Annotated in this window: 62 protein-coding genes (2 of these 62 running past the window's edge); 24 read left to right on the plus strand and 38 right to left on the minus strand. The window is 37.0% G+C overall.

Annotation, left to right across the window (positions count from 1 at the left end; genetic code table 11):
• The 4 genes from NHE85_RS06360 to NHE85_RS06375 form a co-directional block, all read left to right on the plus strand.
• On the plus strand, nucleotides 1-1442 hold the 3' portion of the coding sequence (locus NHE85_RS06360; RefSeq protein ID WP_252810804.1) for a penicillin-binding protein 1A. It extends 871 nt beyond the left edge of the window; the window shows 1442 of its 2313 coding nt (coding positions 872-2313); its start codon lies beyond the left edge, outside the window; its stop codon occupies nucleotides 1440-1442.
• 65 nt (nucleotides 1443-1507) lie between these two features.
• Nucleotides 1508-2209, plus strand: coding sequence for a CoA transferase subunit A (locus NHE85_RS06365; RefSeq protein ID WP_252810807.1), 702 nt, complete (start codon nucleotides 1508-1510; stop codon nucleotides 2207-2209).
• Nucleotides 2210-2250: 41 nt separating this feature from the next.
• Nucleotides 2251-2598: a four helix bundle protein gene (locus NHE85_RS06370; RefSeq protein WP_252810808.1), complete on the plus strand. Its 348-nt coding sequence runs from the start codon at nucleotides 2251-2253 to the stop codon at nucleotides 2596-2598.
• Between the two features lie 45 nt (nucleotides 2599-2643).
• A complete protein-coding gene (locus tag NHE85_RS06375) occupies nucleotides 2644-3300 on the plus strand; it encodes a 3-oxoacid CoA-transferase subunit B (protein ID WP_252810810.1) in 657 nt (218 codons plus the stop codon).
• A gap of 163 nt (nucleotides 3301-3463) precedes the next feature.
• On the opposite strand, the gene NHE85_RS06380 is transcribed toward NHE85_RS06375, so the two are convergent.
• The 8 genes from NHE85_RS06380 to NHE85_RS06415 all read right to left on the minus strand — a co-directional run bounded on the left by NHE85_RS06380 (nucleotide 3464) and on the right by NHE85_RS06415 (nucleotide 9412).
• Nucleotides 3464-5149 carry an ABC transporter ATP-binding protein gene (locus NHE85_RS06380; RefSeq protein ID WP_252810812.1) on the minus strand — a complete coding sequence of 562 codons (1686 nt, stop codon included), beginning with the start codon at nucleotides 5147-5149 and terminating at the stop codon, nucleotides 3464-3466.
• Nucleotides 5150-5221: 72 nt separating this feature from the next.
• A complete protein-coding gene (locus tag NHE85_RS06385; RefSeq protein WP_252810814.1) occupies nucleotides 5222-5431 on the minus strand; it encodes a hypothetical protein in 210 nt (69 codons plus the stop codon).
• Between the two features lie 106 nt (nucleotides 5432-5537).
• A complete protein-coding gene (locus NHE85_RS06390; RefSeq protein WP_252810816.1) occupies nucleotides 5538-6251 on the minus strand; it encodes a 3'-5' exonuclease in 714 nt (237 codons plus the stop codon).
• A gap of 10 nt (nucleotides 6252-6261) precedes the next feature.
• Entirely contained in the window at nucleotides 6262-7470 is a 1209-nt protein-coding gene (locus tag NHE85_RS06395; RefSeq protein ID WP_252810819.1) for a serine hydrolase, read from the minus strand.
• 113 nt (nucleotides 7471-7583) lie between these two features.
• Entirely contained in the window at nucleotides 7584-8057 is a 474-nt protein-coding gene (locus NHE85_RS06400) for a methylated-DNA--[protein]-cysteine S-methyltransferase (RefSeq protein WP_252813281.1), read from the minus strand.
• A 91-nt stretch (nucleotides 8058-8148) separates the two neighbouring features.
• Entirely contained in the window at nucleotides 8149-8349 is a 201-nt protein-coding gene (locus tag NHE85_RS06405; protein WP_252810821.1) for a helix-turn-helix transcriptional regulator, read from the minus strand.
• Entirely contained in the window at nucleotides 8339-8815 is a 477-nt protein-coding gene (locus tag NHE85_RS06410; RefSeq protein ID WP_252810823.1) for a hypothetical protein, read from the minus strand. The genes NHE85_RS06405 and NHE85_RS06410 overlap by 11 nt, the downstream gene beginning before the upstream one ends.
• Before the next feature lie 123 nt (nucleotides 8816-8938).
• The gene (locus NHE85_RS06415; RefSeq protein WP_252810825.1) at nucleotides 8939-9412 is read right to left on the minus strand and encodes a DUF1573 domain-containing protein; all 474 of its coding nucleotides are present in this window, start codon (nucleotides 9410-9412) and stop codon (nucleotides 8939-8941) included.
• A gap of 238 nt (nucleotides 9413-9650) precedes the next feature.
• Here NHE85_RS06415 and NHE85_RS06420 point away from each other — a divergent pair, with 238 nt between their 5' ends.
• Together NHE85_RS06420 and NHE85_RS06425 are read left to right on the plus strand one after the other, a co-directional pair.
• Complete coding sequence (locus tag NHE85_RS06420) at nucleotides 9651-10943, plus strand: sensor histidine kinase (RefSeq protein WP_374676554.1); 1293 nt, start codon at nucleotides 9651-9653, stop codon at nucleotides 10941-10943.
• Nucleotides 10940-11623, plus strand: a complete 684-nt coding sequence (locus tag NHE85_RS06425; RefSeq protein WP_252810829.1) for a response regulator transcription factor — start codon at nucleotides 10940-10942, stop codon at nucleotides 11621-11623. The genes NHE85_RS06420 and NHE85_RS06425 overlap by 4 nt, the downstream gene beginning before the upstream one ends.
• A gap of 43 nt (nucleotides 11624-11666) precedes the next feature.
• On the opposite strand, the gene NHE85_RS06430 is transcribed toward NHE85_RS06425, so the two are convergent.
• The 14 genes from NHE85_RS06430 to hemA form a co-directional block, all read right to left on the minus strand.
• Nucleotides 11667-12074 (minus strand): c-type cytochrome, encoded by a 408-nt coding sequence (locus tag NHE85_RS06430; RefSeq protein ID WP_252810831.1) that lies wholly within the window; start codon nucleotides 12072-12074, stop codon nucleotides 11667-11669.
• A gap of 55 nt (nucleotides 12075-12129) precedes the next feature.
• A complete protein-coding gene (gene hemB, locus NHE85_RS06435) occupies nucleotides 12130-13125 on the minus strand; it encodes a porphobilinogen synthase (RefSeq protein WP_252810833.1) in 996 nt (331 codons plus the stop codon).
• A 215-nt stretch (nucleotides 13126-13340) separates the two neighbouring features.
• Entirely contained in the window at nucleotides 13341-13799 is a 459-nt protein-coding gene (tnpA, locus tag NHE85_RS06440; RefSeq protein WP_252810835.1) for an IS200/IS605 family transposase, read from the minus strand.
• An 87-nt stretch (nucleotides 13800-13886) separates the two neighbouring features.
• Nucleotides 13887-14831 (minus strand): DUF4421 domain-containing protein, encoded by a 945-nt coding sequence (locus NHE85_RS06445; RefSeq protein WP_252810837.1) that lies wholly within the window; start codon nucleotides 14829-14831, stop codon nucleotides 13887-13889.
• Nucleotide 14832: 1 nt separating this feature from the next.
• Nucleotides 14833-16716, minus strand: coding sequence for a hypothetical protein (locus NHE85_RS06450; RefSeq protein WP_252810839.1), 1884 nt, complete (start codon nucleotides 16714-16716; stop codon nucleotides 14833-14835).
• A 2-nt stretch (nucleotides 16717-16718) separates the two neighbouring features.
• Nucleotides 16719-17264, minus strand: coding sequence for a hypothetical protein (locus tag NHE85_RS06455; protein WP_252810841.1), 546 nt, complete (start codon nucleotides 17262-17264; stop codon nucleotides 16719-16721).
• Nucleotides 17265-17297: 33 nt separating this feature from the next.
• Nucleotides 17298-18200, minus strand: a complete 903-nt coding sequence (gene hemF, locus NHE85_RS06460; RefSeq protein WP_252810843.1) for an oxygen-dependent coproporphyrinogen oxidase — start codon at nucleotides 18198-18200, stop codon at nucleotides 17298-17300.
• Between the two features lie 46 nt (nucleotides 18201-18246).
• Nucleotides 18247-18804, minus strand: a complete 558-nt coding sequence (locus NHE85_RS06465) for a GNAT family N-acetyltransferase (RefSeq protein WP_252810845.1) — start codon at nucleotides 18802-18804, stop codon at nucleotides 18247-18249.
• A 5-nt stretch (nucleotides 18805-18809) separates the two neighbouring features.
• Nucleotides 18810-19235, minus strand: coding sequence for a hypothetical protein (locus tag NHE85_RS06470; protein ID WP_252810847.1), 426 nt, complete (start codon nucleotides 19233-19235; stop codon nucleotides 18810-18812).
• Nucleotides 19235-19588, minus strand: a complete 354-nt coding sequence (locus tag NHE85_RS06475) for a hypothetical protein (protein ID WP_252810849.1) — start codon at nucleotides 19586-19588, stop codon at nucleotides 19235-19237. Before NHE85_RS06475 ends, NHE85_RS06470 begins: the two co-directional genes overlap by 1 nt.
• Nucleotides 19589-19683: 95 nt before the next feature.
• Nucleotides 19684-20709, minus strand: a complete 1026-nt coding sequence (gene hemE, locus NHE85_RS06480; RefSeq protein ID WP_252810851.1) for a uroporphyrinogen decarboxylase — start codon at nucleotides 20707-20709, stop codon at nucleotides 19684-19686.
• A 96-nt stretch (nucleotides 20710-20805) separates the two neighbouring features.
• On the minus strand, nucleotides 20806-21477 hold the full coding sequence (locus NHE85_RS06485) for a uroporphyrinogen-III synthase (protein WP_252810854.1): 672 nt from the start codon (nucleotides 21475-21477) through the stop codon (nucleotides 20806-20808).
• On the minus strand, nucleotides 21477-22397 hold the full coding sequence (gene hemC, locus NHE85_RS06490) for a hydroxymethylbilane synthase (protein ID WP_252810856.1): 921 nt from the start codon (nucleotides 22395-22397) through the stop codon (nucleotides 21477-21479). The genes NHE85_RS06485 and hemC overlap by 1 nt, the downstream gene beginning before the upstream one ends.
• Complete coding sequence (hemA, locus tag NHE85_RS06495) at nucleotides 22394-23650, minus strand: glutamyl-tRNA reductase (protein ID WP_252810858.1); 1257 nt, start codon at nucleotides 23648-23650, stop codon at nucleotides 22394-22396. The genes hemC and hemA overlap by 4 nt, the downstream gene beginning before the upstream one ends.
• 229 nt (nucleotides 23651-23879) lie before the next feature.
• Between hemA and NHE85_RS06500 the strand changes: the two genes are divergently transcribed.
• From NHE85_RS06500 to NHE85_RS06525, 6 genes are all read left to right on the plus strand, one after another.
• Nucleotides 23880-24752, plus strand: a complete 873-nt coding sequence (locus NHE85_RS06500) for a helix-turn-helix transcriptional regulator (RefSeq protein ID WP_252810860.1) — start codon at nucleotides 23880-23882, stop codon at nucleotides 24750-24752.
• 99 nt (nucleotides 24753-24851) lie between these two features.
• Nucleotides 24852-25883 carry a ferrochelatase gene (gene hemH, locus NHE85_RS06505; protein ID WP_252810862.1) on the plus strand — a complete coding sequence of 344 codons (1032 nt, stop codon included), beginning with the start codon at nucleotides 24852-24854 and terminating at the stop codon, nucleotides 25881-25883.
• Complete coding sequence (locus tag NHE85_RS06510; RefSeq protein WP_252810864.1) at nucleotides 25883-27223, plus strand: MATE family efflux transporter; 1341 nt, start codon at nucleotides 25883-25885, stop codon at nucleotides 27221-27223. Before hemH ends, NHE85_RS06510 begins: the two co-directional genes overlap by 1 nt.
• Nucleotides 27223-27768, plus strand: coding sequence for a CopD family protein (locus NHE85_RS06515; RefSeq protein ID WP_252810866.1), 546 nt, complete (start codon nucleotides 27223-27225; stop codon nucleotides 27766-27768). The genes NHE85_RS06510 and NHE85_RS06515 overlap by 1 nt, the downstream gene beginning before the upstream one ends.
• Before the next feature lies 1 nt (nucleotide 27769).
• Nucleotides 27770-29293: an ATP-binding protein gene (locus NHE85_RS06520; protein WP_252810868.1), complete on the plus strand. Its 1524-nt coding sequence runs from the start codon at nucleotides 27770-27772 to the stop codon at nucleotides 29291-29293.
• A complete protein-coding gene (locus tag NHE85_RS06525; RefSeq protein ID WP_252810870.1) occupies nucleotides 29290-30072 on the plus strand; it encodes an enoyl-CoA hydratase/isomerase family protein in 783 nt (260 codons plus the stop codon). Before NHE85_RS06520 ends, NHE85_RS06525 begins: the two co-directional genes overlap by 4 nt.
• Nucleotides 30073-30122: 50 nt before the next feature.
• Here the strand turns inward: NHE85_RS06525 and NHE85_RS06530 are convergent, their stop codons facing one another.
• From NHE85_RS06530 to NHE85_RS06550, 5 genes are all read right to left on the minus strand, one after another.
• Nucleotides 30123-30770 carry an HD domain-containing protein gene (locus tag NHE85_RS06530; RefSeq protein ID WP_252810872.1) on the minus strand — a complete coding sequence of 216 codons (648 nt, stop codon included), beginning with the start codon at nucleotides 30768-30770 and terminating at the stop codon, nucleotides 30123-30125.
• A 152-nt stretch (nucleotides 30771-30922) separates the two neighbouring features.
• The gene (locus NHE85_RS06535; protein ID WP_252810874.1) at nucleotides 30923-31918 is read right to left on the minus strand and encodes an acyl-ACP desaturase; all 996 of its coding nucleotides are present in this window, start codon (nucleotides 31916-31918) and stop codon (nucleotides 30923-30925) included.
• Nucleotides 31919-31923: 5 nt separating this feature from the next.
• Nucleotides 31924-32658 carry a 1-acyl-sn-glycerol-3-phosphate acyltransferase gene (locus NHE85_RS06540; RefSeq protein ID WP_252810876.1) on the minus strand — a complete coding sequence of 245 codons (735 nt, stop codon included), beginning with the start codon at nucleotides 32656-32658 and terminating at the stop codon, nucleotides 31924-31926.
• Between the two features lie 134 nt (nucleotides 32659-32792).
• Nucleotides 32793-33203 carry a BrxA/BrxB family bacilliredoxin gene (locus NHE85_RS06545; RefSeq protein WP_252810878.1) on the minus strand — a complete coding sequence of 137 codons (411 nt, stop codon included), beginning with the start codon at nucleotides 33201-33203 and terminating at the stop codon, nucleotides 32793-32795.
• 83 nt (nucleotides 33204-33286) lie between these two features.
• A complete protein-coding gene (locus NHE85_RS06550; RefSeq protein ID WP_252810880.1) occupies nucleotides 33287-34429 on the minus strand; it encodes a lycopene cyclase family protein in 1143 nt (380 codons plus the stop codon).
• A gap of 116 nt (nucleotides 34430-34545) precedes the next feature.
• On the opposite strand from NHE85_RS06550, the gene NHE85_RS06555 reads away from it, so the two are divergent.
• From NHE85_RS06555 to NHE85_RS06570, 4 genes are all read left to right on the plus strand, one after another.
• On the plus strand, nucleotides 34546-35199 hold the full coding sequence (locus NHE85_RS06555; RefSeq protein WP_252813282.1) for a metal-dependent transcriptional regulator: 654 nt from the start codon (nucleotides 34546-34548) through the stop codon (nucleotides 35197-35199).
• Between the two features lie 4 nt (nucleotides 35200-35203).
• Nucleotides 35204-37090: an Nramp family divalent metal transporter gene (locus tag NHE85_RS06560; protein WP_252810883.1), complete on the plus strand. Its 1887-nt coding sequence runs from the start codon at nucleotides 35204-35206 to the stop codon at nucleotides 37088-37090.
• A gap of 100 nt (nucleotides 37091-37190) precedes the next feature.
• Nucleotides 37191-38606: an aldehyde dehydrogenase family protein gene (locus NHE85_RS06565; RefSeq protein WP_252810884.1), complete on the plus strand. Its 1416-nt coding sequence runs from the start codon at nucleotides 37191-37193 to the stop codon at nucleotides 38604-38606.
• Between the two features lie 111 nt (nucleotides 38607-38717).
• The gene (locus tag NHE85_RS06570; RefSeq protein ID WP_252810886.1) at nucleotides 38718-39515 is read left to right on the plus strand and encodes an AraC family transcriptional regulator; all 798 of its coding nucleotides are present in this window, start codon (nucleotides 38718-38720) and stop codon (nucleotides 39513-39515) included.
• Here the strand turns inward: NHE85_RS06570 and NHE85_RS06575 are convergent.
• The 4 genes from NHE85_RS06575 to NHE85_RS06590 are packed head-to-tail and all read right to left on the minus strand — an operon-like array spanning nucleotide 39512 to nucleotide 42734.
• Complete coding sequence (locus NHE85_RS06575) at nucleotides 39512-39634, minus strand: FeoB-associated Cys-rich membrane protein (protein ID WP_252810887.1); 123 nt, start codon at nucleotides 39632-39634, stop codon at nucleotides 39512-39514. The genes NHE85_RS06570 and NHE85_RS06575 overlap by 4 nt on opposite strands.
• Nucleotides 39635-39638: 4 nt before the next feature.
• Nucleotides 39639-41747: a ferrous iron transport protein B gene (feoB, locus tag NHE85_RS06580; RefSeq protein WP_252810889.1), complete on the minus strand. Its 2109-nt coding sequence runs from the start codon at nucleotides 41745-41747 to the stop codon at nucleotides 39639-39641.
• Nucleotides 41747-41986, minus strand: a complete 240-nt coding sequence (locus NHE85_RS06585; RefSeq protein ID WP_252810891.1) for a FeoA family protein — start codon at nucleotides 41984-41986, stop codon at nucleotides 41747-41749. The genes feoB and NHE85_RS06585 overlap by 1 nt, the downstream gene beginning before the upstream one ends.
• Nucleotides 41987-42041: 55 nt before the next feature.
• The gene (locus NHE85_RS06590; protein ID WP_252810893.1) at nucleotides 42042-42734 is read right to left on the minus strand and encodes an SCO family protein; all 693 of its coding nucleotides are present in this window, start codon (nucleotides 42732-42734) and stop codon (nucleotides 42042-42044) included.
• 166 nt (nucleotides 42735-42900) lie between these two features.
• Here NHE85_RS06590 and NHE85_RS06595 point away from each other — a divergent pair, with 166 nt between their 5' ends.
• Together NHE85_RS06595 and NHE85_RS06600 are read left to right on the plus strand one after the other, a co-directional pair.
• The gene (locus tag NHE85_RS06595; protein ID WP_252810895.1) at nucleotides 42901-44967 is read left to right on the plus strand and encodes a M13 family metallopeptidase; all 2067 of its coding nucleotides are present in this window, start codon (nucleotides 42901-42903) and stop codon (nucleotides 44965-44967) included.
• Between the two features lie 146 nt (nucleotides 44968-45113).
• Nucleotides 45114-45779, plus strand: a complete 666-nt coding sequence (locus NHE85_RS06600) for a response regulator (RefSeq protein WP_252810897.1) — start codon at nucleotides 45114-45116, stop codon at nucleotides 45777-45779.
• Nucleotides 45780-46127: 348 nt separating this feature from the next.
• On the opposite strand, the gene NHE85_RS06605 is transcribed toward NHE85_RS06600, so the two are convergent.
• Genes NHE85_RS06605 through NHE85_RS06615 form a run of 3 tightly spaced genes read right to left on the minus strand, consistent with a single transcriptional unit; the run spans nucleotide 46128 to nucleotide 48864 of the window.
• The gene (locus NHE85_RS06605; protein WP_252810899.1) at nucleotides 46128-46922 is read right to left on the minus strand and encodes an NAD(P)H-binding protein; all 795 of its coding nucleotides are present in this window, start codon (nucleotides 46920-46922) and stop codon (nucleotides 46128-46130) included.
• Nucleotides 46922-47275: a hypothetical protein gene (locus tag NHE85_RS06610; protein ID WP_252810901.1), complete on the minus strand. Its 354-nt coding sequence runs from the start codon at nucleotides 47273-47275 to the stop codon at nucleotides 46922-46924. The genes NHE85_RS06605 and NHE85_RS06610 overlap by 1 nt, the downstream gene beginning before the upstream one ends.
• A complete protein-coding gene (locus NHE85_RS06615; RefSeq protein WP_252810903.1) occupies nucleotides 47272-48864 on the minus strand; it encodes a carbon-nitrogen hydrolase family protein in 1593 nt (530 codons plus the stop codon). The genes NHE85_RS06610 and NHE85_RS06615 overlap by 4 nt, the downstream gene beginning before the upstream one ends.
• Before the next feature lie 323 nt (nucleotides 48865-49187).
• On the opposite strand from NHE85_RS06615, the gene NHE85_RS06620 reads away from it, so the two are divergent.
• The gene (locus tag NHE85_RS06620; protein WP_252810905.1) at nucleotides 49188-49520 is read left to right on the plus strand and encodes a single-stranded DNA-binding protein; all 333 of its coding nucleotides are present in this window, start codon (nucleotides 49188-49190) and stop codon (nucleotides 49518-49520) included.
• Nucleotides 49521-49603: 83 nt separating this feature from the next.
• On the opposite strand, the gene NHE85_RS06625 is transcribed toward NHE85_RS06620, so the two are convergent.
• The 3 genes from NHE85_RS06625 to metG form a co-directional block, all read right to left on the minus strand.
• On the minus strand, nucleotides 49604-50503 hold the full coding sequence (locus tag NHE85_RS06625; protein ID WP_252810908.1) for a histone deacetylase: 900 nt from the start codon (nucleotides 50501-50503) through the stop codon (nucleotides 49604-49606).
• 4 nt (nucleotides 50504-50507) lie between these two features.
• Nucleotides 50508-50825 carry a hypothetical protein gene (locus NHE85_RS06630; RefSeq protein WP_252810910.1) on the minus strand — a complete coding sequence of 106 codons (318 nt, stop codon included), beginning with the start codon at nucleotides 50823-50825 and terminating at the stop codon, nucleotides 50508-50510.
• A gap of 114 nt (nucleotides 50826-50939) precedes the next feature.
• On the minus strand, nucleotides 50940-53003 hold the full coding sequence (gene metG, locus NHE85_RS06635; protein WP_252810912.1) for a methionine--tRNA ligase: 2064 nt from the start codon (nucleotides 53001-53003) through the stop codon (nucleotides 50940-50942).
• 193 nt (nucleotides 53004-53196) lie between these two features.
• Between metG and NHE85_RS06640 the strand changes: the two genes are divergently transcribed.
• From NHE85_RS06640 to NHE85_RS06660, 5 genes are all read left to right on the plus strand, one after another.
• A complete protein-coding gene (locus NHE85_RS06640; protein WP_252810913.1) occupies nucleotides 53197-54156 on the plus strand; it encodes an LD-carboxypeptidase in 960 nt (319 codons plus the stop codon).
• On the plus strand, nucleotides 54156-54515 hold the full coding sequence (locus NHE85_RS06645; RefSeq protein ID WP_252810914.1) for a YraN family protein: 360 nt from the start codon (nucleotides 54156-54158) through the stop codon (nucleotides 54513-54515). The genes NHE85_RS06640 and NHE85_RS06645 overlap by 1 nt, the downstream gene beginning before the upstream one ends.
• A gap of 205 nt (nucleotides 54516-54720) precedes the next feature.
• Entirely contained in the window at nucleotides 54721-55380 is a 660-nt protein-coding gene (locus NHE85_RS06650; protein WP_252810915.1) for an aspartate kinase, read from the plus strand.
• 100 nt (nucleotides 55381-55480) lie between these two features.
• On the plus strand, nucleotides 55481-56059 hold the full coding sequence (locus tag NHE85_RS06655) for a TetR/AcrR family transcriptional regulator (protein ID WP_252810916.1): 579 nt from the start codon (nucleotides 55481-55483) through the stop codon (nucleotides 56057-56059).
• A gap of 59 nt (nucleotides 56060-56118) precedes the next feature.
• Nucleotides 56119-57237: an MBL fold metallo-hydrolase gene (locus NHE85_RS06660; protein ID WP_252810917.1), complete on the plus strand. Its 1119-nt coding sequence runs from the start codon at nucleotides 56119-56121 to the stop codon at nucleotides 57235-57237.
• Nucleotides 57238-57293: 56 nt separating this feature from the next.
• Here NHE85_RS06660 and NHE85_RS06665 read toward each other — a convergent pair whose 3' ends face one another.
• Nucleotides 57294-57320 carry the 3' portion of a hypothetical protein gene (locus tag NHE85_RS06665; protein ID WP_252810918.1) on the minus strand. Its footprint extends 363 nt past the window's final position, so only the last 27 of its 390 coding nucleotides appear in the window; the start codon falls outside the window, past its right edge; its stop codon occupies nucleotides 57294-57296.

Consider the following 57320-nt stretch of genomic DNA (forward strand, 5'->3'; position numbering starts at 1 on the left):
AATGGGTTAAGGATAATCCTAAGGAAGATGGTACTGAATATGATATTTACCGTGACGGTTTAAAAATATATACTACTATAGATTCTAAAATGCAGAAATATGCTGAGGAAGCTGTACATGAACACCTGGCTAACCTTCAGGAAGAATTTTTTATTCAGCAAAAGAAAAATAAAAATGCACCTTTCGTAAATATTTCTGATGATGAAACCCAAAGGATTTTAAGCAGGGCTATGCGTGCTTCTGAGCGCTGGAGGGTAATGAGCGAGCAGGGTATAAGTGAAGATAAGATCATAGCTTCATTTAAAGTTAAAACAGATATGACGGTATTTACCTGGAAAGGTGAACGTGATACTATTATGACCCCGATGGACTCTATCCGCTATTATAAGCATTTCCTGCAAACAGGTTTAATGTCTATGAATCCTCAGGACGGTCATGTTAAAGCGTGGGTAGGCGGTATAGATTATAAGCATTTTCAGTATGACCATGTGGCACAGGGTGCAAGGCAGGTAGGTTCTACTTTTAAACCTTTTGTATATGCAACGGCTATTGAGCAGGTACATATATCACCTTGTGATTCTGTAGTAGATGCTCCTTTTAGCATTCCCAAAGGTAAATATGGCATAGATGCCGACTGGAATCCTCACAACTCAAACGGAAAGTTTCAGGGTGTAGTTACCTATAAATATGCGCTGGCGCACTCTATAAACACTGTATCAGCTAAACTTATAGATAAGGTTGGACCTAAAGCAGTAGTAGATCTTACTAAAAAACTGGGTGTGAGCTCAAGTATTCCTGAACAGCCTGCTATTGCACTGGGAGCAGTAGAAATTACTGTTAGTGACATGGTTGCGGCTTATAGTACATTTGCCAACCAGGGTGTTTACATTAAACCCGTAGTGATTACCAAAATAGAAGATAAGAACGGAATTTTGCTATATCAAAGCCAGACACAGACAAAAGATGTTTTAAGTAAAGATATTGCCTATGCAGTGATAAAACTGCTTGAAGGTGTTACCGAAAGCGGATCTGGAGCTAGGCTTAAATGGGGCGGTGCCGGAGGTACAGGCTATAACCGTATGACGGGTTATCCATATAAAATTGTTAATCCTGTTGCAGGTAAAACAGGTACAACACAAAACCAGTCTGATGGTTGGTTTATGGGTATGGTACCTAATCTTGCCACGGGTGTATGGGTTGGTAATGAAGATCGTTCTGCACACTTCAAGAGCCTTATTTATGGGCAGGGTGCTACTATGGCATTACCAATATGGGGCTTGTTTATGAAAAAGTGCTATGCAGATGATACTATGGTATATAAAATCTCTCAAAAACCATTTGAACGTCCGGCTAATCTTTCTATTCGGGTAGATTGCGCCAAAGCTGTTGTTAAAGACAGTACGAGCACTGACAGCCTCGGATTAGACGAGTTTGATTTTTAATACAAAACGCCTTCTTATGAGGGCGTTTTTTTATATATTTATCCGCGAAAACTAAATTCTGTTGTATGATTAATAAAAAAGTACAAAATGTTGGCGAAGCGCTGCACGATATAAAAGATGGTATGACCATTATGCTTGGCGGCTTTGGGCTTTGCGGTATTCCTGAAAACAGTATTGCCGAACTGGTAAAAAAGGGCACTACAAATCTTACCTGTATTTCTAACAATGCCGGGGTAGATGATTTTGGACTTGGATTACTGCTTCAAAAAAAACAAATAAAAAAAATGATATCGTCTTATGTAGGCGAAAATGCAGAATTTGAAAGACAGATGCTTAGCGGAGAGCTTGAGGTAGAACTTACGCCACAAGGTACCCTTGCCGAAAAATGCCGCGCTGCACAAGCCGGTATTCCTGCTTTTTATACACCTGCGGGTTACGGAACTGAAGTTGCCGAAGGTAAAGAAGCAAGAGAGTTTAATGGCAAAATGCATATAATGGAAGAGGCCTATAAAGCTGATTTTGCTATTGTAAAAGCGTGGAAAGGTGATGAAGCGGGTAACCTGATATTTAAAGGCACTGCCAGAAATTTTAATTCATGTATGGCTGGTGCGGCAAAAATTACCATTGCCGAAGTTGAAGAACTTGTTCCTGCAGGAACACTGGATCCTAATCAGATACATATACCGGGGATATTCGTAAAAAGAATTTTCCAGGGGGAAAAGTATGAGAAAAGAATTGAACAACGAACTGTAAGAAAGCGATCTTAATTAAACAATGTAACAATTGTTTAATGTAGCAATTACTCTGCATGAATAAAGAGAATATTGTAGTAACAAAATCAGTAGAATTTGCTTTAGGGATAATTTCATATTGCGAATTGTTGGAAAGCCATAAAAAATTTATTGTGGCAAACCAGCTTCTTAAATCAGGAACAAGTGTTGGTGCTAATATTCATGAAGCTCAAAATGCTGAAAGCAGAGCAGATTTTATTCATAAGGTAAAAATTGCAGCCAAAGAAATTGAAGAAACTAAATACTGGCTTTTATTATGCGAAAGAGCATCATCCTATCCTTTTGATGAAAGCCTTAAGACCAAAATTAATGAATTGGGATTGATTGTTTATAAAATCCTAAGTACCAGTAAAACTAATATGTAGCAGTGGCAAAATTGGTACATTGTTACATTGATAAATTGATACATTATGTTAGGTAAAGAAGATATAGCGAAACGAATCGCAAAAGAAGTAAAAGACGGTTATTTTGTTAACCTTGGTATTGGTATACCAACCCTTGTAGCCAATTATGTGAGGCATGATATATCGGTAGAATTTCAGAGTGAGAACGGTGTGCTGGGTATGGGTCCGTTTCCGTTTGAGGGTGAAGAAGATGCCGATGTTATAAATGCTGGTAAGCAAACCATTACAACCATGCCGGGAGCATCATTTTTTGACTCTGCAACAAGTTTTGGAATGATTCGAGGGCAACATGTAGATCTTACTATTCTTGGTGCTATGGAGGTTGCTGAAAACGGAGATATTGCCAACTGGAAAATTCCGGGTAAAATGGTAAAAGGTATGGGTGGTGCTATGGATCTTGTAGCTTCTGCTGAAAATATTATTGTGGCTATGATGCACGTAAATAAAGCCGGTGAAAGCAAACTTTTAAAAAGATGCTCATTACCACTTACAGGTGTTGGCTGTGTTAAAAAAGTAGTTACCGAACTTGCTGTTTTAGAAATTGTGCCGGAAGGTTTTAAATTGCTGGAACGTGCACCGGGAGTAACAGTTGAAGACATTAAAAAGGCGACTGAAGGTAATCTTATCATTGAAGGTGATATTCCTGAAATGATTATCGATTAGTCAATTTAGATAGTATAAAATCAAAGCTCTTTCGTAAGGAAGGGCTTTTTTATTGAGTATTTAAAACTTTTGGTAGGTCATTGCGGGGAGGAACGACGAAGCAATCTTTATAGATTGCCACACTACATTACATTTCCCTCTCAATAATGAACTGCGACTTAAACTACGCCTTCGGTATCGCTGCAATCAGTTTCTTAGTATACTCTTTCTGCGGATGCTCATACAATGCATCAGCTTCGTTGATTTCTTCTATCTTACCTTTGTTCATTACCAATACCTGATCGCTCATGTATTTTACAACAGCAAGGTCGTGTGAAATAAAAATGTAAGTGAACCCAAAATTTTCTTTTAGTTCATTCAGCAAATTAAGTACCTGTGCCTGTACGGAAATATCTAATGCTGATACCGACTCGTCGCAAACAATAAGTTTAGGCTGTAAAGCTATGGTACGGGCAATGCCAATACGCTGCCTTTGCCCTCCTGAAAATTCATGAGGATAGCGGTTAAAATGTTCCTCGCCCAAACCAACACGATTAAGTATCTCAATAGTTTTTTCGCGACGTTCTGCATCATTTTTATAAAGCTTATGCACCTGCATCGGTTCCATAATAGCTTTGCCAACGGTAATACGCGGGTTAAGTGATGAGTAAGGATCCTGAAATATAATTTGTATCTCTTTTCGCAATTCCCGAATATCTTTTCCTGAAAGCTTAGTAAGATCTGTACCACGATATAATATGCTGCCTGCGGTAGCCTTATCCAGTTGTAATATAGCATTACCAAGGGTAGATTTACCACAACCCGATTCACCAACTAAGCCCAGTGTTTCACCCTCGTAAATTTTAAAGCTTACATTATTAACAGCTTTAAAATGCACATTTTTACCAAATAATCCGGCTGATGATACATACTCTTTTTCTACATTTTTAACTTCCAGCAACGGCACCTGGCTATAGAGTTCTTCCAGTCGTTTTTCGCGCTGAGCGGGAGTTACTACTTCGGGGTTTACAGTATCTTCAAGATAATCCTGAATAGTGGGCAGTCTTTTAAGGCGTACATCTAATGAAGGCCGTGAACTAATAAGCGCTTTTGTATAAGTATGTTTCGGGTTATGAAAAATTTCGCCGGAGTTACCCTGCTCAACAATTTCGCCACGATACATTACTACTACCCTGTTGGCAATTTCTGATACCAGTGAAAGGTCATGTGAAATGAAAATGATACTCATTTTTGTTTCCTGCTGCAATTCCTTTAATAAGAGTATAATTTCCTTTTGTACTGTTACATCAAGCGCAGTTGTAGGTTCGTCGGCAATAAGTATTTTGGGTTTGCAGGCAATAGCCATAGCAATCATTACACGCTGTTTCTGTCCGCCGGATATTTCGTGAGGGTAACGGTTGTATATCTTTTCAGGTTCAGGCAATTTTACCTTTTCAAAGAGTGAAAGTACCATTGCCTTTATTTCTTTTTTAGATAAAGAAGTATGTTCTGCCAATATTTCTTCAACCTGAAAGCCGCATTTAAGCGATGGGTTTAGCGAACTCATAGGTTCCTGAAATATCATCGCAATATCATTCCCTCTTAATTCCCGAAGTTTCTTTTGGCTCATGGCCGAAATATCCCTGCCGTCAAATTCAATTTTACCCTCTGTTATTGCGAGAATATTTTTGGGAAGCAGTCCCATAACCGCTAAAGAACTAACCGATTTACCCGAGCCCGATTCTCCTACAATTCCCAATATCTCGTTTAGGTTAAGTGTAAACGAGCTGTTTTTAACTATAGGTATCCATTTGCCTTCTTTACGGGCAGCAATAGTAACATGATCTATATGCAGAAGGGAATTGTTCATAAGAATAAAAATACAGATTTTTAGTTTTCAGCAACAGTTTTATAACCGCAAAGCTGAATAATAAAAGTGGACTTAAAGGACTTTCTGTAAATAGAATTTACGTCCGTCTTCAGCTACATGTCCCATATAATCTATTTTTTTAAAAAGCCTGTAATAGAACATATAGGGTTTTAAGTTTTTTGCTACACTGTTTAACGAGATAACAAAATCCTTTAGGTTTGAGCCAAAAACAATTACTTTATTGTCTGTTTGAGCCACGTATAAATTTGGGAAGTCTTTCATCCGGTAAAAATACGGATTTTAATTATGTGATAGTGGAGGTTTGAATTCCGATAATAAGATTATGACTTGCTTATAAGAACTTTAGAATTTGAGCTTCCTACAATTATTATACATGAATAATCTCTTCATCAATAAGCAGGTCTTCACGCCTCATGCGTAGTAGTACCTGCGCTACGGCAATAACATCTTTTTCGCAATAGGTAACAATGCGGTCAATATCTTTTTCAATATGGTAAACATGCCCTACCTGGCTGCCATCTATATCTCCTTTTGGCGAAGGTATGCCCAGTATTTTTGTGAGCAGTTTTAAAGAAGTAAAGCTTTTATAATCGCCAAACTTCCATAGCTCCATAGTATCAAGATGAGGTACTTCCCAGGGTTTTTTGCCAAAAAGGTTGAGTTTTGGCGGCAGGGCAATATTATTAATAATCATACGGCGTGCAATAAAAGGGAAATCAAATTCCTTTGCATTGTGTCCACACATTATGTGCTGCGGCTGGCTGAAATGATTATTAAGCAGGTTATTAAAATCTTTAAGCAGTTTGGCCTCTTCCCCGTGAAAAGATGTAACCCTAAAATGGCGTATGTCGCCCTTAAAAGTAAAATAACCTACAGAAAGACAAATAATTTTACCAAATTCTGCCCAAATACCGGCACGTTCGTAAAACTCTTCGGGTGATTGCCCGTCTTTACGCTGATATTGGGTTTTAAGGTCATAAAGTAACTGTGTTTCTTCATCACAAAGCCCAAAATGAGGTTGTTCCGGTACGGTTTCAATATCAAGGAAAAGCACGTTTTCCAGGTTTATTCTTTCTAGCATTTTTGCTTATTTACTTTTCTTTTCCTTCCGCTTCTTGCTTAGTCATTGGCAATTTGTTGCCTTTGCCTTCATCTGGCTGCATAAGCCCCATCATTTTATAGGCTTCATCTACATATACATAAAAGTCATTGCTATGCGGATCGGTAGTTGTTTGCAGTCCTTTTTTATGGCCTAACCGCACAATAATAATATCATCTTCAGGAATTACTATTACAAACTGGCCAAGATGTCCGCGCAGGTAATACATGTCTTTGTCAAGATAATTATTAAGCCATACACCATACGCATATTGAGGCGATGCCGCAAAACGCAGATGCGTCATTTTTGCAACAGCAGTACTGTCAAGAATCTGCTCGTTATTCCATTTACCGTTATGTTCCAGTAATTTTCCAAAACGGGCAAAGTCGCGCGCATTGCTGGCAATACAGCAATATGATTTTTCTATACCATCAGGATGATCAAGCTGCCATAACGCGTCATTCTCTGCACCCATTGGCTGCCAGAATTTTTGAGAAACGTAGTCAGAAAGTGTTTCTCCTGTAGCTTTAGTAATTACCATTGCCAAAAGCTCTGTAGCCCCGCTTACATATTCAAACTCTTTACCCGGCTGCTTTGTAACTTTTACATTGAGCATGGTTTCTTCAAGATGATCGCCAAAATAAGCACGGGTAGTTATAGAAAATGGGCTGCTGTACTGCTCGCCCCAGTCTAACCCGGTACTCATAGACGATAAATCGCCAACGGTAAGCTGGGCGGCAAGCCCCTTGCTGAATTCAGGAAAATAGTCGCCTACTTTTTGGTCCAGGCTTTTAATTTTGCCTTCCATAATGGCTTTAAACATAGCGGCAGTAACCACTGTTTTTGCCATAGAGAAAGAATTTGATTTAGAGTCTTTTCCGTACCCGTCATAATAGCTTTCATGCCAGATACTGTCATTTTTAATAATCAGGTAGGCTACAGTACCTAATTCTTTATGTACATCTTCAAGCCTTTGGGTGGCTTTTACTTTATTATAATTTTTATGTATTGCCCAGGGCTGTCCGGTACCTTTTTTAATAACCCTGTTATCAAAATGGGTGTAATCGTCAAGATAAGCAGTAGTTTTGCCATGAAAGTAAACAACACGAACGGCTTTTATAAGATAATCTACATCAAAAATGTACATTAATACTACAATGGCTGTGATAATACCCACCAGCCAGATGAGAAATTTTTTCATAATGATAGGTTAGGACTCGTTATGACGAATTTACATAAAAATGTTTTATGAATAGAAGTATTTTCTGTAAGCTGTACCAATAGCAGTTATGCTGATTGGAAGTAGAGGGTAAACTAAAAGAGGCTTTGCTGAACAGGAGGAGTTTCATGTTCCAGCAGCCATTTTTTACGCCACAGGCCTCCGGCATATCCGGTAAGCGAGCCATCCGAACCTATAATCCTGTGGCAGGGTACAACTATCCACAAAGGATTTTTTCCATTGGCAGAAGCTACAGCTCGTATTGCTTTTATATCGCCAAGTTTTACAGTCAGCTCCTGATACGAAGCAGTTTTACCATAAGGAATATCTAATAACGCCTTCCATACTTTTTTCTGAAAATCGGTTCCCTGCGGGTTCATTCTGAAATCAAAATTTTTGCGGGTGCCAATAAAATAGTCTTCTAATTGTTTTGCTGCAGCCTGCAATATAACCGGGATTTCAGCAGATACAGGCACTTCATCATTCAGCACATGTATTTTTGCAATACCGTTTTCATCACCTTCAATGAAAGCGATTCCCAATGGTGTTTGTATATAAGCCTGTTGCATAAGTGTAAAGATACCTGCTTTTTCCATAATAAAAAAAATAACCATCTTCCAGGATAAAAGATGGTTTATATATTATAAAACGTATTGTAAATTAATCTGTCTCTTCAAGTTCAAATATCTCATTTACCGGTTTGTTAAATAGCTTTGAGAGTTTTAATGCAAGAACGGTTGAAGGTACATATTTACCTGATTCCATAGCGTTAATGGTCTGTCGGCTTACACCGATACGTTCGGCCAGGTCCTGCTGGGTGAGGTTAAATATGGCACGCTGTACTTTTATGTTATTCTTCATCTGGGCGGGTATTATAAAAACGGTACATTCTATAACGGAAAAGTACAATAAAAATAAGCAGCTGCAATAACAATGCTACCATCATGACATCTAGAAAAGCCATTCCGTAGATGAACATATAACAGAACAATATGATACCATAATTTATAATGGTTGACCATACAAGGCTGTGCAGCCTTATTGACGCTACCATTTCGTCTTCATGTTTTTCTTTGGAAAAAGCATAAGTAATGCCTGAAGGTATTGCGATAAGCATAAGCAATTCATCGGTTATGCTTTCTTCTATAACCTTAAAAAACATATAATCCAGACTTTTTTCCTGGCCTATAATGGCAAATACAAAAGACCTTATTTCAAAATACCCTTGGTCGAAAGAAAAAACTACTACTAAACCGATAAAACTTAAAAGAAAAAGGATCCCGCTAACAGTCTTCCATTTATGCGGGAACAAATAATTTGTTTTCATGATGATTGATTTAAAGCTGAAGCAAATGTAAAGTAAAATTTCCAATATGACAAATAAACTTTACATTTTGTAAAACAAAAAAACCATCAGCAATGTGATGGCTTTATTATAGTAATTTATTAATTACTGGTTTGTAGCAGGCGTAGCCGGTGCAGCAGGTGCAATTACTTTACCTTTAATGCTAAGAATTTTATTAACATCGCTGTCGTTTGTAGTAACAGTAATGTTTTTAGAGAAGCTTCCCGGGTTAGCAGCGTTGTATGTAGCAGTTACGTTTGCACTTTCTCCCGGTTTAATTGGAGTTTTAGTGTAGTTAGTAGCTGTACACCCGCAAGATGCTTTAACGTTTGTAATAAGGATAGTTTGCTTTGTAGTGTTTTTAAAAGTAAACTCGTGAGAAACCGGTTTTCCTTTTTCTATATCACCAAAGTTATATGAATCTTCTTTCCATGTTACTCCTGATGGAGTCATGTTTTTTGGAGCATCCTGAGTAGCAACAACAGGTTTTTTAGCAGTTGTCTGCTGAGCAGAAGCGCCCTGAGAAACAAAGAATAAAGCTCCTACAAGAGCAAGGGCAGAAAGTTTTAAAGTTTTCATAATATAAAACAGTTAATATTAGTTAATAAATTTTTTTCGTTTTCAATAACACAAATATATTCAGTAAAGTTTACAAATTTGTTAATCGGTTTCAAAGTATTGTTAATGACTTGTTAATAGTCTGTAAATTAGCTATTTTATTTGCACACCAAACTAATTTTATATCGTGGCGGTTATTACCGCTAAATTTGAATGACAATACCGGTTAAGCTTTCGGGTTAAGGGTATTACAAATACTATGCTACAATTGAAAATTAAATTTAATACACTTAATATAATTGTTTTTATTGGCCTGCTGGCAATTGTAGGAGTGCTTACTATGCAGCTGCTCATGCTTAACCAGGCTTATACTTTTGAGAAGAAAGAGCTAGGCGAAAAAATTCATTTTGCACTGCAGGATGTGGTAAACAAAATTTACCGCGACAATAATAATGAGCTGCCTAATGCCAGTCCTATTAAAAAGGTGTCTGAAGATTATTATGTGGTTAATGTAGATGATGTGTTTGAGGCTGAAGTACTGGAATATTATCTTGAAGGTGAGTTTGAAAAGGTGAAGCTGGATATGGATTATGAATATGCGATATACGATTGCGCATCTGACGAAATGATGTACGGGAAGTATATAAGCGCTTCAGGAAAATCTAAAAACGATAAGCTTAAATGTGAAAACTGCTTTACAAAACGTGAAGGCCTTGTTTATTATTTTGCAGTGCGTTTTCCTCAGTTGCGTTATAGCTATATAAATTCACTACAGCAATACTGGATATATACCGGAGTTTTGTTTTTGGTACTGGTTATTTATGTGTACTCTGTTTTTCTGCTTTTAAAGCAAAAAAAATACACTGAACTGCAAAAAGACTTTATTAATAATATGACACATGAATTTAAAACTCCCCTTTCGTCTATACTAATTGCGTCTAATTATGCCGTTAAGCAGGAGGCTATAGAAGCAAACCCCAAGCTTAATAAATACCTTAAAATTATTATAGAGCAAAGCAACAAGCTTAACCAGCATATCGAACGAATACTTTCTGTAGCTAAAACTGAATCGAGCCTGGTGGTGCTTGAAAAAAAAGATTTTGATGTTGTTGAAACGTTGGATCTGGTAAAAGAAAACATAATGCTTAAGTTTGAAAATGCCAGAGTAATACTTCATAGTGCTAAGCTGGAATATATAATTAAAGCCGATGAATTTCATTTTTATAATATAGCATATAATATAGCAGAGAATGCAGTAAAATATGGTAAGGATAATCCTGAAATAGTTATTGATATTGCAGAACAGGGTAAAGGGCTGGCATTGCGTTTTACCGATAACGGGCCGGGCATACACCCTGATCATATCGATTATGTTTTTGACCGTTTTTACCGCATACCAAGACCCGATACCCAAGAGATAGAAGGTTTTGGTATAGGACTTTTTTATGTGAAAAAGATATGCGAACTTCACGGATGGAAAATCAGCATTCATAATAATGAAGGTAATGGAGTAACCATAACCATTTATATTCCTAAACGAAACATAGTATGAGCCGAAAGAGGATATTATATGTAGAAGACGATAAAACCCTCGCATTTCTTACAGCCGATAATCTTGAGCAGTATTATGAGGTAGTGCATTTTGCCAATGGAACCGAAGCATTTGAAGCATTTAAAATACAGGAATTTGATTTGTGTATTCTGGATGTTATGCTGCCGGGCATGGATGGCTTTGAAATAGCGTCGGCTATTCGCGAGCGTGACATAGCAATACCTATTATTTTTCTGTCGGCAAAAACGCTTAAAGAAGATCGTATAAAAGGGCTTAAACTTGGAGCTGATGATTATCTTATAAAACCCTACAGTATAGAAGAGCTTATACTAAAAATTGAAGTATTTCTGCAACGCAGCCATAAAATAGCTCCCACAAAAAATACTACATGCACTATAGGTTCTTTTATTTTTGATCCTGAAAATTATGTAGTAATAAAAGGCGACGAAAGAACCAGCCTTACCGAAAGAGAATCGGCATTATTAAAGCTGTTTATAGATAATAAGAATACCATACTTAAACGCGAAAATATACTTACTGCACTTTGGGGTACAGATGATTATTTTATGGGGCGTAGTATGGATGTGTTTATTTCCCGCCTTCGAAAAATATTCAAAGAAGACGAAAGTATTCGTATAGAGAATATTCCCAGGATAGGGTTTAAGCTTGTGGCACCCTGATTAGTTTAGTTTACAGTCACAAACTGAACGGACAACTGCAGAACTATTTTTTAAGATGGCTATAAAAATAATCTTCGAGTCCTTTTAATTCTTCGTCGGTAAAATTTTTAGTGATAGCAAAATTGGTTTTCATAACTTCATATTGCGATGGGTCAACCAAAGGCTCTCCTTCACCTTTAAGAAATTGTACCATATCGGCATTTTTCTCTTTGTATATTTTCGCAATTTCCGTTACGCTTGGGCCAATAATTTTCTGATCGGGTTTATGGCATGAAAAACAATTGCCTTTACCATCAAATATTTCCTCTCCTGTTTTTTCAGAAGGAGTAAGGGTAGAGGCAGTACCTTCAGTAACTGTTTCAGATGACGGATAAAGTGTTTCCTTTTTTTCTTCTTTTTTACATGAAAAAAGCGACAGTGCAACAATAGCGATAAGCAGTTTTAGTTTCATTTTAATTTTTTTACAAAGGTAAAATTGCCCCTTAATTATAAAGGGGCATTGTAAATTATTTGTTTAATATAATAGCAGCTTCTTTGGCAAAGTAAGTAGATATAATATCTGCGCCGGCACGTTTAATACAGTGCAGCTGTTCTATCATAATTTTATCGTGGTCAAGCCAGCCCTTTTCAGCTGCTGCTTTTATCATGGCATATTCTCCTGATACATGATAAACAGATACAGGTACATTAACTGCATTTTTTACCTCCCTGACAATGTCAAGATAAGCAATCCCCGGTTTTACCATTACAATATCCGCACCTTCTTCTACATCATGCAAAGCTTCTTTAATGGCTTCTATACGATTGGCATAATCCATCTGATAGGTTTTTTTGTCTTTCGGAACTTCTATTCCCGAATCTTTTGGTGCACTGTCAAGCGCATCACGAAAAGGCCCGTAAAAAGACGAAGCATATTTAGCACTATAGCTCATTATGCCTACATTATGATATCCGTTTTCTTCCAGTGCCTTACGTATGGCAAGTACGCGCCCGTCCATCATGTCGCTCGGGGCAACAAAATCGGCACCTGCAGCAGCATGGCTAAGGCTCATACGGGTAAGTGCATCTACTGTAGCATCATTTATTACTTCGCCATTTTCTATAATACCGTCATGTCCGTAAATAGAATAAGGATCCAGAGCAACATCGGGCATAATAATCATTCCCGGAACAGCATCTTTAATGGCTTTAATTGCCTGCTGCATTAGGCCGTCTTTATTCCATGCTTCTTTACCGGTGTTGTCTTTAAGTTTATCATCTACTTTTACATAAATATTTACCGCTTTTATGCCAAGGCTCCAAAGTTCTTTTACTTCTTTTACCGTAAGATCTATCGAACGGCGAAAGATTCCGGGCATAGATGGAATAGGTATTTCTACATTTGTGCCTTCGGCAATAAACATAGGAAACATAAAATCGTTTGGTGTAAGTATAGTTTCGCGAACTAATGAACGAATGGAGTCGTTTGTACGAAGCCTGCGGTTTCTTTGATGTGGAAACATAATTTTTATATTGTTCCTCTTATGAGGAGATTGTTATTTTATATGTCGCTCCTCCGGAGCTTTTCTGTTTTGTATTATATTGTTGCTATAGATATGACGTCCCTCCGGGACTTTCTTTCATTTAAAATGGTTATGATTTTATTGAGCTTCGGAGAAGCGTAATATTTATAGTAAATAAATAAGGCAATGATATTAAGCTCCGGAGGAGCGGCATATCATACATTTTCAAAAATGAATTCATTTTTAAAATCTACATTATATAATTTCAGGAATTCAATATATTCCTCCCTGAATGTTTTTGTTTTATGATGCTCTTCCTGATTTTGAATGTAACTTATAACGTTTGGTAACTGGGAATAGCTGTAAGAAAAAGCGCCAAATCCCTGCTGCCATTCAAATTTACCGGCAATCCATTTTTTGTCATTTATAAATTTAGAAGAATTTGCTTTTATATCCCGCACAATATTAGACAAAGTAGCTGTTGGTTTTAATCCAATAAAGATATGTATATGGTCAGCCATTCCATTTATAGCAAGTAATTTTTGACCTTCATTAGTGATTATACCCGTTATGTATTTATATAATTCATCTTTCCAGTTTTTAGAAATCAAATTATTTCTGCCTTTAACAGCAAAAACAATATGAATGTATATTTGAGAATAGGTATCTGCCATTTTATATGTTGCTCCTACTGAGCTTTTTCTGATTCTGTTTTAAAGATTCTAAATATGATTTCCCTCCGGGATTTATAAACTGCAAACTTATAACTTACCCTTAATCTTCTCTTTCTCTTTCGTTAAAAATTCAGGCGCATCAAACCGGTAACCAAAAAATGCAGTAACATAGCTTATGTTATCGCCCATAGTTACATTGCTGTCGGCGGTATGGCTTGAGGCAATACCTTTAGAAAAAACGCCGCCATAAAAAGTGTCTGAGTTATAACCTAATGAAAGTGTTGCCGAAGCCTGCGTTAAAAGCGAAGTAGTATTTACATCATCATCAACCGTTTTTGTAAATCCTGCGCCAATAGAAAGTCCTGCTGCCACAAGAAATTTTTTGGCAATTACCCAGTTATAGCTGTAACCGGGAGCAAGAGCAACATCTATAAAGTAAACTTTCCCATTTATATCTTCTGATTTATCTCCTTTTAGTTCAGTGTAATAATAAGACAGCGCAGGTATAAAACTTCCGGCACTTTTAAGTTGTCTTTCGCTTTGAAAACTTTGGGCATTAATTGAAAACTTGTCGTTGAATATATAAGATGTGCTTCCACCTAGTTTCATGGTTTTCATTTTTGACAGGTACACATTGGCACCGGCTGTTTCCAGTGTCATGCCTTTTTGGTAGATGTAATCAAAATGCTGTGCCCATTTTCCGGGAAACAGACTAAGACTAAAAGAGGTCATCTTAGAATTCTCATTGTTCTTATTGTCGCTAAAGAACTTTGGTGCAAAGCCTACACTAAAAAACAGTATATCATACTGAACCGCTACGCCCAGAGTTGTTTTACTATTAGGTTCAAGATTTACCGAAACCCCCTGGTCTTTATAATCAAGGGTAAAATCGTTAGAGGTGTTTAATACAAACAGCTGCGTTGCTATTTTGTCAGGGAATTTTTCAATATAAGTATTCCTGAGGCTGTCGGTTTGTGCAAAACAACCGCTGCCTGTAAACAATGCTGCTGCTATGTATTTTTTTATGCCCAATTTAATTTCTAAATATAACCGTAGTGATTATAATGATTGACATAATTACAAGTAAATAAATTGAAAACCATTTTAATACTTTTAATGTGTTTTCTTTTTTATAAAGAAAATGTCTTAATAAGACTAAAAAAGAACATAAAATGACAAACATTGTTATAAAAGTTAGAAACTTAAATTCAAATTTCTCAGTGCTTTGTGCAGTTGTCACTCCAGAAAAGAGTAATGCAATAATAGCAGAAAAAATACCAAGTAATTCAATGTTTTTTACTTTATTATTCTCAGATTCTTTTTCTTGGATTGTTAATTTTCTATCTAATCTTTCAAATAAAGAAGAAAATGTATAAAGGTTATTAATTTGATTTTTAGTTGCAATCACTATATTGTCTAATAAATCAATTTCCTTCAACAATTCTGAATAATTTAGTGGTAAAGAAAATGTAGAGGGAGAAAAAACCTGTATCTCTTGTGATAATGCAAGGTGTTTTATTTGACATTCTTCAAATGGTAGTTGGTATGAATAATAAAAATGATTTTTACACCAATGTAAAGCACTTCTATATTTATTAGTTACCTGTTCAAGATGTTTATTAGCTGTTTCGATTTTATAAATTATATCTTGATCAATTTCAACATTATCTTTTACAAAATTTACAAGATAGTCGATGTAGTCTACAATAAAAAATGCTACTTTTTTATAAGGAAAAAAATTACTAATTACAGATTGAGATTGAATAAGGTCAATTTTTTCCTGTTCTCGTTGTATAAATTCTTCAAAATCAAATGAGAGTGAAATTTTCTCTTTTTCATTTTCCACTGAAAGAGAGAGAATATTATTTTTATGATAGTTTTCAGAAATTTTCTTAGCAAAAGAATTAAATGAACTTTGATTTGTAACTATTTTATCAAAATTTATATTCTGGAGACTAGAAATATTTTTAGAAACGTCTTTCGCATGTTTTATTGCTTTATGATTATTCCAATAAGTATCGAGATTAATACCAGAAAAAGATAATAATTCACGAATGTAAATTTCATTTTGTTCAGATAAAAAATGCTTCTGAGAATATTTATCCCATAATTGATAAATAGTTGTTATGAATGGATGTTTGTCAAGAGAAAATGAATTTTCTTCTCCCAATAAAACATAATAATGATTTTGAGATGTAGGGTCTTGATATTTTCGGATAATTAGCTTTCTGATTAAAAAAGTATTTTTGTCAAGGAGTAAATATAAAATGGTTTTTATATCATCATCTTCATATGGGTAATCACTCTCGCCATGTTTGAGGGTATATTTTGTTTTTAATAATTTCTGTAAATCATTATCACTATTTCTTAATGTAAATTCTTTTCGGGATAAGAATAAATTTTCGGTAAATATCTTAACAAGAATTTTTTCAAGGGATTTGTTAGTTAGCTCGGTTAATATATCTTGAGCTGTATTTGAAAGGTCAATTACAAAATTTTTATTCCTTTGGGGTTCTGAGAAAATACGATGAATATATTTTGCTGTATTTATATATTCAATAACGCATGCTTTAAAAGCATATAATATTTTTAAGTTAATTAAAAAATCGCTGTATCTTCCCTCTTCATTTAAATCACTAATAAATGAAGTGTTTGGTACATCATAGAATGATTCGATTAATGTCTTTACTTTTTCACAAACTTCATGAAAATTGTCATTAATATATTCTCCTTCAAGAACCGAATAATTTAGTTTTTTGAATAAGTCTATTTGAATTTCTTCAACTTTGGCAATTATATCACTACTGAAATTCTCATAACGAATATCAGGATCGGTTTCAGTGATTGAAGTGTAAATGTTTTGAGTAAGATTTTTACAATCATCAATTTTACTAAGTATTAACTGTAAAAATCTCATTTTTAAATAAAATTTAAATTTACAATTTTTAAATCACTAATAATTGCTTCAGGAGGAATTGGCTCAGAGAATTTACCTTTGTGAATAGCTAGATTATAATATTTTTTCCAACTATTCCAAGTATGTGTTAATGAAACTAAAGACCCTGCATTAGCTACTATTAATCGAGGTTCAAATTTTTTTAGAAGGTCAATAGAATATATAATTGAAGTTTTTAATGGTTCTTCAATGAAAGGAACCGAAGTATTATCATTAAAGATTAATTTATCACCTTGAAAATAAAATTGATCAAAGTCTGTAGTCCTTTTGTATTCATCATATATGGTTGTTTCGACTGGTCCAAAAGGCATAGCTACAAATTTATTTTTATATAATAAATCTGCATTATTCTCACTATTAATTGCAACAACAAAAAAATGTAACTTAATTAATTTTAGAATAGTGAAATCATTAATGTCGTTGAAGTCACTTATAGAAACATTTTTTTCTTGTGCATACCAATTTCTAAGCTCAAAAACAATATTTTTAAAGATGTCTATTGTTTCCATAAATTCATTTGGTTATTTGTAAAAGTAATAAATTTATACCCAATCTACCGGATTTGCTAATATTTTTATTAGTCGTTCTTCTTCACTTCCTTCTGCCGGATGATGGTCGTACACCCATTGAACATGAGGTGGAAGACTCATTAATATACTTTCCATACGGCCGTTGGTTTTCAACCCGAAAAGCGTGCCTTTATCATGTACCAGATTAAATTCTACATAACGTCCGCGTCGGATTTCCTGCCAAGTACGGTTTTCATCATTATATGGAATATCTTTTCTTCTTTCAACAACAGGCACATAAGCTTCCAGGAAACTATTGCCAACTTCGGAAACAAAGCTGTACCAGTTTTCCATAGAGAACTCTTCGGTAGCTTTGCAATGATCAAAAAATAATCCACCAATACCACGTCCTTCATTGCGATGAGCATTCCAAAAGTATTCGTCGCATTGTTTTTTAAATTTACTATAAAATTCCGGATTATGTTTATCGCAGGCTGTTTTACACGTTTGATGGAAGTGTTTTGCATCTTCATCGAATAAGTAATACGGAGTAAGATCCTGCCCACCTCCAAACCAGCTGTCAACTACATTACCTTCTTTATCATACATTTCAAAATAACGCCAGTTGGCATGCACCGTTGGCACAAACGGATTTCTAGGATGTATAACAAGGCTTAATCCACAGGCAAAAAAATCTACATCGCCAACATTAAAGTACGCCTGCATAGCTTTTGGCAAGGGGCCATGCACCGCAGAAATATTTACACCGCCTTTTTCAAACACTGCTCCGTTTTCTATAACGCGTGTACGGCCTCCGCCGCCTTCGGCGCGTTCCCATATATCTTCTCTAAATTTTGCAGTGCCATCTACCGCTTCCAGTTTTGACGTTATGGTATCCTGTAATTGCTGTATGTATTGGTAAAATTTATTTTTCATTGTTGTTATTGGCATTTATGTCATCCTTACATAAGGAGCAAATATTTTAGTTTTGGGCTCTATTATTTTCATAGTCTGATTTCAATAGTCCAAAATAAATTACATCTTCCAGTATTCCTTTACCGTTTCGAAACTCATCTCTTAAAATACCTTCCTTTTTAAACCCTTGTTTAATAGCTACTTTTTGACTTGCATAATTTATGGGAGATGTGCATATATATATTTTATTCATACCCAGTTTATTAAAGCATGTGTTTACAATATTCCCTACTGCTTTGCTAATAATACCCTTGCCTTCATGATCCTTGTCTATAAAATAGGCAAGTTCACATTTAGACAATGTAGTATTTATATTTTTAATGCATATATACCCAATAAGACTATTGCTTTGAATATCTCTTATATAATAATAGTACCCATCATTGCGAAGTTGTTTAGTAATGGCTTCGGCAATAAAATTGGTTGTTTTTTCAGGGGTTTCGCAATTTAATAGTGTAACCGGGAATGTTTTTTCAATGTGCGAAACATTTCTGCTGATGAGGTTATAAAACTCATCGGGAGTAATGTTGTGCACACTATCTGTTTTCCAGGTTACCGTTTCCATTGTGGCTAATTTTTGTAGTAGTAATTTTTACCGCCGTCCTGTATTTCTATTTTTGCAATACTCTCAAAAGGTACTTTTCTTTGGGTTCCTAAAAATCTTGAATTAGATCCGTATAGGGTATCGTTACGCAGTTCTGTAGTGTCAAAATACATGATTTGTCTCTTACCGTTTTTCTGCGTTATCCTCATTTCTAAAGACGGCGAATTATCAAGATAGTTTATTAAACCCTGTTTGTCAAGAACAGTAATTTTTTTTATACGGTTGGCAGTATAAGTAATATTTGAAAATCTGAAAAGAGGATTGTTAACTTTTACCGTATCCATTCCCTCTCCCGCTGCAATAAACTGTTCTTTCAGTTGATCGGGCGTTATGGTATAAGTACTGCATGATGTAAGAATCAATAGAGTTAGAATAATTGCAGCTTTTTTCATTATTTGCTAAGTGAGTTTATTTTATTAAAAATATCAAACGAGAACATTTTGCTTTCTGATTGTATAAAATTGTATAACGAAATTGCTTTTTCTTTAAAAGAAGCATTACTGGCAAGCATATCGGCAAAGCGCTCCATATTGGCCCAGTCAAAATGCATTTTGGTTACATGATCGTTAAGCTCATTGCCCGTCATGGCAGTAAGGCTGTGATAAGACAATCCTAATTGCGTAAGCAGCGATTGTGCACTATCATTAAGCCATCCGTCCGGCACAAAGGTCAACTCCATAAGTTTGTTAAGGACGTTGTTTATCCTCTCATTTTCTTCGTCTCTTAATCCTAAACTTAATGGCATTATTATAGTTTTAAGTTAGCCCCAAAGGGTGAACAGTCTCACTTTTGTTTTGAGTGAAGCTATTCCCTCTCCTTAGGAGAGGGTTAGGGAGAGGCTTATTTATATTCTTTTACTGCTTCAATAAACGCTTTAGCATGATCTACCGGAATATTAGGTAAAATACCATGACCAAGGTTTACTATATAATTATCTTTTCCAAACTCATCTATCATCTGATGTACCATTTTTTTAATGGTAGGTATTGGAGATAGTAATCTTGACGGGTCGAAATTGCCCTGAAGGGTAATTTTTCCGCCGGAAAGGTAACGTGCATTTCGTGGAGAGCATGTCCAGTCTACCCCAAGTGCCGATGCCTTGCTTTGTGCCATATCATTAAGGGCAAACCAACAGCCTTTACCAAACACAATAACATGTGTTTCCGGAGCAAGAGCCTCAACGATCTGATTGATGTATTTCCATGAAAATTCCTGATAATCTACAGGAGATAACATGCCTCCCCAGCTATCAAAAATCTGAACGGCATTAACACCCGCCTTTACTTTTTCTTTAAGATAAGCAATGGTAGTATCGGTTATTTTTTGAAGTAATGCATGGGCTGCTTCCGGCTGAGAGAAACAAAATCCTTTTGCCGTATCAAAACTTTTAGAGCCTTTTCCTTCTACAGCATAGCAAAATATTGTCCAAGGCGAGCCTGCAAAACCTATAAGCGGTACTTCGTCATTAAGCATTTCCTTTGTAAGCTTAATGGCATCCATTACATAGCCAAGTGTTTCGTGAATATCTGGTATGCGCACTTTTTCTACATCCTGTGCAGTACGAATAGGGTTTGGCAAAAACGGACCTATATTTTCTTTCATCAGCACTTCAATACCCATTGCCTGTGGTACAACAAGAATATCCGAAAATAAAATAGCAGCATCAGGCTTTACTATGCGTATAGGCTGCACTGTAATTTCTGCGGCAAGCTCAGGTGTCTGGCAGCGTGTAAAAAAATCATATTTATCACGTAAAGCACGAAATTCAGGTAAGTACCTGCCTGCCTGGCGCATCATCCATACCGGTGGGCGTTCTACTGTTTCGTTACGTAATGCTTTTAAAAATAGGTCGTTTTTTATGCTCATATGTTTTGTTTGTATTTACCTTTTTATCATTTCTCCTCGCCAGTCGTTTAAAACCTTGTTTTTCAATTCACTGCATTAGCAATGACAAATCGGTAATTAAATAATCTCTTTATAATAATTTATACACTTTATAATTACATTTTCAACCGATGGCTGATTGGCAATCACTATATTTTGTGTTATATCCTTTAATGCATTTGCTGTGGTAGTACCTATACAAAAGCACGTTTCTTCTTTAATAGTATTCTCTTTTAGGTAACTCTCTACACCGCTTGGGCTGTAAAAAAGTATGCCGTTCAGCTTACTGTTTATTTTATGTGGTGAAAGCACTGTTTCATAAGCCTGTATCTCGTTCATTTCAATTCCTGCGGCTTTTAACGCATCCGGGAGTGTGTCCTTTCTCAGGTTGCCAGAGAAAAAAGTAAAGCTTTCACCTGCATACTCCTTGGTTATAGTTTTGGCGAGATCCTCGGCATAATCAGTACATGCTTTTACTTTATAACCGTAATGTTCAAGAGCCGATTTGGTTTTTACCCCCACACAAAATATTCCATTGTTTTTAAGCTGTGCGGAATTACCATTGTGCAAAAAGCTGATTACCGCATTTTGGCTGGTAAATATCAGGTTGTCTTTCGCCGAATCAATTTTAAAAGCTTTCAGGCTTACCGATATAAAATCGGCTTCCAGTACCGACAGCCCTGCATTGAGCAGAAATTGCTTGTGGTTAGGCAAAAGCTTTTTGGTTGACAGTACGCGAAAGGTCTCCATTATTTTTTTAGTTGATCCTTAATCTTAGCCATCAGTTCGGCACCACCGTTGCTTAGTACCTCAATCGCACAATCGTTACCAAAGGTTTCAATATCAGCATTGGCATCTATTACTTTTTCTATATGTATGCGTTCTTTACCATCTATAGAAAGTAATACTCCTTCAAAACGTATTTCGACATCTGTACAGGTAGCAAGAGCACCTATTGGAGCGGTACAGCCACCTTCAAGTGTTTTTAAAAACTGACGTTCAATACGGGTGCAAAGTTCAGCCTCTTCATCATTTAGTTTAGCAAGAGCATCCTGGCTGTACAAATCATTTTCCATAGCTACAACCACCATAGCTCCTTGTGCAGGCGCAGGAATCATCCAGTCCAGTTCAATATGGTTTTCAGGTAACAGGTTAATGCGTTCCAGTCCGGCGGCGGCAAATACAGCACCATTCCAGTTATTTTCACTAAGCTTTTTAAGTCGGGTATTTACATTACCGCGCAAATCGGTTACGTTATGGTTTGGGTGGCGGTGCAGCCACTGTGCCTGGCGGCGAAGGCTGCCTGTGGCAATAGTACCTGCATCATGCAAAAAATCAAGACTGCCTTTATGTACCAGTATGTCGTTTACATTAGCGCGCTCCAGTACTGCTGCCTGCACTATACCTTTCGGCAGGGCGGTAGGCACATCTTTCATAGAGTGTACTGCAATATCTACCTCGCCTTTTATCATGGCAATATCCAGTGTTTTTGTAAAAATGCCGGTAATGCCCAATTCATAAAGCGGTACATCAAGAATAATATCGCCTGTAGATTTTACAGCAACTATTTCTGTGGGATACCCAAGTGCATTTAGTTTACGTTCTACCGTATGAGCCTGCCATAGGGCAAGTTCGCTGTCGCGGGTACCTATTCGTATGGTTTTTTTCATTTAGATGGAGCTTCAATCTGAAAAACCTTTTCTATCCATTCGATGCTTTCATCTAAAATGGTGTCGCGGTCTTTAAGATGATTTGCAAAATGTGTTGTAATTTTATGAATAATACGCTTGCTGATTATCTCTGCCTGCTCTTCATCAAAATTACTTATTTTTTTACGCTGAAAATTTAACTCGGTATCTTTTATGGCGTTAAGTTTTTCTTTAAGAGCATTAATGGTAGGGGCAAATTTACGGGCGTTTGTCCATTCATTAAATTCCCCTTTTACCGCTTCTATAATAGCTTCGGCAGCAGGAACATGTTTTTTCCTGTTTTCAAGAGTAACGTCTGTAATTTTAGAAAGGTCATCAAGGTGTACTACTGTAACGCCTTCCATATCCTTAACATCATCATGTACGTTTTTAGGAATAGAAAGATCCAGTATAAGTAATGGCTTATTGGTAGTAAGGATGTCTTTATCAATAGTAGGCACAGGTGCGCCGGTTGCTACAACCAATACATCTGCATTAGGCAGTTCCAGCGGAAGCAGGTCGTAATCCTTAACTATAAGATTAAATTTTCCGGCTATCTGTTCTGCTTTTTCTCGTGTACGGTTTATAAGTGTAATATGATCGTTTTTGGTATGCTTAACTAAATTTTCGCAGGTGTTTCTGCCTATTTTTCCTGTACCGAAAAGCAATATGTTTTTGTTTTGAATGTCGGGTACATTATTCATAATGTACTGAACCGATGCAAAAGATACCGATGTTGCGCCAGAGCTAAGCTCGGTTTCATTTTTAATTCTTTTGCTTGCCTGTATAACACAGTTTACAAGTCTTTCTATAAAAGCATTGGTAAGCCCAAGATTTTTAGACTCATTAAAACTTGTTTTTATTTGCGATATAATTTCAAAATCGCCAAGTATCTGGCTGTCCAGACCCGATCCTACTCTAAAAACATGATTTATAGCTTCGGTATTTTTATAAACAAAGGCTACACGCTGAAATTCTTCAACAGTACCCTGGCTATTGTCGCAAAGTAATTTTATAAGCTGAAAAGGGTGTTCTGCATAACCGTATATCTCTGTCCTATTGCAGGTAGAAATAACAATAAGGCTTTCTATGCCTTCCTGTTTAGCCTGTTGTAACAGGCTGGTTTTGGCAGTATTACCCAAACTGAATTTTCCCCTTATCGCGGCATCGGCTTTCCTGTAACTTAACCCTACTGCATAGAAGTAAAGATGCCTTGATACGTTATTGTTCTCCATAGTGCTCACTTATCCTAAAAGTTCTACAAAAGTATTGTGAAGGTTTTCTAAAAAATAACGCTCAAAGTCCTTTTTGTGTCGCTGTGGGATATTTTGGCATGAAAATGTATTTATTTGCTCAAATACTATAAATTTGCAATAAAATCAGCACATTGCAAAAATATAGTTTAGAATAATTCTAAATAAAGAGGTGTCGCATTTTTGCAATTGACATAAAAAAAATACCGCTATGGGTTCTCATGAAGAAATAAAGATTGAGGATGATTTTATAGTACTTCGTTTTCAAAACGATGGTGACGAAATCTCTCATTATGAAAGGGAAGTGGGTGTAGATCTTATACAATTTCACTTTGGTATAAAGGGGCGGGCCAAGTTTATATTTAATCAGGGTCGCTATGCGCTTGATCTAAAAGAGGAAGTATCACTTTTTTTATATAACCCGCAAAAGGAACTGCCGGTTCACCTTGAAATTGCTCCGCATAGCTGGGTAATATCGGTACTTATATCTATTAAAAAATTTCATGGTTTTTTCTCTGAACAGGCAGATCATATTCCGTTTTTAAGCTCTGAAAATATTGATAAGAAATATTATAAAGACGAAAAAATAAACCCTGCTATGGCTGTAGTGCTTAGCCAGCTGTTTCATTTTAACTTGCATCAGTCCATTAAAAAACTGTATTTTAAAGGGAAGGTATATGAGCTGCTAAGTCTTTATTTTAACCGGGCAGAAGATGCCAATATAGAATCATGTCCATTTTTGGTAGATGAGGATAACGTAATAAAAATACGCAAGGCAAAAGATATTGTAATTGCTAATATGGCCGAACCACCCGGATTGCAGGAACTGGCTGACCAGGTAGGTATAAACCTGAAAAAATTAAAAATGGGCTTTCGTCAGATTTATGGCGATACCGTTTACAGCTTCCTTTTTGATTATAAAATGGATTATGCCCGCAAACTTTTAGATAGTGGGTCGTATAACGTTAATGAGGTAGGCTTAAAAATTGGTTATAGTACTGCAAGCCATTTTATATCGGCTTTTAAAAAGAAGTTTGGTACTACTCCAAAAAAATACCTGATGAGTATTAATGAGAAGGTTTAACGCAGAAACAAAAATTGCAGAATAAATAAAATAACAAAACAAACCGCCTCTCGCATGGTTTTTGTGAACCAACGGCAGGCATATAGAAAAACAAGAATAATGAAAGGAGTACTGTTAGTAAACTTGGGCTCACCAAAAAGTCCAACACCAAAAGATGTTAAGCCTTATCTTGATGAGTTTTTGATGGATAAGTATGTTATAGATGTTCCGTTTTTATTAAGGGCACTTCTTGTAAGGGGAATAATTCTTCGAAAAAGGCCTGAGGCTTCTGCAGAAGCTTACCAGAAAATATGGTGGGAAGAAGGTTCGCCACTTATTGTGTTGTCTGAAAGGATGCATAAAAAAATACAGCAAAAAACTGATATGCCCGTTGCACTTGCCATGCGTTATGGTGATCCATCTATAGAAAAAGGCCTTCAGGAACTTTCGGATAAAGGGGTTACAGAAGTATTGCTTTTTCCGTTATATCCGCAATATGCCATGGCATCAACCCTTACTATATTAGTATTGGCTGAAGAGATAAGGAAAAAGAAATTTCCGCACATGACATTTACCGATGTGCCTGCATTTTATAATAAGCCTGATTATATTAAAGCACTTGCAAACTCTATAAAAAGCTCATTACAGGGCTTTGATTATGATCATCTTTTATTCTCGTACCATGGTATTCCGGAACGACATATAAGAAAAACAGATGTAACAAAATCACATTGTAAAATAAATGATACCTGTTGTGTAACGCCATCGGCGGCACATAAGTTTTGCTACCGTCACCAGTGTTATGAAACTACACGGCTTGTTGTAGAAGAACTGGGCATACCTAAAGAAAAATATTCACTTACGTTTCAGTCGCGCCTTGCGGGCGACAAATGGCTGGAGCCTTATACCGATATTGAAATAAATAAAATGCCCAATAAAGGTATTAAAAAACTGGCTGTGGTAACTCCGGCATTTGTGGCTGACTGTCTTGAAACACTGGAAGAAATTGCTATGCGCGCCAAAGAAGATTTTGAAGAGCATGGCGGCGAAAAATTCCTTGCTATTCCCTGCCTTAATGATGGCGACGAATGGATAGGTGTTGTAGCCAATTGGGTTAACGAATGGGCCAATGCTGAAACACCGGTAGTTTAATGGAGTTATCATCCCGCGACCTCGCAAAAAAAGACATTAAAGGATTGTTGCTAAAACAATCTGTTCCGGCATCAATAGGTATATTGTTCATGACGGTAAATGTGCTTATAGATACCATTTTTGTGGGCCGCTGGATAGGATCTCTTGCTATTGCTGCCTTATCTGTAGTAATGCCTATTACCTTTTTTATATCATCGCTGGGTATGGCAATCGGTATAGGCGGAAGTTCGGTATTGTCGCGTGCGCTTGGAGCCAAAGACCGTGAAAAAGGACTTATAACCTTTGCACATCAAATTATGATGGCCTTTGGTATATCGTCTTTATTTGTTGTGATAGGCTTGTTTTTTGGCGATGAGATATTGTATTTATTTGGCGCTAACGGAGATATTACAAAACCGGCAAAAGAATTCTTTTTCCCCATACTGCTGGCTGTGCCTTTTCAGGCCTTATGCATGATGGGCAACAGTGTTATTCGAGCCGAAGATAAATCGAGGCATGCTATGATTGCCATGATCATATCGGCAGTATCAAACATTGCACTCGATGTACTTTTTATTAAAATATTAGACTTAGGTGTTTTTGGGGCCGCACTGGCTACAGCTTCGTCTTTCTTTTTATGTTTTGTTTATATTTTGTGCTTTTTTATATGGCGAAGCGAACTTAGGCTGCAATGGTCTCATTTTGTATGGCATACCAAAATAGCGCGCGAAATTATATCGTTAAGCTTTGTAACTTTTGCAAGGCAGGGTGTTATAAGCATACTTGCCATTATATTAAACCACACATTATTTGCGCAGGGCGGAGAACATGCTGTAACAGTATATGGCATTATAAGCCGTATGTTAATGTTTGCACTTTTCCCGGTATTAGGAATAACACAGGGTTTTTTACCTATAGCGGGTTACAATTATGGCGCTAATAATCACCAAAGGGTAAGGCAGTCGGTTTTTATATCTATAAAATATGCGGGGGCTTTGGCTATAATAATATTTGTAGTAATACTTGTATTTGCAAAACCCATAACCGCTGTATTTACCACCGATCCTGAAGTGATTCGTGATACTCCGGGTGCTTTGCGATGGGTTTTTGCTGCATCGCCCATTATTGCGGTACAGTTAATAGGTGCTGCATACTTTCAGGCGGCGGGTAAGGCTACAAAGGCATTATTGCTTACTTTATCTAAGCAGGGCTTTTTCCTGATACCGCTGGTACTTATTTTACCGCAGTTTTTTGGTATTTTTGGTGTATGGGTAGCTTTTCCCATTGCCGATGTACTCTCTACAATAGTAACAGGCATATTTTTAAAGAACGAAATGGCCGGACATGTTAACGAAGAATAATGGAATATTATAACTACATAAAATCACTGCATCTTATTTTTGTTATTACCTGGTTTGCCGGGCTGTTTTATATTGTTCGCCTGTTTGTATACCATATTGAGGCCAACGGTAAACCATCACCCGAAAAAGAAATCCTTATTAAGCAATATAAGCTTATGTCTTACAGGTTATGGTATATTATTACCTGGCCATCGGCAGTGCTGGCAACTGTTTTTGCCGTAACACTACTTTTTCTTATGCCCGATTGGCTGCAACAGCCCTGGATGCACGTAAAGCTTACTTTTGTAGCGTTGCTGTTTTTATATCATTTTAAATGCCACAGCATATTTAAGCAACTGCAAAATGATAAGGTGAAATATACTACGAGTTTTATGCGGTTATGGAATGAAGGTGCCACTATTATATTATTTGCGGTAGTGTTTTTGGTAATACTTAAAAGTGCTGTTAACTGGATATTTGGCGTAGTAGGTATTATAGTGTTTTCTATACTGCTTATGCTGGGCTATAAATTTTACAAACGAATAAGAGAGAAAAACCAATCCTGATATGAAGGAAAAGTTTAAGATAAGGCGTTGGTCATTACGGACAAGGATTTTCCTGTCCATGATTTTTATTACCCTTATTGCATCGCTTCTTATTGCTGCTGTAAGCATTTATCAGTTTAAAAAAGAAGCAAAAGATTACCATCAGGATCGTTTAGAAAGAAAAGAGGCGGCTATAAAAGCACATATCAACTATATACTTTCTACTACTACCTATCCTTTAAATACCGAAAACCTTCCGCTTATTTTTAGGGAACGTATCCATGAACTGGCAAATATTCATGGAATGGAGATTAATATTTACGATCTTAACGGGCATTTGCTTAAATCATCAAAGGCGGCTTTTTCGGTAGATACTATTAATAATAATATTCCGCCTGCAATATTAAAGGTGGTGCGCTCTACCGCAGAAAAAAGATATGTAGATTTATTGAGGCTGAAAGATGATAAAAAGAAATTCAGGTCTTCTTATAGTTATATAAAAGACACCAAATTTAAACCGCTTGGCATACTTAACCTGCCTTATATAGAAGATGACGGATACTATGAAAAGGAAACCAGTAATTTCCTTATCCGTTTTACGCAGGTATATTCATTCATGCTTTTAATATCTGTAATTATAGCTTATTTCCTTTCAAGCTATATTACAAAATCTATTAAAGAAGTAAGTGAACGCCTTAAAGAAACCCGCCTGAGCGAAGAAAATGAAAAGCTGGATATGGGTGATACACCACAGGAAATCAGCCTGCTGGTAGATGCTTATAACAATTTGGTGCATGATCTTGAAATCAGTGCCACTAAACTGGCCCAAAGCGAGCGTGAACAGGCTTGGCGAGAAATGGCAAAGCAGGTGGCCCACGAAATAAAAAATCCGCTTACGCCTATGCGTTTAACGGTACAGAGCTTTCAGCGTAAATTTGATCCGCAGCAACCGGATATTAAACAAAAGCTCGATGAATATTCTAAAACTCTCATACAGCAAATAGATACTATGAGTTCGGTGGCTTCGGCATTTTCAAGCTTTGCATCTATGCCGGCACAGCAAAACGAAACTCTCAATGTAGTTAAGATAGTACAGCTTGCACTTGAAATTTTTAATGAAAACTATATTACCTATCATGCGGACGAACCTTATATTATTACCCGTATGGATAGAACGCAGCTTATACGGATTATTACCAATCTGGTTAAAAACGCTACACAGGCAATTCCTGAAACTGAACCTAACCCATTGGTTGAAGTAAGGGTATATCGTGATGGTGATATGGCAAAAATATCGGTAAAAGATAATGGAAAAGGTATAAGCCCGGAAAACAGAAGCCGTATTTTTGAACCAAAGTTTACTACTAAAAACAGTGGTATGGGGCTTGGGTTAGGAATAATTAAAAATATAGTAGAAAATTACCACGGTACAATTACCTTTGAAAGCCGTTTGGGCGAAGGCACACAGTTTTTGGTGACATTACCAATAACTAAAGCGCAGGGTAATGAAGAAGAAGACAAACAACAAACAGATATAAAACCATGAACTACAAAAACATAATTACAGAGCTGGATAACGGACTTGCAATAGTTACTATTAACAGGCCGGAAAAGCTTAACGCACTTAACAGAGAAACTATTACCGAACTTCATGAGGCTTTTAAAGCACTTAATGCCGATAAAAATGTTAAGGTTATTATTGTAACCGGCAGTGGTGAAAAAGCTTTTGTTGCGGGAGCAGACATATCAGAATTTGCTAATTTTAATATTGAAGAAGGACAAAAGCTTGCTGCTTTAGGTCAGGAACTTTTGTTTGATTTAGTACAAAATCTTTCTACTCCTGTAATTGCAGCCGTAAATGGTTTTGCACTTGGGGGCGGCCTTGAGCTTGCTATGGCAGCTCATTTCAGGGTAGCATCTGATAATGCAAAAATGGGGCTTCCGGAAGTGTCATTAGGGGTTATTCCGGGTTATGGAGGAACACAGCGTTTGCCTCAGCTTGTGGGGAAAGGCCGTGCTATGGAAATGATAATGACTGCCGGTATGATAAATGCTGAAGAAGCCAAAGCATACGGGTTAGTAAATCATGTAGTGCCCCAGGCAGAGCTTTTAGATTTTTGCAAAAGTATTGCCGCCAAAATAATGAAAAATTCTTCTGTTGCAATTGGCCGTGCGATCGAAGCAATAAATGCTAATTATACTGATGGTGTAAACGGATACAATGTTGAGGTTACCGCTTTTGGTGAGTCTTTCGGAACGGAAGATTTTAAAGAAGGAACTACAGCATTTCTGGAAAAGAGAAAAGCGATTTTTCCGGGGAGATAATATAGACTTTTTCGAAATGATAAGCCGGCTTCAGCCGGCTTATCATTTTATTATTTTTCGCCATCCCATTCGGCATAGAACTGCGAAAGAAAATCAATCATATATTGATGTCGGCTTTCGGCTATAGTTTTTCCGGTTGAGGTATTCATGCGGTCTTTAAGTAAAAGCAGCTTTTCATAAAAGTGATTAAGTGTAGGTGCTGTACTTTCCTTATATTCTTCCTTGGTCATAGTAAGGTCAGGCGCAATAGCAGGATCGTATAAAGCCCTGTTTTTAAAACCTCCATAATTAAAAGTACGTGCAATACCTATAGCACCCAAGGCATCCAGCCTATCCGCATCCTGAACAATATCCAGCTCTACAGAATGAAACTTCATATCGTGGTTGCCACCTTTAAAAGATATGTTCTCAATAATATTCACTACATGAATAATAGTTTCCTCAGGCACATTTTGTGCCGACAGAAATTGCCATGCCATAGAAGGACCAACAGTTTCATCTCCATTATGAAATTTGCTATCGGCAATATCGTGTAGCAGTGCGGCTAATTTTACTACCTCAAGATCACAATTTTCGCTTTTAGCTATATGCAGCGCATTATTGTAAACCCGCTCTATATGAAACCAGTCGTGACCGCCTTCGGCATGAGCCAGTTGTGCCTTTACAAACGCCTTGGTAATTTCTATGAGATTGTTCATGCAATCAAAATTAAAGTATAGTAATGAATTGCACTAATTAAATTTTTTTAAAATTCTTTTTCAAACCTATAATCCTATGTGTAAAATATACCCGAATAAGGGGTGTATATTTAATTATATAAGCAAAAAGCCGCTATTAAGCGGCTTTTGTTTTACTTTATAAGTGCTGGTGTAACCCATTTAAATATGTGTGATTCTTCCGGTATTACAAGCCTTTCAGATATCCTTGCCATCCTGTCCGGTAACTTCATTAAATAGTCACGGGCTTTTTCTGCTTCAGATGTAAGGCCGTTTATCTTGTCAATCTGCCATTTGTCGATCAGTTTTCTAAGAATATCTACATAATCGTTAGCTGTATAAACACCTATACGTTGTGCAGAATCGGAGAATTGCTCGAAAGCTTCACCTATTTTTTGTCCTGATTCTCTAAGGAAGTGTGCAGGCATAACAATTTTTTGCTTCATCATATATTGAAAAGCAAGCATCATTTCGCTCGGATCTACCTGAAAAATACGATTAACAAATTCGCTGTAAGCATGATGGTGACGCATTTCATCTCCCGCAATCAGCTTACACATTTTAGACAGCCTTTTGTCTCCGTACTGTTTTGCAATCTGTGATACACGGTTGTGCGACACATAAGTCGCAAGCTCCTGAAAACTGGTATATACAAAGTTTTTATAAGGGTCACGATCAGTGCCAATATCAAACCCGTCATTTATTAAATGCTGTGTTGTAATCTCTACTTCACGCATGTTAATACGTCCTGACAAATAAAGGTATTTATTAAGCAGGTCGCCATGTCGGTTCTCTTCACCTGTCCAGTTGCGAACCCATTTAGACCAGCCATTGCCGCCATTTTCAACCTGATTAACGCCTTCAACATCCATTAACCATGATTCATAAGTTGGTAGGGCTTCTTCAGTAATAGTATCTCCTATAAGTACTACCCAAAAATCATAGGGCAGGTCTTTCGCTATTTCGCGCAACTCTTTTAAATCCTCGTAAAAATTTTCATTTTGTGAGTCAGGCAGCAGGTCGCTGGGCTGCCAGATGTTTTCGACCGGTATAAGATAGTTCTCTACAAAAGAATCAATATTCTTTTCCAGGAACTGCATTACTTCCAGACGAACGTTTTTTATAGACATAGTTTCTAATTTTTTATTCCTTGTATTACTGCATTCTCAGTTCTCTCCATCACCTCTTCAAAAGGAATATTTTTGATGGCAAAAGGTTCCTGTATTGTAAAAGTTAAACGATTGCCCAAACCTAATGGGAATTTGCCAAAACGGTCAAGCTTCCACGAATTATTTATACTAATAGGTACAATGTACGCAGAAGGGGTGAATTTGCAAAGTATTTTAAGTCCGTTTTCACTAAACTTCTTCGGTTCTCCTGTTTTACTTCGTGTACCTTCGGGAAAAATAACAGCAGATCGATTATTTTGCTCTATATACACAGCCATACTTTTTATTGCAGGCAATGCCTGTTTTGGATCTTTCCTGTCTATAAGAACGGAACCACCGTGCCTTAAATTGTATGATACGCTTGGTATTCCTTTTCCTAATTCTTTCTTGCTTATGAATTTAGGATGAAATTTACGCATAAACCAGATAATGGGCGGAATATCGTTCATGCTTTGGTGGTTTGCCACTATTATAAGAGGTACGCCGGCGGGTACTTTTTCTCTTCCTTCAAATTTATATGTTGTACCTAATATTAACGTTGCCCTGACAAGGCATCCGTTTAAAAGGTCTACACTCTTTTTATGTGCCTGGTAACCGAAAAGGTTAAAACTAATCCACTGCACCGGATGAAAGATAAGAAGCAGCAGAAAGAAAACCAGATAATAAATTATAGATATGGGATACGATAATATCTTTTCCATTTATGTTTCTAAAAATTCGCGTAAAAGTAGTACCTTTTTAGTTAATACTAAAAAGTTTTAGTATGCCTGCATAGTTTCTTAAAAAACAAAACCACGCCGTCAGGCGTGGTTAGCAATGTTTTGTTTATTTGCCATTAGCAAAACTCGTCATAGGCATCTTTAAGGTTTTCTGCGATCATGTCTGCAGGTCTGCCTTCAATATGATGACGCTCAAGCATATGCACAAGCTCACCATTTTTAAATAATGCCATACTCGGAGAAGATGGAGGGAAAGGGAACATACTTGCCCTTGCCTCATCTACTGCTTCTTTATCTACGCCTGCAAATACAGTTACAAGATTGTCAGGAGTTTTGCCGTTGGCTAAACTCATTTTTGCTCCCGGCCTTGCATTACGTGCAGCACAGCCGCATACAGAATTTACTACAACAAGTGTAGTTCCTTCTTTAGATATTGCATTTTTTACCGCATCGGCTGTATATAGTTCTTCAAAGCCAGCTTCAGAAAGTTCTGCTCGCATTGGCTTTACCAATTCTTCTGGATACATAATATAGTATTCTTTAATAAGTTAATTAACTGCTACAAAGATACGCATTTTTTATGCCAAACATAAAACAGCAAACTTTTTTGTTACAGATTGGTTATGTTACGGAAGAACGCTGAAATAAATAATCCTTTAGGGCATTTTGATATTACACCAATATCTTCGGTAAAAGAACTTTCCTCGTCCAGAAATTTAAATATAGATGAAGCATCCCCTTTTTTAAACATAGAAGAAAATATTAGTGCTCCTTTTTCATTCTTACGATTAAGAATATCCAAGAGTAATAAATCATAAAACCAATAACGGTTTTTCTTGTAAAATGCAGTAAAATCATCCTGCCGGGTTAAAAATATAACAAGGTGTTCAGATAATTTATCAGCGTTTTTAAAAGTATAGCCTGTACTGGCTTTTGTCCATCCTCCGGCAGTACCTATGTTTACTATGTTTTTGGTATTGTTCTTCCAAAAAGGGTAACAGGTCATGGGTATTGAACCCCTTTCTGTACCTACAATTTCATAGCTGCCAGTGTTTAAGTTTTCAAGATACTCCTGTATAGCATATTCATATTCTTTTTCAGGCAGTAAGTCTTTAGAAAATAAAGTATATTCTACAATGGCTTCTGTTTCCGAAAAAGGCAGCACATACATAAACCTTGTATTGCCTTTTTGAGGGATGCTGAAATCCATAAATACAGGTTTTTCAGAGTCAAAAACAGGCTGACCGGTTTTAATATGCCATCCTATAAAATGCTGTTGTAATACCGGATATTTATTTTGAGATTTTGGTAATACCGGATCATAAATGTTATTCAGCAGCTTGTTGCAGGTATAACTTTCAGTTTCGGTTTTTACTAGTACGTTAAGGCCTGTGTCTGCAAAATCAATTACTTTTTGTTGTACAAATTCAATATTTGAATGCTTTTTCAGTTCTGCCAAAACAAAGCTGTAAAAATCTATACCCCGTATCATATTGTATTCGTAATTCCCAAAATCCAGATCAACAGTTTTATTTTCATCTGCAAAAATTGCTGATTTCCATTTTCTGAAAGTAATTGCATCCCAAATAGTATTACCATCTTGCCAATAGCACCAGGTACGGTCATTATTCGTTTTTGTATCTGGATCTATTATTAAGATAGAATTGCTAAAATTACCCATTACTGCCATTCGGTAAACAGTCATTAATGATGCCAGGCCGGCACCGGCAAATATGTAATGATAATGTTTCATGTAACCCAAAAATACATATTTGGAACGTTAATAAAATCCTAATTATTTAGTCTTGTCTAAAAATGTTTTTAAACTAATCAAATTATACTATATTTGTAGTGATTATAGTACTGATAATGACGTATTCTGAAGAAAATTACCTTAAAATAATATACCACTTATCCCTTACTCAAAACAAGGGTATAACTACAAATGCAATTGCTAACGAAATGGAAAGCAAACCATCATCTGTTACAGATATGGTTCAGAAGCTTGCCGATAAGGGACTTGTTATTTATAAAAAATACCAGGGTGTTTCGCTTACCGACGAAGGAATGTTTACTGCATTGATGATTGTGCGCAAACATCGTTTGTGGGAAGTATTTCTGCTTGAAAAACTTGATTTTTCATGGGATGAGGTGCACGATGTTGCAGAACAGCTTGAGCATATTAAAAGCGAAAAACTTACTAATAAACTGGAGGAGTTTTTAGATTTTCCTACGGAAGACCCTCACGGAGACCCAATACCCGACCGTAATGGTAAAATAGCCAAAATAGATAAAAAACTGCTTTCTGAAATTGCAGTGGGCAAAAAAGTGATTTGCGTAGGAGTAAAAGATAGCTCCTCGGCATTTTTACAATACCTTGATAAACAGCAAATAGCTCTTGGTTCTGCCATAGAGGTAGTTAGCAAAGAAGATTTTGATATGTCTTTAACCCTAAAACTGGGAGACAAGCTGGTAACCGTTTCAAACAAAATAGCGGCCAACCTGTTTGTAAAAACCGTATAAATATATGGAACACCGCAACGGTAATTCGCTGGAAGAAGTGCACGAGTCGGTTGCTGTAGGGCAAAACACCTCGGTATGGAAAAAAGTGCTGGCCTTTTTTGGTCCGGCATATATGATAAGTGTAGGTTATATGGATCCGGGAAACTGGGCTACCGATATTGCCGGAGGAAGCCAGTTTGGCTACTCGCTGCTTTGGGTGTTGCTTATGAGCAACATAATGGCTTTACTACTGCAAAGCCTTAGTGCCCGGTTGGGTATAGTGAGCCGTAGGGATTTAGCACAGGCATCGCGTGAAACCTATTCTAAAGGCATAAACTACTTTTTATACGGGCTTGCCGAAATTGCTATTGCGGCATGCGATCTTGCCGAAGTACTGGGTATGGCTATAGGATTAAAATTACTGTTTGACCTGCCCTTGCTTTGGGGCGTTAGTATAACAATGTTTGATACTTTCCTGCTTTTATTCTTAATGAATAAAGGAATAAAAAAAATGGAAGCATTTATCATTGGCCTTATTGCTATTATCGGCCTTTCTTTTCTGGCAGAAATGTTTTTTGCAAAGCCAAATGTTGGTGAGGTGGTGCAGGGGTTTATACCAAATATGCCTAACGGGGCTGCACTATATATTGCAATTGGTATAATAGGTGCTACTGTAATGCCGCATAATTTATACCTCCATTCGTCGCTGGTACAAACACGTAAATTTGACAGGTCTTTTAAGGGTATAAAGCAGGCAATACGATATAATTTTATAGATTCTGTAGTGGCGCTTAATATGGCCTTTTTTGTAAATGCAGCTATACTTATACTGGCAGCAGCAACATTTTATACTGCGGGCAGGCATGACGTAGCCGATATTCAGGATGCTCATAAACTGCTTGAACCTATGTTGGGGTCGGGGTGGGCAGCACCATTGTTTGCGTTGGCACTTATTGCTGCCGGGCAAAGTTCTACAATAACAGGTACGCTTGCCGGACAAATTGTTATGGAAGGTTACCTTAACCTGCGCATACAACCCTGGGTACGCCGCATTGTAACACGCCTTATTGCTATAGCTCCTGCTTTTTTAACAATATTATATTTTGGAGAAGAATCTACCGGGAAACTTCTTGTTTTTAGCCAGGTAGTGCTTAGTTTGCAACTGGGTTTTGCAATTATTCCGCTTATTCATTTTGTGAGCGATAAAACTAAAATGAATGAGTTTGCTATTGGGCGTTTTACAAAAATAGCATCGTGGGCAATAGCACTTATTATAGTTTCGCTAAATGGTAAATTGGTTTACGACGAAATTAAAACATGGGTTACAGAAGCTGAAAATCCTGTTTATATATGGGTTTTTGTAGTGCCGGTTGCTGTTTTTGCCACAGGAATATTATTGTATATAATTATAGATCCTTTTGTACGAAAAACAAGGGCTTCTGTTCCGCATGTGCCACATATAGATGAAGTTATTGTACAGGAACAATCGGGTGCAATTGTATATGATAATATAGCCATAGCACTGGATTTTTCTAAAACCGATGTGAAAAGTATTGCCAGTGCTATGCAATTAGGTGGAAAAAGTGCTCATTATACCCTTATACATGTTGTAGAAACAGTAGGCGCCATGATGTATGGCGACCAGGCAAATGATTTCGAAACAAAATCGGATACAAACTACCTGGTAAAATACAAGGAGGCTCTGGAAGAAAAAGGATATAATGTTACCACACGCCTTAGTTTTGGAAGCCCTAAAAAGCAAATTCCTTTAATTGTTAATCAGTCCGGTAATTTTGACATCCTTATTCTTGGAGCACATGGACATAACTTTATAAAAGATATTATTCTGGGAACTACTGTAGATGCTGTAAGGCATAAAGTGAGTATTCCTGTCCTTATCATTAAAGATTAGTTTTTTGAACTTTTCAACAAAGTAAATATGGGCTTTTCAACAAAATAAAGAACCGATATATACATGAACTTTGTCTTATAATTTTAAAATAATTTATAAGATGAAGACAATTGATAAAATGTATGTAAACGGGGAGTTTGTTACGCCCAATGGTACAGATCTTTTTGACCTTATAAGCCCAACTACTAATAAACTTACAGGTCAGGTTGTATTAGGAAATGAGCAGGATGTAAACCTTGCTGTTGCTGCGGCAAAAGAGGCTTATAAAACTTTCTCTCAAACAACAAAAGAAGAACGTATAACTTACCTTCAAAAATTGCATGATGCTGTTGCCAAAAGACAGGATGAACTGGTTGATGTAATGGTTAATGAATATGGCGGAACTTATCAGTTTTGTAAAAATAGCGTGGGTTATATGCTAAGCTCATTTACTACTGCTATTGAAACATTAAAAGCTTTTGAGTTTGAAAGAACTGTTGGCCGTTCTAAAGTACTTATGCAGTCTTTAGGGGTTGTGGGTATAATAACTCCGTGGAACTCCAGTAATGGCTTTATATGCAATAAGCTTGCAACAGCTATTTCAGCGGGTAGTACAGTGGTTATTAAACCAAGTGAAATGAGCGCACAGCAAACACAATTATTATTAGAATGCTTTCATGAAGCAGGTTTGCCTAAAGGTGTATTTAACGTAATAAATGGTCTTGGTACAGTAGTGGGTAATGCCATTACAAACCATCCTGATATTGCAAAAATTTCATTTACAGGTTCTACAGCGGTTGGTAAATCTATTGCCAGAGGAGCTGTCGATACTCTAAAACGTGTAACGCTGGAACTGGGTGGAAAATCACCTAATATTATTCTTGACGATGCTAATTTTGAAACGGCTATACCTATGGCTATTGCCGCTGCTTATATGAACAGTGGGCAGGCCTGTATTGCAGGTACACGTTTACTGGTTCCTGAAAACAGGCTTGATGAGGTTAATCAGTTGGTTAAAGCTACTGTTGAAAAGGTAAAGGTTGGGAATCCGGCAGATGAAGATACGGTAGTAGGGCCTATGGTTAGCAAAAAACAATATGAACGTGTACAGGGCTATATTAAATTAGGTATTGAAGAGGGTGCACAACTGCTTATAGGTGGTGAAGGTCAGCCCGAAGGCCTTGAGGCTGGCAACTTTGTAAAACCAACGGTATTTACAAATGTAAAAAACACTATGCGTATTGCCAGAGAAGAAATTTTTGGACCTGTACTGTCTATAATTACTTATAAAGATGAAGAGGATGCTATTGCTATTGCTAATGATACCGATTATGGTTTGCAGGCTTATGTAAGTTCTGGTGATGGGCAAAGGGCACATAGGGTAGCATCTAAAATTGTTGCCGGACGTGTAATGATTAATGCACTTACTCATGATCCGCATGCGCCATTCGGCGGATTTAAACAATCCGGTATTGGCAGGGAGTTTGGCTCTTACGGCCTTGAAGAATATGTAGAGCCTAAAACACTATTGGTTTAAGCTTAGCTGTAATGTAATTTTGATGATAAGAGAAATCCTGCCAATACTTATCTGAGATTTCTCTTATTCTTGAAATTACAAATACGCTTTTTAATTTTTATCTTTACTATAATGGAAACAATTCAGAGAGCCCCTATACAATTTTCATGTTATTTTTCCCGTAGCAGGCTGGGTGAAAACTTTGTATCTGAACATGCAATAAGCTATGTAGTATCGGGTACAAATACGCTGGATGATGGAGTACATACACAAACTTTTGGTGAAGGCGAAATGTATTTTTGCAGAAGAAACCAGTTGTTAAAATATGTAAAAAATCCTACTGAAGCGGGAGAATTCCGCTCGGTGTCTATGTTCTTTACACAAGAGTTTTTAAGAGAATTCAGTATTAAGTATGGGTATAGTGCTTCTTTAAAATTAGATATCCCTGCTTATATTCAGCTTGATGAAAAATCTTTGCTGGCAGGTTATATGAATTCACTAAGGCAATATGAGGAAATGTTTAATCAGCAGCCTGATTCTCCTTTGTATAAAATTAAACAGGAAGAAGCTATTTTATTGCTGCTTAAAGCCTATCCTGAGCTGGCAAATATATTATTTGACTTTTCAGATCCGGGTAAGATAGACCTTGAAGCTTTTATGCAGCAAAACTATCATTTTAATGTAGATATTAATCGTTTTGCCTATTTAACCGGCAGAAGCCTTTCTGGCTTTAAGCGCGATTTCGAAAAAATATTTAATATTTCACCCGGGCGGTGGCTGCTGCAACGAAGGTTAAAAGAAGCGTATTATTTGTTAAAGGAAGAAAAGAAAGCCGTAAGCGATATTTATCTTGATCTTGGTTTTGAAGACCTCTCGCATTTTTCGTTTGCTTTTAAAAAACAATATGGCATGGCTCCGTCTCAGGTTTAGCTGCACCCGCAATCAGGTCCGCAATTCCCTGATTTCTTATTTTTAAAGAAATATTTCTTAATCAGAAAAGCTACTGCACCTGCCACCACTATATATACTATTATGTTTTGTATATCCATCGCTTTACTTTAAAAGTTGATAGGTAATTAGCGAAACTATATAAGCAAAGCCGCTCATTCCTATTAATTGAATTAAAGGCCATTTCCATGAATTGGTCTCTTTTTTGGTTATTGCCAGCGTACTAATGCATTGCATTGCAAAAGCATAGAACAGCAATAATGATGCCCCTGTTGCAAAATTAAATACCTTTTTTCCTGTAAGCGGATTAATTTCGCTGGTCATGCGTTCTTTTATAGTTGCTTCGTCTTCACCGCTGCTGCCTATATTATATATTGTAGCCAGTGTACCAACAAATACTTCTCGTGCAGCAAAAGAAGACACAATAGCAATACCTATTTTCCAGTCATACCCTAAAGGGCGTATAACAGGCTCAATATTTTTACCTATAATTCCAATATATGAATTTTCAAGCTGGTAGGCAGCTACTTTATCATTAAGCTGTTTTTGAGATACCGAAGAATTTGCAGACTGCGCGGCAATAATTTCTCTGGCTTTACTAAAATCATCGCCCGGGCCGTGCGATCCTAAAAACCATATAATTATAGATAATGCTAAAATAATTTTACCTGCGCCATATACAAAAGCTTTGGTTTTTTCAAGCACGTTAAGCCCGACATTTTTAATAAGCGGAAGCTTATAATTAGGCATTTCGGCAACAAAAAAGCTTTTGTGTTTTAGTTTTAAAATTTTGTTCAGTATCCATGCGGAGAGTAATGCACCACTAAATCCTAACAGGTATAGCAGCATTAATGTTAACCCCTGCAGGTTAAAAATACCCAGTACCATTTTTTCGGGTATTACCAGAGATATTAATATGGTATATACGGGAAGCCTTGCCGAACAGGTTGTAAAAGGTGTAACCAGTATGGTTATAAGCCTTTCGCGCCAGTTCTCGATATTTCGTGCCGACATTATAGCAGGAATAGCACAGGCTGTACCCGAAATAAGAGGCACAACACTCTTACCGCTAAGGCCGAAACGTTTCATTATTTTATCCATTAAAAATACTACCCGGCTCATATAACCGCTTTCTTCCAGTACAGAAATGAACATGAATAAAAAGGCAATTTGCGGAATAAATATAACTACTCCGCCTATACCCGGAATAATACCCTGCGATATAAGATCGGTGAGTTTACCCGGCGGAAGATGTGTTTCGGTATAGGAAGCCAACGATGCAAAACTCTTGTCAATAAAATCCATAGGTATGCTTGACCATGAAAATATAGACTGGAATATGAGCATTAATATCATTATGAATATTACATAGCCAAAAACCTTATGTGTAAGTACCCTGTCCAGCCTTGCGCGAAGGTCTTTAGCTTTAGAGTTATCTACAGTCTGCCCTTCTTTAAGCACGTCATTAATAAACTGGTAACGCTTAATAGTTTCCTTTTGCTGCATCCGTTTTAAATCGGGTTTGCTTTTGGCAAAAGAGCTGTTGCTTTCAATCTCATTACGTTCAAGCTGTCCAAAGTTTACATCCTGAGTAATTACAAGCCATAGCTTATATAATAACTGTTTAGGGAAAGCATTTCGGAGTCCGTTAAAATAGTCAGGATCTATTACAGATGCATTAAGGCATGGTTCTGTAGAAAGGCTTTGGTAATTAACTATCAGCCCTTTTATAGTGTCTATACCGATGCCCTTACGTGAACTTACAAGGGCAATACGTGTTTTTAAGTGATGTTCAAGATAAGGAATGTCAAGTGTAATACCTTTTCTCTCCATTCTGTCGCTCATGTTTATAACCAGAATGGTAGGAATTTCAAGGTCTTTTATCTGGGTAAAAAGAAGTAAGTTACGTTTAAGGTTTTCTACATCGGTAACTACAACAGCAACATCAGGGTAATCTTTATCGTTCTTATTAAGCAACAGCTCAATAACTACATTTTCATCTATAGAACTGGCATTAAGGCTATAGGTACCCGGCAGGTCCATTACTATGCCTCTTGCACCATAAGGCAGTTTACACGATCCGGTTTTGCGTTCTACAGTAATTCCCGGATAGTTGCCCACCTGCTGGTTAAGACCTGTTAAATGGTTAAAAACAGATGTTTTTCCGGTATTTGGATTGCCTATTAAAGCAATTTTTATATTAGGGGTTGCCATCAGCGTGTGTCAGTTAAAAATTCAACATCAATCTGCGCTGCCGTTTCCAGTCTTATGGCTACGTGGCTTTCGTTAACGTTGATATAAATAGGATCTCCCAAAGGAGCTACCTGTAAAAGTTCCACAGTATTGCCGGGCAGGCATCCCATTTCAAGAAGCTTTAATGGTACCGCATCGATATTTAAATCGGTTATTATGGCCTTCTGGCCTTTTTTTAGCCCTGCGAGTGTGGTTTTCACTATTTATTTAGAATGAATTCAGATTGCAAAAGTATGAATTAATATCCAAACAGCCCTACTTTTCGTTAGCTGAGAGCCATTTAATATCTTCCAGAAGTTGTTTTACATTCTTTTCTCCTTCAACATTCTTGTCAAGGTTGGTTCCGTTATAAAATCCTCTTATGCGCCCGTGCGAATCTACCAGTATAAAGTTCTCGGTATGCACCATATCATAGAGTTCTTTTGAACTTGTAGTTTTAACCGCCAGGTATGATTTTCGCGCTATGTAATAAATGTCTTCTTTTTTACCAGTAACCAAATTCCATTTGCTGTCTATAACACCTTTTTCCAGGGCATATTTTTTAAGCACAAGCACACTGTCGATATCCGGAGTTACAGAGTGAGAGAGTAACATTACTTTAGGATCATTTTTTATTTGTTCCTGCAGCCATTCCATATTTTTTGTCATTTTCGGGCAGATGGACTGGCATGTAGTAAAAAAGAAATCGGCTACATATATTTTACCTTTATAATCTTCCTGAGTAATAGTTTTGCCGTTTTGGTTTGTAAATGAAAAATCGGCTATTTTATGGTTGCGCGCAACATACTGCACGGTGCTGTCTACCAGTTCAGGGTTTACATCAGCAGGGCTGTATACTTTTAAATATTTTCTTGGGGTGAGTGCATCCTTAAAAAGGAAAAGTATAACAGCAGAAAGTATTGCCAGTACGAGGAAAAAGAGTTTATATTTTTTAAAGAATTGTACCATTGGGTATAGTTTTTGCAAAATTAATAAACAACAGCCTATAAAAGTACAGTAATACAACATGAAATGCCTGTAAAGAATGCTTTTTTGCATATTTAACAGATTTAGTGTTATCTGTTTAGGCTAACTTTATATTTTTGTAACCTATAGGATTAAAAAAACGAATTATATGAAATTACCTTTTAATGCAAAATATGCCGCTGCTGCATTGGCACTTAGCGGAACAGTTTGCAGTATACAAACGGCTAAAGCACAGCAAAAGCCGGGTATAAATGTTTCTTACATGGATAAGAATGTTAAGCCAAGTGATGATTTTTTCAGGTATGTTAACGGAAGCTGGCTAGACAAAACCGAAATTCCGGGAGATAAAACCAGATGGGGAAGTTTTGACGAGCTTCGCGAAAATACAAACAACGATGCATTAGCTATACTGAAACAAGCTGCAGCAAATAAAAACCTTAGTTCTACTTCAGATCAGGGTAAGGCAGCTAATCTTTATAAAACTATTATGGATACAGTAGCCCGCAACAAGCAGGGTATTGCTCCGTTACAGCCCTATCTTAAAAAAATTGAAGCTGTTAAAAATGTAAAAGATATTGAAAAGCTCCTTATAGAAATGGAGCCTGTAGGAGGGCTTGGCTTTTTTGGTATGGGCGTAGGTGCCGATGCTAAAGACAGTAATAAAAATATAGTTTACCTTATGCCGGGAGCTTTAGGTTTACCTGACAGAGATTATTACGTATCTACAGATGCAGACTCAAAAGAAAAGCGTGAAAAATATGTTGAGCATGTAGCCAAAATGCTTCAATATCTTGGTGTAAAAAGTAAAGACGCTGCAAAACAGGCCAATAAGATTCTTGAACTGGAAACAGCAATGGCACAGCCAAGGCTTGACAGGGTTGAACGCCGTGATAGCAGAAAGACATATAACCCAATGACGGTTGCAGACCTTCAAAAGCTTACGCCAGCTATAAACTGGAATAACTATTTCAGCGGTTTAGGTGTGCAGTTTAATGCAGGAGACTCTATAAATGTATCGCAGCCTAAATATATGACAGCGCTGCAGGACATTTTTAAAGAAAATAAAGTTGATGACTGGAAAGCCTACATGAAATGGACACTTCTTAATAAAGCATCAGATAAGCTTACTACAGATATTGAAACTGCCGACTGGGAGTTTTACAGTAAAACGCTTAAAGGAGCTATTAAAGAGGAAACACGCGATAAGAATGCTTTACAGACTGTAAACGGTACTGTTGGAGAAGCATTAGGAAAACTTTATGTTGAGAAAAAATTTCCGGCAGAAGCTAAGGCAAAAGCAGAAAGCATGATTAAAAATGTAATGCTTGCTTTTGAGAACAGGATAAACCGCCTGCCATGGATGGCCAAATCTACAAGAGAGAACGCTATTAACAAATTGCGCAAGCTTAATGTAAAAATTGGATATCCGGACAAATGGAAAGATTATTCAGATCTTGCCATAAAGAGTCCTGCAGAAGGCGGAACGTTTTTTGGCAATATGCAAAATGCTGCCCGATGGAATTTTAATGAAGATATTGCAAAACTGCATAAACCTGTAGATAAAACAGAATGGCATATGTCTCCTCAAACGGTTAATGCCTATTTTAACCCGGCGTATAATGAAATAGTTTTCCCTGCGGCGATACTGCAACCACCTTTTTATGATTATAAAGCAGATGAAGCTGTTAATTATGGGGGTATAGGTGCTGTAATTGGCCATGAGATATCTCACGGATTTGATGATTCAGGATCGCGTTATAATGCCGACGGTAACCTTGTTAACTGGTGGAGTGATGAAGATCTTGCTAAATTTACAGGACTGGGCGGAAGCCTTGCCGATCAATACAGCGGATTGCAGCCACTGCCTGGCATCTATGTAGATGGCAAGTTTACTTTAGGTGAAAACATAGGTGACCTTGGAGGTGTAAATGCAGCTTATGACGGATTACAGCTTTACCTGAAACAAAACGGAAATCCGGGATTAATAGACGGCTACACGCCGGAACAACGCTTCTTTATTTCGTGGGCTACAATATGGAGGACCAAAATGAGAGATGAAGCTATAAAAAATCAGGTAAAAACAGACCCTCACTCGCCGGGTATGTACCGTGCCTTTGTGCCGTTGCAAAATGTTGATGCTTTTTATACCGCATTTGATATTAAACCGGGAGACGGAATGTATGTAGCTCCTGATAAAAGAGTTAAAATCTGGTAACGTTTTGAATATTAGTAAACAATTTATTAAAAACCCGCGATGTATGTCGCGGGTTTTTTTATTTTTGCATTAAAATGCTGTAAATGAGGTTTTCCGTAAGGAAATTAAAAAAAATCAGTATATTTTTACAGCAAAATTCCAGGTGTTTGAAAAAGAATTTAAGTGTACTGGCTATAGATGACCACATGGTGGTGCTTGAAGGCTACCGTTCTATTTTTAAAATACTTGAAGGCAATAGTTTTGAAAATTTGATTTTTACAAAGGCTCATGATTGCAGATCAGGACATAAAATTATAGAGAGCCATAAAGGAAAGCCTTTTGATTTTGCTATTATAGATTATAGCATACCCGATTCTCCCGAACTGAAATTAAATTCAGGTCATGACGTTGCTTTGTATTTAAGAGAGGTAATGCCGAAATGCAAAATTGTAATGATGACCATGCATAAAGAGGTTGAAATAATGAGCAGCATACTGCATAATATAAAACCCGAAGGCTTTATAAACAAAAGTGACTGTAATACCGATGAAATAGCCGAATGTTTTAAAAGCGTATTAGAAAATAACAACTACTATTCTACAACTATCGCAAGCTATATAAAAAGGCTTGAAAAAGGTGTTATGCTGGATGATATAGACACCAAGATTATAGTTTTGCTGTCTAAAGGCGTAAAAAACAAAAATCTTAGCAGGTATATTCCATTATCAGACAGTGCAATAGAAAAGCGAAAATATAAGGTAAAAAAAATGCTTGATATAACAGGCGATGATGAATCGCTGATTGCAGAAGCCCGTAAACAGGGCTATATTTAAAAATTCAATCCCGGTTTATCGGGATTTTTTTATGCTTTATACTCTGTTAAAAGTTTGTTAACTGCGGAAAATCCGCAACATGTAAATTTCAAAAATCCATTTCTTTGTCTCGGTTAATAGCAAATCTATAAAGCCCCCAAACTTACCATAGATACGCAAATATTGTTTGAAACATAACCTAAACCTTTATGTTCATCAATCTGTAATAACTGAATTGCCTGCCGGTATCTTTCCGGCTAAATTTAAGTATAGGCAGGCATAGCCGGTTATTTATTACGGTCTTCACGTGTGTGGGTGGAAGGGCGAGGATTAATTAGAAGTCCCGCCCCAAGCCTTTTTCTTAAACCCCTAATTTTTAAATTGATAGCCCAGAGCAGTCATTATTTTTTTAGAGCTTACCGTTTTGCCGTAAGAAGGTTTTTCAGAATTAAATTTTGGCTCAGGAAGTTTCATAGCAATAGCCTGTTTTGTATAATGCTCCCTTCGTGATGGGTGATAGGGTGTAACGGCATTAAAAATTTCGCCCCAGGCTTGCTTTTCAATAATCTTTTCAATAATTCCTATGCAATCCTGCTGATGAATAATATTAACAGGAGCTTCAGGATTTTCCAGGTTTTCCTTTCCAGCAAGAAATTTTCCAGGTTGCCTGTCTTCTCCGGTTAATCCGCCAAAACGCACTACAGTAGTCTTAAGGTTGGTATTGTTTTGCAGTAATTTTTCAACTTCCAGCAGTTGCTTTCCGCTTTCAGTTTGCGGCAGTGCAATTGTTTCTTCTGTTACAATAGAATTATCATCATTATATACCGACGTTGAGCTGGTAAATATAACTTTTGTAATACCTGATGATTCTATAAATGGAATAAGTATTTTGATTTTTTCAACAAAGCTCTCACTATTCTCTTTTCTGAGTTTAGGCGGTATGTCGATAATCAAGATTTCACATGACTTTAAAAAATCTTCAACATTGCCATTAGCCCCATTATTAGTTAATGAGATTAAGTAAGGCTGAATACCCTTTTCAGTGAGTATTTTTACTTTATCCTGAGAAGTTGTAGAGCCTTTAACTTCAAATCCTTTTTTTATAAGAGATTCAGCTAATGGCAGTCCCATCCACCCACAACCTAATATTGAAATCTGCGCCATTAGGAAATATCTTTTTTTACAAGTATATAATAATCATTATCCAAAGGCATATAGCCCTGCTCATAAACAAAATAGTAGGTGTTACCATTTTTTGTAAGCAGCAGGTTTGTAAAATACTCAAAATCAAAACCCTTACTCATGAGTTTAGACTTTGTTGTTTTGGTTTTGCCTTCAATATTAATTTCGTTCAATATGCGGTAGTTTTTACGCAGCCTGTTGTTTATGTTGCGCATAAAGTTATTACTGTCTTTATTTATCTTGTTATTCCAGGCATTACGGCAGGCATCACTGCAAAACTTCTTGTCTTCGCGGCCTACAATTTTTTCACCGCACTCGGGGCAGTTACGTGTCATTTTATATTAGGTTTTTTTGATTCCTCTGCAGCTTCAGGCTTAGGAGTGGCTGCAGCCTGTTTTTTTAGTTTATAAAGATCATGTCTGCGGTCTTTTAAAATACGCACACTTCCAAACTCATGTAATTCCCTAAGCAGATCAAGATCAACATCTACAATAATAGTCATTTCGGTATTAGGTGTAGCTTCGGCCTTAATTCCGTTAGAAGGGAATGAGAAATCCGAAGGAGTAAATACGGCCGTTTGCGCATACTGAATATCCATGTTATTTACCCCTGGTAAGTTACCTACACATCCTGCAATGGCTACATAGCATTCGTTTTCTATAGCGCGTGCCTGTGCGCAATGCCTAACGCGGGTATAGCCATTTTGGGTGTCGGTAAGAAAAGGAACAAACAGTATTTCCATACCTTCATCTGCCATAATTCGCGATAGTTCCGGAAACTCAACATCATAGCATATCATAATACCTATTTTACCGCAGTCAGTATCAAACGTTCTTATTTCGCTGCCGCCAACCATACCCCAATAATTTACCTCATTTGGGGTAATGTGTATTTTTTTATAGGTTTCAAATGTACCGTCTCTTTTACAAAGAAACCCCACATTATACAGGTTGCCATCATCAAGCATTGGCATACTTCCGGTAATAATGTTTATGTTATATGAAATAGCCATTTCCTGAAAACGCTTGCGGATTGGTTCACTATAACGGGCAATTTCCCTAATCGCATCAGCTTCGCTCAGGTGGTTAAAGTCGGCCATTAAAGGCGCTATAAACAATTCAGGGAACAGGGCAAAATCACTGCCATAGCCCGAAACGGCATCAATAAAAAACTCAGCCTGTTCAAATAGAGCTTCTACATTGGCAAGGGGCCGCATCTGCCATTGCACCAACCCCAGTCGGATAATACTTTTTCGCGTATTGATTAATACAGGACTTTTATCGTAGTAAATATTATTCCACTCCATAAGTACTGCATAATCCTGAGAGTCTTTATCACCTTCCAGATAATTGCGCATCACTTTTATAACGTGAAAATCGTTACTTAATTGAAAAGCCAGTACGGGATCATGTATTTCTTTAAGGCGCACTTTTTCTATATATTCTTTAGGTGTAAAATTATCAGCATGCTCATTAAAGTTGGGCATCCTTCCGGCAAAAATTATAGATTTAAGGTTTAGCTGTTCGCACAGCTCCTTACGCATATCATATAATCGACGGCCAAGGCGCAGTCCGCGGTATGCAGGGTCTATAAAAACATCTATACCATACAGTACTTCGCCATCATAATCGTGGGTGTTAAAAGTATAGTTTCCTGTAATTTTTTCGTAGGTATGATTGGTTGTAGCTTTTTTATAATCTACAATAAGTGAAAGGGCAGAGCCTACTACTTTGCCATCTACCAATACTACAAGCTGCCCTTCAGGGAAGATTTTTAGGAGCCTTTTAATATCTTTTTCAGCCCAATAGGGTTCTTCCATCTCCATTTCCACGTCTTTATAAGCGTGCTGCATAGAAAGGCGAAGCTGTTTATAGTCTTCTATTCTTAAATTTCGTAACTCTACTTTGTTAATCTCTGCCTGCATAAATCGTTATCTTTTTGCATAAATATACAAAAACCATTCCGTTTGTAAACGTTTGCAACGGGTTAATGTGTTGTTAAGATTGATAACTGATTTAAAAATATAAATTTTTCATTTTTTATAGATTGATAAGTAATTGCGTTGTTGTTTGATTATCAAACATATTTTCCAATTGTAAGCGCTTACAAATAGCTACAACCGACATTAAGTAGTTAGTAACCGAATAAAATATGGCGGTCAACGCAACTTTGCCTTGTTGAATTTTCGATAATAATTCGGCAGCAGCTTTAAATGTAGTTAACAATAACAATTAAAATTTACACGCCATGAATGCATTAAAAAACAAAGTACAGCTGATAGGAAACGCAGGAGCCGACCCGGAGATCAAAATTTTTGAAGCCGGCAAAAAACTGGCACGTTTAGTTTTGGCAACCAATGAAAGCTACACAAACGACAAAGGAGAGCCCGTAACCGATACCCAGTGGCACACCGTGACCGCATGGGGTAAAACTGCCGAAATTATCGAAAAATATGTAACCAAAGGTAAAGAGCTTGCCATAGAGGGCAAGCTGACGCATCGCAGCTACGACGACAAAAATGGAGACAAGCGCTACATTACAGAAGTTGTTGTTAGTGACGTGCTGCTTTTAGGTAAATAAAACCGGTGTAAGGAGGTTTTGGCCCTTTTCGTCTGCCCCCAGCGAAAGGGCTTTTTTAGTTTGTATAATTAATGATAAATGAATTAGTATAATCCTCTCGCTACTCTATAGGTATTAGCGTGGGCTTCTATAATAATTTTAATATCGGGGCTATAGCCGCCACCCATACTGCATTGCACAGGAATTTCAAGTTTATGGCAAAGCGATAATACAAATTCATCGCGCTCTTTACAGCCATTAAGGGAACAGCCAAGTTTACCCAATTTATCTGAAGCCAGTATATCTACACCGCTGAGGTAAAATATAAAGTCAGGTTTTTGTTCATCCATTAGTTTTGGAAGCGTTTCACGTAAAACAAAAAGGTATTCTTCATCGGTTGTATTGTCCGGCAGGGCAATATCAAGATCGGATAGCTCCTTTTTAAACGGATAATTTGTCTTACCATGCATAGAGAAAGTAAACACATCATTATTGCCGGTAAATATCTCTGCGGTTCCGTTTCCCTGATGCACATCTAAATCTACAATCAAAACCTTTTTTGCCAGTTTATTATTTATTAAGTACTGCGCTGCAATAGCCTGATCATTCAGTAGGCAGAAAGCTTCACCCCTGTCGCTATAGGCGTGATGCGTGCCACCCGCAATATTAAAAGCAATACCATGTTGTAAAGCCTGGTGCACTCCCCAAATTGTACCCTGTGTAATACGGAGCTCACGCTCTACTAATTCTGCGGAAAGCGGGAAACCTATCTTTCGTACTGCTCTTGCATCCAGAGTCAGGCTAAGCAGTTCATCTACATATGTTTTATCATGAACCGCCAGTATATTCGCCATGTCGGGCATACAGGGTTCGTGAAAGTCAGTTGGAATTGCAGTTCCCTCATGTAGCAACTGTTGCGGCAACAGTTCATATTTTATCATAGGAAACCTATGGCCTTCCGGTAACGGATGTTTGTATATGGGGTGGTAAGCTATTGGGAGCATTAAGTTAAAAAATCGTAAACATTTTCCAGATGATAATAATCGCTAAAATGGCAGCAAAAACAGCTCCGGTTATTTTTAATACATTAGATTTTGATGCCCGTATAAACACAAGCGATGCAAAAGTAAGTAATACAATAGGAATAATACTAAGTCCTTTACTATTCCTTAAAGAAGGAGGATATTTTTCAAGGTAGGCATCTTTAAAGGCAGCGGTGCCAGAGTATTGATTGCTAATGTTTATCCATAAAAAAATATCACCCAGCACTAGCAATAATGAAAGCACGGCAATAAAAATCAGGAATCTTTTTGTGTTTTCTCCCATGAGGTTTGATTATGCAGGTTGCGTTTTATAAAGTTATGGAAAATTTTTATAGAAAGTGTATAATAAATAAGGCTCCCATTGGGAGCCTCATCTTACTATTTTGAAAAGTAAATCTTAACTAATCACTTCGCCATTCCCTACAGCATCAGTGTCAGGGTTAACAAATACCAGTTTGCCTTCGGCATTTTGTGTCATAAGTATCATACCCTGGCTCTCTACACCGCGAAGGTTGCGGGGCGCAAGATTAACCAATACGGTAACGCGTTTGCCAACTACTTCTTCCGGTGTAAAGCTTTCTGCAATACCCGAAACTATAGTACGAACATCAATACCTGTATCTACCTTAAGTACTAAAAGTTTGTTAGCTTTCGGCATTTTTTCTGCTTCCAGAATAGTACCTGTACGAATATCCATTTTTGAGAAATCCTCATAGGTAATAAGCTCTTTTTGCGGTTCAGCTTTTTTGTTTTCGGCTTTATTGGCTGTTTTTGTAGCCTCAAGGCGTTCTACCTGTTTTTGTATATCTTCATCTTCAATTTTGGCAAAAAGCAGTTCGGCCTGACCGATTTTATTGCCTGCAACAAGAAGTTTTTCTTTTAGTGTAATATCGTTCCACGATAGTGAGCCTTCACTTAGTGCAAGCATATTTTTAAGTTTGGCAGCAGTAAACGGCAGGAACGGTTCAGAAAGCACTGCTAATGCAGCTGCTATTTGCAGGGCAACATACATTTGTGTTTGTACACGTGCGGCATCGTCCTTAATTACTTTCCAGGGTTCTTCGTCTGCCAGGTATTTGTTGCCAAGACGTGCCAGGTTCATAAGTTCGGATAATGCTTCCCTGAAACGGTAACGCTCTATAGAAGATGCTATAACGGCAGGGTAGGCGCGCATTTCGGTAAGTGTAGCTTCGTCCACATCGCTAAATGCGTTAGGCGAGGGTACAACACCTTCGTAATATTTATTGGTAAGTACTATCACACGGTTAATAAAGTTGCCGAAGATAGCTACCAGCTCATTATTGTTTCTTGCCTGAAAATCTTTCCAGGTAAAGTCGTTATCTTTTGTTTCAGGTGCGTTAGATGTTAATGCATAACGCAGTACGTCCTGTTTGCCGGGAAAGTCTTCAAGATATTCATGCAGCCATACAGCCCAGTTTTTAGAAGTAGAAAGTTTGTTGCCTTCAAGGTTAAGAAACTCATTTGCAGGAACATTGTCCGGAAGGATGTAAGATCCTTCTGCTTTAAGCATAGCAGGGAATATTACACAATGGAATACAATATTATCTTTCCCTATAAAGTGAACCAGTTTAGTGTCTTCACTTTTCCAGTATGGTTCCCAGTCTTTTCCTTCACGCTGTGCCCATTCTTTAGTAGATGAAATGTAGCCAATAGGCGCATCAAACCATACGTAAAGCACTTTACCTTCTGCACCTTCTACAGGAACCGGAATACCCCAGTCAAGATCGCGGGTTACGGCACGTGGTTTAAGTCCGTCATCCAGCCATGATTTAACCTGACCGAATACATTGGGCTTCCAGTCATTTTTATGGCCTTCAAGTATCCATTCGCGCAAAAAAGTATCATACTGATCTAGCGGAAGGAACCAGTGTTTGGTTGATTTTAATACCGGCTTACTACCTGTTATAGTCGATTTTGGATTTATAAGATCGGTAGCATTAAGAGATGAACCACATCTTTCGCATTGGTCACCATAGGCTTCTTCATTACCACATTTTGGGCAGGTACCTATAACAAAACGGTCGGCAAGAAACTGGTGTGCTTCCTCATCATATAGTTGCTCTGTTATTTCTTCAATAAATTTACCTTCTTCATACAGTTTCCTGAAAAACTCTGAAGCTGTTTCATGATGAATTTTTGACGATGTACGGGAATAATTATCAAATGAAATACCGAAATCTTCAAAAGACTGTTTTATTATGGTATGATACTTATCTATTACCTGTTGCGGAGTAATGCCCTCTTTTTTAGCTTTCATAGATATCGCCACTCCGTGCTCATCGCTTCCGCAAATAAATGCCACATCTTTGCCCTGAAGCCTTAAAAAACGTGAATAAATATCTGAAGGCACATAAACACCTGCAAGGTGACCTATATGTATTGGGCCATTAGTATAAGGTAAAGCAGCCGTAATAGTATATCTTTTTGGATCTTGTAACATCTCATTCGTAAATTTAGAAATGCAAAAGTACGAAATTATTGGGTATGTTATTGTGCTAACAATTGAGCTTGCAGTACTAAATTATATGTGTTTTAGTGTTACTTACAATTTGTGAAATTTGCCTTAAAACCTCTTTGTTTTAAGAGTAACGCAAAAATTTTGGTTAAGTTTGTTTAAACACAAAACAGATTCAATGCAAAGGCTTTTTTTATTACTGCTGTTACTATCTATATCGTTACAGGCACAAAACCCGGTTAAAATTCCGCCATACCTAAAAAAGGGTGATACTGTTGGTATTTTAGCTACTGCCAGAAAAGTAGATATGGCTCCGCTTGACCCTGCTATAAAACTGCTTAAAAGCTGGGGGCTTAATGTTGTAACAGGAAAAACCATTGGGCTTGATAATAACGATCAGCTAGCCGGTGCCGACTGGCAGCGTGCTACCGATTTTCAGCAAATGCTTGATGATCCTTCTATAAAAGCAATATGGAGTGCTAAAGGCGGATATGGTACCGTAAGGATGGTAGACAGGATAGACTTTACCAAATTTAAACAGCACCCTAAGTGGATTGTTGGATTTAGTGATCTTACCGTTTTGCACAGCCATATAAACAACCTTGATGTTGCTACATTACATTCAATAGCTTGTATAAGCGTTAGCAGGGCTACGCCCGAGGCTATAGAAGGTTTACGAAAAGGGCTATTTGGCGGGAAAATAGAATATACAATTCCGGCGCATACATTTAACAAAACAGGTAAAGCACACGGCGAACTTGTAGGCGGAAATTTGTCGGTACTATATAGTATTATGGGTTCGGAATCTGAAGCGGATTACAAAGGAAAAATAATTTTTATTGAAGACCTTGATGAATATTTATACCATATAGACCGAATGATGATGAACCTGAAAAGGAACGGCTATTTTAAAGATGTAAAAGGAATTATTGTTGGCGCAATGAGCAAAATGCGCGATAATGATATACCCTGGGGGCATGACGCACTGGAAATTATACAGGATATTACTAAAGAATATAAAATCCCTATTTGTTTTAATTTTCCTGCCGGACATATTCAGGATAACCGTGCCCTGGTTTTTGGAAAACAGATAACTATGGAAGTAACTGAATCGGAGACAAAAATAATTTTTGACTAATGGCCGAGCATAACGATTTAGGTAAACTGGGTGAAGAAAAAGCAGTAGAGTATTTGCAAAAGAACGGCTACACTATTTTGCAGACCAACTGGGTGTATCTTAAAGCGGAAATTGATATTATTGCCCAAAAAGGAGATATACTGGCTGTTGTAGAAGTTAAAACACGATCCAGTTTAGACTTTGGTTTGCCACAGGACTTTGTAAAGCCAAAAAAAATTCAATTGCTTGTAAAAGCTATAAATGAGTATGTATTACAAAATGATATTGATGCCGAAGTACGGTTTGATATAATTTCGGTTTTTAAAAATGGTAATACGTTTGAAATTGAACATCTTGAAGACGCTTTTTTCCATTTTTAAATTTCAATTAAAGGTGGTTTATGTTAAAAATATTCCTATTTTAGCCCTACTCAAAAAACCTCTATTTTTATTTAACTGATATTTTTTCGCAAAAAATTTTGTGCCGGAATGTTTTTTGTACATTTTTGCATTGTTAAATATATAACAATTTGTTTATTTTTTTATATTTGTTCGCAAAAACACCTACAACTCAATCGATTAGGCTATGAAGACAATTTCATCGGTAGTAGAGCACTACATTAAAACAAAACCATTTTTGTTAAGCGCGTTATCGCAGGGTATAATAAACCTTACTTCACTGGCCCGTAACATGATGCCAGAACTGGAACAGGAACTGGGTAAAGATGTAAAGCAGGGGGCAGTAGTAATGTCGCTTAAAAGACTGTCTGAAGATCTTGATTTCCGTGTAAACCACAAAATAGTAAAAGTGCTGAGAGCTATAGGCGAAATTACTGTTCGTTCATCGCTTACAGACTTTACTTATGCTGTATCTGATACTATACTTAATAAACAGGCTGAACTTATAGCCAGCATTAATACTAACCCTGAAGTTTTTTATACATCATCAAGAGGTGTAAATGAAACTAATATTGTGGTAAGTTCTTCTATGAATGCAATTGTAGATCGCTTGTTTGCAGATGAAAAACAAATAGAGCGTACAGAAGATCTTGCATCGATAACTGTTAAGCTTCCTAAAGATAATATTTCTACTCCGGGTGTATATTATTACATCTTCCAGCGTTTGGCATGGGAGGGTATCATTATAAGCGAAGTAATTTCTACATCTTATGAGTTTACTATATTAGTAAGTGAACAGGAAGTTGATCTTGCATTTAAGGTAATTAAAGACCTTAAAAACCTATAAAAGTAATTAAGAATAATAACATACCACCCTTCTACTACAGAAGGGTTTTTTATTTCAATCAAAATAATTATAGTATTATTAAATAATATATCTTTGCAGAGTGATTAGTCAATCTGTAAATGATAAGCGAAAAGATTTATTGGCGGCAGCCTTGAGGCTGTTTGTTCAATATGGTTTTCATGGTACCCCTACAAGTAAGATTGCCAAAGAGGCAGGAGTGGCAAACGGAACGCTTTTTCATTATTATAAAACAAAGGAAGATCTTATTGTTTCGCTGTATATCGATATTAAAGCCCGAATGGGAGAATATATTGAAATAAATGAAATCGAGGCTAAGAACGCTAAAAAGAAATTCAGGAATCAGTTTACTTCAGTTATCTACTGGTCGTTAGAAAATCAGGATGAATTTTATTTTATACAGCAGTTTCATACATCGCCTTTTACAAGTTTAATTCCGCCGGAAGAAATTAAAATGCAGTTAAACAAAAGCTGTACGCAGATAGAGAAAGCCATTAAAGAAAAAGCTATTAAAAATAGAGATACTAACTTAATCTTATCTTTAATGACAAGCCACATTTTTGGTGTAAACCAATATCTTTTAAAAACTCAGATCACAGAAAAGGAACAAAAAAAAGTTATTAAAGATGGCTTTGATATGCTATGGAAAATGATTTCCTAAATTTTTTTAAAAATTGTAGAGTGATTAGTCAGTCTATAAAATAAGAATTTATAATATTAATGAAAAAAAGAATAAAAAAAATAGTTATGATATTAGGTGTTATAGTAGTGCTGCTTGTTGTAGGTGTGGCAATTTTTTTGCAATCTCCAAGCTTTGGAAGGCGTCCGTCAGGTGAGAGGCTAAAGGCAATAGAGCAATCTAAGAATTATAAAGACGGGCAGTTTCAAAACCTTAGTTATACCCCCGATTTAAAAGAAGGGGTAAGCTATTATACTGTTTTTAAAGATTTCTTTTTTAGCAAGAGTAAAAGAAGTAAGCCAAAAAATGTAATGCCATCGCAAAAAACAGATTTGCTTCATCTTGACCCTTCAGAAAATGTAATAGTATGGTTTGGGCATTCGTCTTATTTTATGCAGGCAGATGGAAAAACAATTTTGATGGATCCTGTATTTAGTGGCGCAGCTTCGCCCATAAGTATTACAACAAAAGCATTTGCAGGGAGTGATGTATATACTGTTGATGATTTGCCGGAAATTGATTTATTGTTTATATCTCACGACCATTGGGACCATCTTGACTATGAAACTGTATTGAAATTGAAAGGCAAGGTGAAAAAGATAATTACAGGTCTGGGTACAGCAGAACATTTTGAACGATGGGATTATGATACTGCTATAATTGAAGAACGGGACTGGAATGATACTATAGATCTAGGAAATGGTTTTGTGGTGAATACTACACCTGCGCGTCACTTCTCAGGAAGAGGGTTAAAACGAAATACGGCTTTATGGATGTCATTTGTACTGAAAACACCAACACTTAATTTATATTTGGGTGGAGATTCAGGTTATGATAGCCATTATAAGGCGATAGGAGATAAATTTGGTCCGTTTGACCTCGCTATCTTAGAATGCGGACAGTATAATGAATATTGGAAATATATACACATGATGCCCGAAGAAGTTGTAAAGGCTGCTGCCGAATTGAAAGCTAAAAAACTTATGCCTGTACACTGGGCAAAGTTTTCGCTGGCATTGCATGATTGGGATGAGCCAATACTACGGCTTACTGCTGCAGCAAAAAAACAAAATATACCACTTGTCACACCTATGATTGGGCAGAAGGCAAGCCTTACCAAGAATGAAGTATTTACCGAATGGTGGTTGGGGCTGGAGTAAAATAGAACGCCGGTTAAGTATAGCTTAACCGGCGTTTTTTTATTTACCATTCAGTTTTAGTCAAAAGATGCACTTACTGAGGC

Origin of the sequence: Flavobacterium sp. NRK1 (genome assembly GCF_024054175.1) — a bacterium.
GTDB lineage: Bacteria > Bacteroidota > Bacteroidia > Flavobacteriales > Flavobacteriaceae > Flavobacterium.

Excerpts from the sequence above, each read along its gene's own strand:
- NHE85_RS06560 (WP_252810883.1), top strand. The coding sequence starts at position 35,204 with ATGGAACACCGCAACGGTAATTCGCTGGAAGAAGTGCACGAGTCGGTT.
- hemC (WP_252810856.1), bottom strand. The coding sequence starts at position 22,397 with ATGAAAAAAACCATACGAATAGGTACCCGCGACAGCGAACTTGCCCTA.
- NHE85_RS06485 (WP_252810854.1), bottom strand. The coding sequence starts at position 21,477 with ATGGAGACCTTTCGCGTACTGTCAACCAAAAAGCTTTTGCCTAACCAC.
- NHE85_RS06565 (WP_252810884.1), top strand. The coding sequence starts at position 37,191 with ATGAAGACAATTGATAAAATGTATGTAAACGGGGAGTTTGTTACGCCC.
- NHE85_RS06475 (WP_252810849.1), bottom strand. The coding sequence starts at position 19,588 with ATGCCATTAAGTTTAGGATTAAGAGACGAAGAAAATGAGAGGATAAAC.
- NHE85_RS06515 (WP_252810866.1), top strand. The coding sequence starts at position 27,223 with ATGGAATATTATAACTACATAAAATCACTGCATCTTATTTTTGTTATT.
- NHE85_RS06555 (WP_252813282.1), top strand. The coding sequence starts at position 34,546 with ATGACGTATTCTGAAGAAAATTACCTTAAAATAATATACCACTTATCC.
- hemB (WP_252810833.1), bottom strand. The coding sequence starts at position 13,125 with ATGTTTCCACATCAAAGAAACCGCAGGCTTCGTACAAACGACTCCATT.
- NHE85_RS06640 (WP_252810913.1), top strand. The coding sequence starts at position 53,197 with ATGCAAAGGCTTTTTTTATTACTGCTGTTACTATCTATATCGTTACAG.
- hemA (WP_252810858.1), bottom strand. The coding sequence starts at position 23,650 with ATGGAGAACAATAACGTATCAAGGCATCTTTACTTCTATGCAGTAGGG.
- feoB (WP_252810889.1), bottom strand. The coding sequence starts at position 41,747 with ATGGCAACCCCTAATATAAAAATTGCTTTAATAGGCAATCCAAATACC.
- NHE85_RS06605 (WP_252810899.1), bottom strand. The coding sequence starts at position 46,922 with ATGGCGCAGATTTCAATATTAGGTTGTGGGTGGATGGGACTGCCATTA.
- NHE85_RS06420 (WP_374676554.1), top strand. The coding sequence starts at position 9,651 with ATGCTACAATTGAAAATTAAATTTAATACACTTAATATAATTGTTTTT.
- NHE85_RS06660 (WP_252810917.1), top strand. The coding sequence starts at position 56,119 with ATGAAAAAAAGAATAAAAAAAATAGTTATGATATTAGGTGTTATAGTA.
- hemH (WP_252810862.1), top strand. The coding sequence starts at position 24,852 with ATGAAAGGAGTACTGTTAGTAAACTTGGGCTCACCAAAAAGTCCAACA.
- NHE85_RS06465 (WP_252810845.1), bottom strand. The coding sequence starts at position 18,804 with ATGGAAACGGTAACCTGGAAAACAGATAGTGTGCACAACATTACTCCC.
- NHE85_RS06520 (WP_252810868.1), top strand. The coding sequence starts at position 27,770 with ATGAAGGAAAAGTTTAAGATAAGGCGTTGGTCATTACGGACAAGGATT.
- NHE85_RS06415 (WP_252810825.1), bottom strand. The coding sequence starts at position 9,412 with ATGAAAACTTTAAAACTTTCTGCCCTTGCTCTTGTAGGAGCTTTATTC.
- NHE85_RS06595 (WP_252810895.1), top strand. The coding sequence starts at position 42,901 with ATGAAATTACCTTTTAATGCAAAATATGCCGCTGCTGCATTGGCACTT.
- NHE85_RS06395 (WP_252810819.1), bottom strand. The coding sequence starts at position 7,470 with ATGAAAAAATTTCTCATCTGGCTGGTGGGTATTATCACAGCCATTGTA.
- NHE85_RS06455 (WP_252810841.1), bottom strand. The coding sequence starts at position 17,264 with ATGGAAACAATAGACATCTTTAAAAATATTGTTTTTGAGCTTAGAAAT.
- NHE85_RS06570 (WP_252810886.1), top strand. The coding sequence starts at position 38,718 with ATGGAAACAATTCAGAGAGCCCCTATACAATTTTCATGTTATTTTTCC.
- NHE85_RS06390 (WP_252810816.1), bottom strand. The coding sequence starts at position 6,251 with ATGCTAGAAAGAATAAACCTGGAAAACGTGCTTTTCCTTGATATTGAA.
- NHE85_RS06470 (WP_252810847.1), bottom strand. The coding sequence starts at position 19,235 with ATGAAAAAAGCTGCAATTATTCTAACTCTATTGATTCTTACATCATGC.
- NHE85_RS06410 (WP_252810823.1), bottom strand. The coding sequence starts at position 8,815 with ATGAAAACAAATTATTTGTTCCCGCATAAATGGAAGACTGTTAGCGGG.
- NHE85_RS06625 (WP_252810908.1), bottom strand. The coding sequence starts at position 50,503 with ATGCTCCCAATAGCTTACCACCCCATATACAAACATCCGTTACCGGAA.
- NHE85_RS06645 (WP_252810914.1), top strand. The coding sequence starts at position 54,156 with ATGGCCGAGCATAACGATTTAGGTAAACTGGGTGAAGAAAAAGCAGTA.
- NHE85_RS06650 (WP_252810915.1), top strand. The coding sequence starts at position 54,721 with ATGAAGACAATTTCATCGGTAGTAGAGCACTACATTAAAACAAAACCA.
- NHE85_RS06425 (WP_252810829.1), top strand. The coding sequence starts at position 10,940 with ATGAGCCGAAAGAGGATATTATATGTAGAAGACGATAAAACCCTCGCA.
- tnpA (WP_252810835.1), bottom strand. The coding sequence starts at position 13,799 with ATGGCAGATACCTATTCTCAAATATACATTCATATTGTTTTTGCTGTT.
- NHE85_RS06540 (WP_252810876.1), bottom strand. The coding sequence starts at position 32,658 with ATGGAAAAGATATTATCGTATCCCATATCTATAATTTATTATCTGGTT.
- NHE85_RS06510 (WP_252810864.1), top strand. The coding sequence starts at position 25,883 with ATGGAGTTATCATCCCGCGACCTCGCAAAAAAAGACATTAAAGGATTG.
- NHE85_RS06620 (WP_252810905.1), top strand. The coding sequence starts at position 49,188 with ATGAATGCATTAAAAAACAAAGTACAGCTGATAGGAAACGCAGGAGCC.
- NHE85_RS06575 (WP_252810887.1), bottom strand. The coding sequence starts at position 39,634 with ATGGATATACAAAACATAATAGTATATATAGTGGTGGCAGGTGCAGTA.
- NHE85_RS06380 (WP_252810812.1), bottom strand. The coding sequence starts at position 5,149 with ATGAACAATTCCCTTCTGCATATAGATCATGTTACTATTGCTGCCCGT.
- NHE85_RS06450 (WP_252810839.1), bottom strand. The coding sequence starts at position 16,716 with ATGAGATTTTTACAGTTAATACTTAGTAAAATTGATGATTGTAAAAAT.
- NHE85_RS06500 (WP_252810860.1), top strand. The coding sequence starts at position 23,880 with ATGGGTTCTCATGAAGAAATAAAGATTGAGGATGATTTTATAGTACTT.
- NHE85_RS06535 (WP_252810874.1), bottom strand. The coding sequence starts at position 31,918 with ATGTCTATAAAAAACGTTCGTCTGGAAGTAATGCAGTTCCTGGAAAAG.
- NHE85_RS06375 (WP_252810810.1), top strand. The coding sequence starts at position 2,644 with ATGTTAGGTAAAGAAGATATAGCGAAACGAATCGCAAAAGAAGTAAAA.
- NHE85_RS06610 (WP_252810901.1), bottom strand. The coding sequence starts at position 47,275 with ATGACACGTAACTGCCCCGAGTGCGGTGAAAAAATTGTAGGCCGCGAA.
- NHE85_RS06405 (WP_252810821.1), bottom strand. The coding sequence starts at position 8,349 with ATGAAGAATAACATAAAAGTACAGCGTGCCATATTTAACCTCACCCAG.
- metG (WP_252810912.1), bottom strand. The coding sequence starts at position 53,003 with ATGTTACAAGATCCAAAAAGATATACTATTACGGCTGCTTTACCTTAT.
- NHE85_RS06550 (WP_252810880.1), bottom strand. The coding sequence starts at position 34,429 with ATGAAACATTATCATTACATATTTGCCGGTGCCGGCCTGGCATCATTA.
- hemE (WP_252810851.1), bottom strand. The coding sequence starts at position 20,709 with ATGAGCATAAAAAACGACCTATTTTTAAAAGCATTACGTAACGAAACA.
- NHE85_RS06615 (WP_252810903.1), bottom strand. The coding sequence starts at position 48,864 with ATGCAGGCAGAGATTAACAAAGTAGAGTTACGAAATTTAAGAATAGAA.
- NHE85_RS06630 (WP_252810910.1), bottom strand. The coding sequence starts at position 50,825 with ATGGGAGAAAACACAAAAAGATTCCTGATTTTTATTGCCGTGCTTTCA.
- NHE85_RS06530 (WP_252810872.1), bottom strand. The coding sequence starts at position 30,770 with ATGAACAATCTCATAGAAATTACCAAGGCGTTTGTAAAGGCACAACTG.
- NHE85_RS06430 (WP_252810831.1), bottom strand. The coding sequence starts at position 12,074 with ATGAAACTAAAACTGCTTATCGCTATTGTTGCACTGTCGCTTTTTTCA.
- NHE85_RS06365 (WP_252810807.1), top strand. The coding sequence starts at position 1,508 with ATGATTAATAAAAAAGTACAAAATGTTGGCGAAGCGCTGCACGATATA.
- NHE85_RS06545 (WP_252810878.1), bottom strand. The coding sequence starts at position 33,203 with ATGTATCCAGAAGAATTGGTAAAGCCAATGCGAGCAGAACTTTCTGAA.
- NHE85_RS06590 (WP_252810893.1), bottom strand. The coding sequence starts at position 42,734 with ATGGTACAATTCTTTAAAAAATATAAACTCTTTTTCCTCGTACTGGCA.
- NHE85_RS06400 (WP_252813281.1), bottom strand. The coding sequence starts at position 8,057 with ATGCAACAGGCTTATATACAAACACCATTGGGAATCGCTTTCATTGAA.
- NHE85_RS06525 (WP_252810870.1), top strand. The coding sequence starts at position 29,290 with ATGAACTACAAAAACATAATTACAGAGCTGGATAACGGACTTGCAATA.
- NHE85_RS06370 (WP_252810808.1), top strand. The coding sequence starts at position 2,251 with ATGAATAAAGAGAATATTGTAGTAACAAAATCAGTAGAATTTGCTTTA.
- hemF (WP_252810843.1), bottom strand. The coding sequence starts at position 18,200 with ATGAAAAATAAATTTTACCAATACATACAGCAATTACAGGATACCATA.
- NHE85_RS06385 (WP_252810814.1), bottom strand. The coding sequence starts at position 5,431 with ATGAAAGACTTCCCAAATTTATACGTGGCTCAAACAGACAATAAAGTA.